The sequence below is a fragment of the Micromonospora sp. NPDC049047 genome (genome assembly GCF_040649135.1).
Taxonomy (GTDB): domain Bacteria; phylum Actinomycetota; class Actinomycetes; order Mycobacteriales; family Micromonosporaceae; genus Micromonospora.
In genome coordinates, this window is sequence record NZ_JBEZEY010000011.1 from 1 (window position 1) to 56,509 (window position 56,509).

Sequence of the window (56,509 nt, forward strand, 5' to 3'; positions counted from 1 at the left end):
GCGTCAGCGCCCGCATCGCCCAACGCATCCTGGCCCTGACCGCCGCCATCTGGCACAACCGCAACACCGGCCAACCCATCACCCGATCCCTGATCGCCTATGACCACTAACCAGGGTTAGGACTTACTCGTCTAGCTGTACTGACCACGGACGTTGGTGACGGGGAGATCTTGAAATAGGTGAGGGCCTTCGGGTTCGGTGTGGATTGCGACGTCCTACCCCGAACCATCGGAGGCCCTCATGCCCCACCGTAATGCACCCTTGTCCGAGACCGGTCGGCTGCGGCTGGCTCGCTGTGTCGTTGACGACGAGTGGCCGCTGCGCCGGGCCGCGGAACGGTTCCAGGTCAGCGCTACCACCGCGAAACGGTGGGCCGACCGTTATCGCGTCGAGGGCGTGGCCGGGATGGCTGACCGGCCCTCGCGCCCGCATCACAGCCCGACACGGACCCCGACGCGCACGGAACGACGCATCATCAAAGTCCGGATCCTGCGCCGGTGGGGACCCGCACGAATCGCTTATCTGCTTGGGCTGAACCCGGCCACCGTGCACCGAGTCCTGACCCGTTACCGGCTGGCCCGGTTGACGCATCTGGACCGGGCCACCGGCCGCAACGTGCGCCGCTACGAGCACACCGCCCCCGGCGACCTGGTCCACGTCGACATCAAGAAACTCGGCAACATCCCGGACGGCGGCGGCCACCGCGTCCACGGCCGCGCCGATGGCAACCGCAACCGTTCAGCACACCGCGACGCGACCCGCCCCCGCAAACTGACCAACCGACCAAACCTCGGCTACCAATACCTACACAACGCCGTGGACGATCACTCCCGGCTCGCCTACACCGAAATCCTGCCCGACGAGACCCGCGAGAGCGCCGCAGCGTTCTGGCAACGCGCCCAAGCGTTCTTCACCGACGCAGGCATCACCGTCACACGCGTCCTGACCGACAACGGCGCCTGCTACCGCTCCCACCTCTGGCGCGACACCCTCGCCCACAACGGAATCACCCACAAACGCACACGGCCCTACCGACCCCAGACCAACGGTAAAGTCGAACGCTTCAACCGCACCCTGCTCGACGAATGGGCCTACGCACAGCCCTACACCAGCGAAACCGAACGCCGACAAGCCCTCCCCGGCTGGATCCACTCCTACAATCACCACCGCGGACACACCGCACTCAACGGCCTACCACCCGCCAGCCGCGTCCCCAACCTCACGGGTCAGTACACCTAGCGAGCGTCGAGCGTGAGCTCGGGCTCGGGTGCGGCGGTCGCGGGCGCCGACGGGGTCCCGCGCAGTTCGTCGAGTCGGACCATCATGACCCCGGCGACGATCAACGTGCCGCCGAAGAGCTGCCAACCCGTGGGCAACTCGTTCAGGAAGAGCCAGGCGATCAGCACCGCGAAGAGCACCTCGGTCAGCCCGACGAACGACGACAGCCGGGGGCCGAGGATCCGGGTGGCGGCGATGCCGGCCAGGTACGCGATGACGGCGGCCACCAGCGAGAGCCCGGCGATCGGCAGCAGCCAACTGGTGGGCTGTCCGGCGAAGGTGACCTCGCCGAAGGTGGCGTGCAGCGGCAACAGACCGGTGAGTCCGACGAGGAGCAGCACGATGGCACCGACGGCCATTCCGCCGCTGGCCATGGCGACCGAGGGCAGCCGAGGGTCGACCCGGCCGGCGAGCACGAAGTACCCGGCCAGCCCGAATGCCGCGCCCAGACCCCAGAGCACACCCACCGGATGGAAGTCGGCGGTGCCGGCGAGGTCGAGCACGAACACCAGCCCGGCCAGGGCGGCTACCGACCCGGCCACGGTGAGCCGTTGGGGCCGCTGGCCGTGCCGCAGCCACATCCACCCGACGACCAGGATGATGCCCAGGTATTCGAGCAGCAGCGCGACACCGACCGGCAGGTAGCGCACGGCGTTGAAGAAGCAGACCTGGGCCAGCGCCACCCCGAGCAGCCCGAACAGCCCGATGGCGGTGGCGTTGCTCCGCAGCACGGTCCACCTGCCCCGCAGCGACAGCAGGGCGGGGATCGCCAGCACCAGCGCGGCGATGCCGACCCGGGCGATCACTGCCGACTCGGCGGACCAGCCGGCCTCGATCAGTGATCGCGCGAAGGTGCCGGAGGTCGCGAAGGTGACGGCGGAGAGCAACGCGAGCGCGGCGCCGGCGGCAGGTCGTGAGTGCATTGCGCTCCTCGGGTCGGCATCATGTCATGAGCAAACTATCCTGATGCTGATGACGCTACGCGGAAGCCATGACAGGAATCAAGATGCTGTTTGCTCATGACACCGAGTGTTCCCTGGTCGCTGCCGCCGCAGTTGTCAACACGGCAGGTCGGGACGGCGAACTGCTGCCCGACGTTGCCGCGCTTGACGCGTTCTTCGTCCGCCACTCCTACAGCGGGCGGCACGACCGCACCGACGCGGAGCTCCGCGCCGTCCAGCGGCTACGGCCCGGGCTGCGCCGCATCTGGCACGCCGAGCCGCCCGAGGTCGTCGCCATCGTCAACGGCCTGCTGCAGGAACACCGGGCGCTGCCGCAGCTCATCGAGCACGACGACGAGCCGTACCACCTGCACGCCGTGCCCCGCGACGCGCCGCTGGCCACCCGGATAGCGGTGGAGGCGGCGATGGCGGTCGCCGACCTGGTCCGGATGGGTGAGCTGCGCCGACTGCGGATCTGCGAGTACCCGGACTGCGACAACGTCGTCGTCGACCTGTCCCGCAACCGGTCGCGGCGGTTCTGCGAGGCCGGCTGCGGCAACCGCGCCGCGGTGACCGCCTACCGCGCCCGCCGGGCCGCCGGCCGCTCCTGAGCAGCGGCCACCCGATCCTCGGCCCGCAACTCGTACTCCACCTCGCCATGCTCGGTGCCCGGAATCGGGTCGTCCCACTGCAGGTGGACGGTCCGCACATGACGCAGACCCGCCTTGACCATCACCCGCCGCGAGCGTTCGTTGACCGCCATCGTCTCGGCCCAGACCCGCCGCACCCCGACGGTGTCGAAGGCGTACCGGACCAACGCCAACGACCCCTCGGTGGCCAGCCCTCGCCCCCAGGTCGAACGCCGCAGCCGATAGCCCAACTCAGCCTCGGTGCCGTCCGCCGACGGGTCGAGCGCGAACCAACCCAGGAAGTCACCGCTCTCCCGGTCGAGCGCCGCCCACCGACCCAGCCCGGGATGCCGCTGGTACTGGCCGAGGAGCCTCGGCAACTGCTCGTCGCGGACCGTGGCGCGCGGGGTGGCGACGCCACCGGTCAGGAACCGCATCACCTCGGGATCGCTGTCCAGCTCGACAAGCGCATCCACGTCAGCCATGGTCAGCCGGCGCAACCGCAGCCGCTCGGTCGACGGCACGTCAGTCATGACGGGATCATCCCGCCGCCCCACCCCCCTGTCGAACCGTTTACCGGCGCCATCCGCCCCCAAGGTCCGCAACGTCGGTGAAGCCGCCGGCAGGAACCCGCGACCACCGTCGCGGGCGAGCCGGTCGCCGCAGCGCGGGGTCGCCACCACGAAGAGCCGCCGGGAGTACGCGTCGACAACTCACACGGGGACACTTCAAGTCCATGCCGTCACTCCCCCGCCCACGCCTCCACACCGACGGACCGCGCAAGGTCGTGCTCGATCTCGGATGTAGTGGTGTCCCTGCGTGCGGAAGCCACTACTTCGGGGATGGAGCACGACCTTGGTGCGGTCCGCCCGGTGCGGTCCGCCCGGGGGTCAGCTGAGCGGCCCCAGGTCAGGGGTGGGTCATCCGGAGCAGATCCAGCGTCTCGTCGAGTTGGGTCTCGGTGAGCTTGCCGGAGTCGACGTGACCTCGGGAGATCACCACCTCGCGGATGGAGGTCTGCTTGGCCAGCGCCTCCTTGGCGATCGAGGCGGCCTCGTCGTACCCCAGGTAGCGGTTGAGCGGGGTGACGATCGACGGTGAACCTTCGGCGTACGCCAGGCAGACCTCGGCGTCCGCGACCAGGCCGACCACCAGCCGGTCGGCGAACAACCGGCTCGCCGCGGAGAGCAGCCGGATCGACTCCAGCAGGTTGCGGCCCATCACGGGGAGCATCACGTTCAGCTCGAAGTCGCCCTGGGAGCCGGCGAAGCCGACAGTCGCGTCGTTGCCGATCACCTGTGCGCAGACCTGCCGCATCGCCTCGGCAACCACCGGGTTGACCTTGCCAGGCATGATCGACGATCCGGGCTGGAGGTCGGGGATGCGGAGTTCACGGAGGCCGGCACGCGGACCGGACCCCATCCACCGGACATCGTTAGCGATCTTGTAGAGGCCGACCGCGATGGTACGCAGCTGCCCCGACGTCTCCACCAGGGCGTCCCGGGCGCCCTGCGCCTCGAAGTGGTTGCGCGCCTCGGACAACGGCAGCCCGGTCGACTCGCGTAGCTTGCCGATCACGGCGGCGGCGAACCCGAGCGGGGTGTTGATCCCGGTGCCGACGGCGGTGCCACCAAGTGGCAGCTCAGCCAGGCGGGGCAACGCGCCTTCCAGCCGGTCCATGCCGTAGCGAACCTGGGCGGCGTACCCACCGAACTCCTGGCCCAGGGTGACCGGGGTGGCGTCCATCAGGTGGGTGCGTCCGGCCTTGACCACCGTCTCGAACTCCGCCGCCTTGGCCTCCAACGCCGCCGCCAGGTGGCCCAGCGACGGCAGCAGGTCCTCCACGATGAACTGCGTGGCGGCCAGGTGGATCGAGGACGGGAAGACATCGTTGCTGGACTGGGAGGCGTTGACGTGGTCGTTCGGGTGCACCGGTGCGCCCAGCTCCCGGCCTGCCAGGGTGGCGATCACCTCGTTGGCGTTCATGTTCGACGAGGTGCCCGAGCCGGTCTGGAACACGTCCACCGGGAACTGGTCGTCGTAGCCGCCGTCGGCCACGTGCGCCGCGGCGGCGGCGATGGCGGCGGCCACGTTCGCGTCGATCACGCCCAGCTCGCCGTTGACCTCGGCCGCCGCGCCCTTGATCTGGGCGAGCGCCTTGATCTGGGCCGGTTCGATGCCCCGGCCGGAGATCGGGAAATTCTGCACCGCGCGCTGGGTCTGTGCCCGCCACAGCGCCTCGGCGGGCACCTCCACCTCGCCCATCGAGTCGCGTTCGATCCGGTAACCGGTCGCCTCTGGAGTCGTCACACGTACCATCCTGCCGCGCCCGCCGCCGACTCGCAGATGATCCGTCAGTCCAACTTGGCGAGCAGGCAGGCCACCTCGTGCTGGTCCGGCGACTCGATTTGCCGGAACAGGAACAGCGCCCGGGTCAGGTGTACGCGCGCCGCCGCCGGGTCGGTCGGAAGCAGGCACCGGGCGATGCCCTCCAGCGCGCGGCCCTGCTCGTAGCGGGAATTCAAGCTGGCGGCATCGGCGAGCACCCGACGATGCAGGTCGAGCGCGCTGGCCACATCGCCCTGGTCCAGGATGGCTCGGGCCAACAGGTTGCGCGAGCCGCACTGGGCGATGCGGTCACCCGCCTCGGTCATCGCGACGAGCGCCGCACGGTGCAGGTCGGCGGCCTGTTCCGGGCGCCCAGCCTCCCGTTCCATCATCCCGATCTCGTTCAACACCTCCCCCTCACCGTAGCGGTTGCCCATCTTGCGCTTGGCACGCAGAGCCACCCGCAGCAACCGGCTGGCCGGTCCCACGTCACCCATCCGATGCCGGATCATCCCGAGATGCCCGAGGGCGTTGCCGATCCGGCGCGGGTCGCCGACCTCGCGGGCGGCGCTCAGATGCAGTCGGGCGACGCGCAGCGCCTCGTCGTGCCGTCCCCACAGCAGCAGGGTCATCGAAAAGTTGTTGAGTTCGTTGGTCAGTGCCTCCTTGTCGCGCATCCTCGTGGCCACTGCGCGAGCCTCGTCGAAGCACTCCCGGGCGCGGCGAAACTGGAAGGCGGCGGCGTACGAACTGCCCAGGTTGCTGAGCGAGTTGCGGAACCCGCTGCGCAGACCCAGCGCACGGAAGATGTCGACTGACCTTTCCATGACCCGGATCGACTCGGAAAAATCACCCAGCCGGTAGTGGGCCGAGGCCAGATAGTTGAGCATCGTTGCCACTGCCCGGTCGTCGCCCAACGCCTCGGCGGCACGCAGGCCGATGGTGTGTGTCTCGATCAGCTCGTCCAGCCGACCGCCCTCGAACTGGGCGTGCCAGCAGGCCCTCGCCATCTGCCAGCAGTACTGAGGGAAATCCTCGGTCTCGGCCAGCCGGACCAGTGCGGTCCACAAGCCCAGGTTCTCGTCGAGCCAGGCCTGGCCCTGCTCGGCGACGAGCGCGACCAGGTCGGGGCGGAGCGGCCCCGCCACCACGATCAGCGAGTGCAGCGAGGAAAGCTCCGTCTTGCGCGCGAGAGCCGCGGCGACGTGCAGGTGGTGGTCGAGCAGACGCTCGACGCCGTCCCGCCGCTCGACTTCTCGGCCCGGCTCGGACACCAGGGTCCGCGCGTACTCCCGGACCAGATCGTGCAACCGGTACCGACCCGGCTCGGCCTCCTCGACCAGATTCGCGTCGACCAACTCGTCAAGCAGATCCTGGACGTCGGGCAGGGGCAGCTCGGCGAGGACGGCGGCGACCGAGTTGTCGAACCGTACCCCCGGATGCAGGCCGAGCAGCCGGAACGCACGCTGCGCCGCCGGCGACACCTGGGCGTACGACAGGGAGAAGGCCCGGCCGACGGACCGGTCGCCCGCTTCGAACTCGGCCAACGGATCGGGTCGGCTCGTCAGCCGCTCGGCCAGGTCGGCGATGCGCCAGCGGGGCCGGTGCGCCAGCCGGGCACCGGCCAGCCGGATGGCGAGTGGCAGGTGGCCGCAGCGGCGGACGACCTCGGTGGCAGCGTTCTGCTCGGCAGCCACCCGGTCGATGCCGACCACGTGGCCGAGCAGCTCGATCGCCTCGTCCGTGTCGAGCACGGGCAGTGACGTCGGTCGCCCCTCGTCCACTCCGACCAGCCGGCGACGGCTGGTGATCAGAACCAGGCAACGTGAGCCGTTGGGCAGCAAGGGTGTCACCTGGTCGGCGGTGGACGCGTTGTCAAGCACCAGCAGGGCCCGCCGGCCGGCCAGCTCGGTGCGCCACTGCGCCAACCGGTCGTCCTGGTTCGTCGGCACCCGGTCGGCCGGCACGCCGAGTTGCCGCAGCAGCGTGGCCACCGCCGCGGCCGGTGTCAGCGGGGTGCGTTCACTGTGCCCGTGCAGGTCGATGTAGAGCTGGGCGTCCGGGTAGTCGTCGGCCAGGGCGGTGGCGACGTGCACCGCGAGGGTGGTCTTACCGCTGCCTGCCATTCCGTCGATGAGTTGGATTCGCGCGCCGGCCTCCACGTCCTTCAGCAGGCGCGCCAGCGTCTGCTGCCGACCGGTGAAGTCGCCGATCGCCCGGGGCAGTGAGCGGACCGGCTGGATCGGTGACGACGCCCGACCGGCCAGGACGAGATCGCCAGCGAGTACGCGCTGATGCAGCTTCTGGAGTTCGGTGCCCGGCTCGATGCCCAGCTCGTCGGCGTAGATCCGCCGACCCTCCCGGTAGACCGCGAGCGCGTCGGCCTGTCGACCGACCGAGGAGAGGGCGAGCATCAGTTGGCCGCGTAGGCGCTCTCGCAGCGGATGCTGGTCGATGCTCTCGGCGAGTTCGTCGATCAACTCGGCGCCCCGGCCGAGACGCAGCTCGACGTCGACGCACTCCTCCAACGCGGTCAGACGCTGCTCGTCCAGGGCCTGGGCGCGGCGACGGATGCTTTGGCTCGGGATACCGCCGAGCGCCGGCCCTCGCCAGAGCGCCAGGGCGACGCGGTATGCCGTCCGCGCGTCGTCCAGCCGACCGGCCTCCACTGCGACACGGGCCGTCTCCACACCCCGCGCGAAGACCTCGACGTCCAGGTCGTCGGGCGCGGTGCGGACGCCGTACCCCGCCGGGTCGGTGACGATGACCTCCGGTGCCAGCCCGAGTTCGGCGAACCGGCGGCGTAACCGCGACACGCAGGTCTGCAGCTGGGCCCGGGCGGTGGCCGGGGGGTGTTCCTCCCACACGGCGTCGACAAGCTCCTCCACCGGCACGAGCCGCCCGGCCCGTAACAGCAGCATGGCGAGCACGATCCGGTCTCTACCAGCGGTGACGGTGGCCTCGCCACCGCCGACCCGCAGAGGTCCCAGGATCCCGAACCGCATCTGCTCCCCCGCCTCGATGGCCCGACGTTCAGCAGCGTAGTCCGACGGTGACAGATCAGCTCAGTCAGGCGATAGCGATGTGAGAGTGGATCGGCAGCGGTCCATCGGACACTCACTCCGAGTTGTCGGTGACGACATCCGACGGGGGCGGTGCGCACGCCCCAACCGCCCCCGGCCAGGCGTGCGCACCGATGTCGGTTCAGCACGGACGACAGAGGGGCGTCGAGCGAATTCGTTCGACGCCCCTCCCCATCTGGACCGGGTCAGCGGCGGCCGACGGTGAGCACCGGCTTGGTGACCTCGGCGAAGAAGTCATTGCCCTTGTCGTCGACCACGATGAAGGCGGGAAAGTCCTCAACCTCGATCTTCCACACCGCCTCCATGCCCAGCTCCGCGTATTCGAGCACCTCGACGTGCTTGATGCAGTCCTGGGCGAGGCGGGCCGCCGGGCCGCCGATCGAGCCGAGGTAGAAGCCGCCGTGCTGCTGGCAGGAGCGGGTCACCTGGCCGGAGCGGTTGCCCTTGGCCAGCATCACCTGGGAGCCACCGGCCGCCTGGAACTTCTCCACGTAGGCGTCCATCCGGCCGGCGGTGGTCGGGCCGAAGGAGCCGGAGGCGTAGCCCTCGGGGGTCTTCGCCGGGCCGGCGTAGTAGACCGCGTGGTCGCGCAGGTACTGCGGCATCGGCTCACCGGCGTCCAGCCGCTCGGCGATCTTCGCGTGCGCGATGTCCCGGGCCACCACGAGCGGCCCGGAGAGCGAGAGGCGCGTCTTCACCGGGTACTTGGACAGCTCCGCGCGGATCTCGTCCATCGGCCGGTTCAGGTCGACGCGGACGACCAGCTCGGCGTCGAGCGAGTCGTCGGTGACGTCGGGCAGGAACCGCGCCGGGTCGGTTTCGAGGCGCTCCAGCCACACACCCGACGGGGTGATCTTGGCGACGGCCTGGCGGTCCGCCGAACACGAGACGGCGATCGCCACCGGGCAGGACGCGCCGTGCCGGGGCAGCCGGACCACCCGTACGTCGTGGCAGAAGTACCGGCCACCGAACTGCGCGCCGATGCCGAAGTTGCGGGTCAGCTCCAGCACCTCGGCCTCCAGCTCCAGGTCGCGGAAGCCGTGCGCGCTCATCGAACCCGAGGTGGGCAGCGCGTCGAGATACTTCGCGCTGGCGTACTTCGCGGTCTTCAGCGCGTACTCGGCGGAGGTGCCGCCGATGACGATGGCCAGGTGGTACGGCGGGCAGGCCGCGGTGCCGATCAGCCGCAGCTTCTCCTCCAGGAACTGCATCATCCGCGTCGGGTTGAGCAGCGCCTTGGTCTCCTGATAGAGGTACGACTTGTTGGCCGAGCCACCACCCTTGGCCATGAACAGGAACTTGTACGCGTCGGGGTGCCCGTCCGGGTCCTCGGCGTACAGCTCCACCTGGGCCGGCAGGTTGCTGCCGGTGTTCCGCTCGTCCCACATGGTCAGCGGGGCGAGTTGGGAGTACCGCAGGTTGAGCTTCGTGTACGCCTGGTACACGCCCCGGGAGATGGCCTCGGCGTCCGCGCCGTCGGTGAGCACGTGCCGGCCACGCTTGCCCATCACGATCGCGGTGCCGGTGTCCTGGCACATCGGCAGCACCCCACCGGCGGCGATGTTGGCGTTGCGCAGCAGGTCCAACGCGACGAACCTGTCGTTCGGCGAGGCGGCCGGGTCGTCGATGATCGCCCGGAGTTGGGCCAGGTGCGCGGGGCGCAGGAAGTGCGCGATGTCGTGCATCGCCTCGGCGGTCAGCGCGGTGAGCGCGGCCGGCTCCACGGTGAGGAACCGGCGGCCTCCCGGGCCGTGTACGACGTCGACGCCCTCGTCGGTGACCAGGCGATAGTCCGTCTGGTCGGGGCCGGTCGGCAGCAGGGGGGCGTACGAGAATGCGGCGGCACTGCTCATGAGCGGCAAGCCTAGGGCAGACCGGTCGATCACTCCCACCCGCCGGGCGGGTCCTGGGACGCCGCTCTCATCCCGCGCCCCCGCCGCCCGCCCAGCCACCGGGCGACCAGGCCCTCAGCCGTCCTTGCCGCCGTCCGGTTCGGCGCAGAGTTCACCCTTCGGCCCGCAGTCGCGGTTGTCCGGCCCGCCGGGGCCGGTGCCGCCCGGACCGGTGGTCCCTCCGTCGCCGGGCGGGCGGGCCGGTGTGCCTGCGCCACCGCCGAAGCGGACATAGCCGATCTCGCGCCCCTCACCAATGATCATGCCCTGTGACCCGACCGCGAGGGCGTTGGCCGAGGTCCGCAGCACTGTCAACTCCCGGCCGGTGCGCGGGTCCAGCGCAGCCAGGCGGGACGGCTTCTCGTCCGCGACCACCGCCGCGTACGGGGTCAGCGCGGCGGTGGCCTTGCCGCTGGCGGGTCGCGTCCACAGCACCCGGTCGGTGCCGAGTTGCCGGGCGACCACCGAACGTTTGTCGGCGGCGCGGAACACCGCGTAGCGGTCGTCCACAGCGATCAGCTTGGTGCCGGATTCGCCGACCCAGAGCAGCCGGCCGTCGTACCCGTCGACGACCGCCTCGCGGCCGTCCGGGCCGACACCGATCAGCACGTTCCGCGCACCCTGCGGGTCTTCGCGCTGTACGCAGCCGGCACTGTCGGCGGTCCGCAGGTTGACCCCGGCCCGCTGCCAGGCCTCCTGCCCGGTCGCCGGGTCGCGGGCGGAGATGGCGAAGTAGCAGGTGCCGTCCTGGGATCGGGCGGCGATCCGCAGCATCCGGCCGCCCACCACGGACAGCCGCTCGTCCCGTCCGGGTTCGACGTTCTGCAACACCCGACCGGTGGCGGTGTCGACGACGTGCACCCGCCCGTCCACCGGGAAGCCGAGCAGCGGTGGCGCGGGTTCCGCCCCGGCCACCCCGTCGTCGATCCGGGTGGCGGTGAGCCGGCGGGTGCCGCGCAGGCCCGGGTTGTCGGCGAGCAGGCCGCTGTGCACCCCGGGCAGGAAGGCCGTCCAGAGTGGCGCGGTACCGCGCGGGTCCCAGGCGCTCAGGGTGCAGTCGGTGGCGTCCGTGCAGCGGGCGTCGAGGAGCAGGTTGCGGTATGTCCAGACGGCCACCGCGTCGTCGTCGCGTCGCCGGGTCGCCCCGGTGGCCGGGTCGAGCAGCTCGTACCCCTTGACCAGGAGCTTGCCCACGGCGACGACCGGGTCCCGGTCGCCGCCCGCGACCGCCGACCAGTCCGCCTTGCGCTCCCAGAGCTGGGTGCCGGTGGCCAGGCTGCGGGCTTCCACCCGGGTGCGTTGCTCGACCACCACGGCGTCGCCGGCGATGGTCACGCTGCGCGGAGTGCCGCCGATCCGTTGCTGCCAGACCACGTCCGGCTCGGAGATGGGTTCGCTGCGGTCCACCCAGTCCCAGAGGCCGGGGAACGGGTTCCACACGCCGGTCGCGGCGAGGGCGATGACCACGGCGAGGCCGGCCAGCAGCCCGCCGCGCACCCTCCCCTTCGCCACCCGCACACCGTAGCCACGATCAGGGATCTTCTGTACGCCCGCGCCGCCGTGTCGCCGCGCTTTCTGGGGCCGAAGGTGTTAACGGAGGCCATTGCTCTGCCGGAGGCGTCAGGAAGGGGCCCGTCCTTCGGCGCGAACGGCGCTGCGCACCAGCGGCAGCGTGCGGTAGGGAATCTGTTCGGCCAACGCGATGATCGTCGACGCCCGGGTGATGCCGGCGGAGGAGACGATCTGGTCGATGACCCGTTGCAGGTCGGTGTTGGAGCGGGCCACGATCCGGCAGAGCAGGTCGCTGGAGCCGGTGATGGTGTGCGCCTCCAGCACCTCGGGAATGGCGGCGAGGTGCGCGGTGACCGGGTCGTGACCGTGCCGCTGGCTGATCTCCAGGGTGACGAAGCTGGTCACCCCGAAGCCGATCGCGGCCGGTGCGATCTCCGGGCCGAAGCCACCGATGACGCCCCTGTCGACAAGCTTGTCCAGCCGGGCCTGCACGGTGCCCCTAGCCACCCCGAGCCGCCGTGAACACTCCAACACCCCGATCCGGGGCTCCTCGGCGAGCAGTTCGATCAAGCGCACGTCAAGCGCGTCCAGCTGTACATTCTGCTCACCATTCATGGACCCGGACCATACCGAATGCGCAACCTGACCAGCAATTATGTCGACAGTTGCCCAGCCGGTGCCGCGACAGCGATCCTCGCCACAAGAACCGACAAGGGCGGCCCACGAGGCCGGCCGGTACGCGAGGGAGCCCACCATGACCCAGGCGATCGACCGACCCCAGTCGACCGAGGACGTCGACGTCGACCGGCTCGTCGGCGCTGTCGACCACGACATCAGCCACGACCCGTTCCCGGTCCGGGGTCTCGACCACGTGCACTTCCTGGTCGGCAACGCCAAGCAGGCCGCGCACTACTACTCCACCGCGTTCGGCATGACCTGCGTGGCGTACCGGGGCCCGGAGCAGGGTTACCGGGACCACGCCCAGTACGTGCTGACCAGCGGTTCGGCCCGGTTCGTGCTGACCGGCGCGGTGCGCCCGGACGCTGACGGCGCCGAGCACGTGGCGAAGCACAGCGACGGGATCAGCGACATCGCGCTCGAGGTGCCGGACGTCGACGCCGCGTACGCGCACGCCGTCGCCCAAGGCGCCACCGGCGTCGTCGAGCCGCACGAGGTGAGCGACGAGCACGGCACCGTCCGGATGGCCGCCATCGCCGCGTACGGCGACACCCGGCACACCCTTGTCGACAGGTCCCGCTACACCGGCCCGTTCCTGCCCGGCTTCACCGCACGCGGCCCGATCGTGGACCGGCAGCCGATGATCGACGCCGGCATCCAGCCGAAGCGGTTCTTCCAGGCCGTCGACCACGTGGTCGGCAACGTGGAGTTGGGCCGGATGGACGAGTGGGTGGAGTTCTACAAGCGGGTGATGGGCTTCTCCAACATGGCGGAGTTCATCGGCGACGACATCGCCACCGACTACTCGGCGCTGATGAGCAAGGTCGTCGCGAACGGCACCCGCAAGGTGAAGTTCCCGCTCAACGAGCCGGCCATCGCCCGCAAGAAGTCGCAGATCGACGAGTACCTGGAGTTCTACCAGGGCCCCGGGGCGCAGCACATCGCCGTCGCCACGAACGACATCGTGGCCAGCGTCGACGCGATGCGGGCCGCCGGCGTGGAGTTCCTGGACACCCCGGACTCGTACTACGAGGACCCGGAGCTGCGCGCCCGGATCGGCAACGTGCGGGTGCCGATCGAGGAGCTGAAGGCCCGCAAGATCCTTGTCGACCGGGACGAGGACGGCTACCTGCTGCAGATCTTCACCAAGCCGGTGCAGGACCGCCCGACCGTCTTCTTCGAGCTGATCGAGCGGCACGGCTCGCTGGGCTTCGGCAAGGGCAACTTCAAGGCGCTCTTCCAGGCCATCGAGCGGGAGCAGGAAGCCCGCGGCAACCTGTAACACTTGCGAGCGTGACGCAGCCTCCGTCGTACCCGACGCCGCCGGCCGGTGGGCCCCCGCCCGCCGCCGGCGGCGTCGCGCCGCCGCCCGGACCACACCTTTACGGGTACGCGGCACCGCCGCAGTACGCCCCACCCGGGTACGCCCCGCCACCGTGGCACGCCGGACCACCCGGCCCGCCGCCCCCGGCGCTGAGTCCGGGCGGCCAGCCGCTTGCGAGTTTCGCCGACCGGCTGCTCGCCTGGCTGATCGACATGGCGCTGGCCAGCGCCGTGTCGCTTGTGTTGTTCGTGCCGTTCTTCGTCATCTTCTGGTGGCGGATGGTCGGCGAGATGACCCGGACCTACCCGGACGGCTCGCTGATGGAGCCCGACATGGGCACCCTCTTCGTCGAGTTCATCCTGCCGCTCGTGCTGCTACAGCTCGGGTCACTCGTCGTGATGCTCGGGTTCTACTGGCTCTACCACGTCGAGTACCTCAAGCGCGGCGGCCAGACGGTCGGCAAGAAGGTGCTGAAACTGCAGGTGGTGCCGATCGACCCGCGCCGCACGCTGGACCGGCAGATGGCCGGCCGGCGCTGGCTCGTGCAGTTCCTGGGCGGTTCGTTGGTCCCGGCGGGTGTCTACGTCGACGGATTGTGGCAGCTCTGGGACAAGCCGTGGCAGCAGTGCCTCCACGACAAGTTCGCCGAGACCGTCGTCGTTAAGGTGTCCTGGTGAGCGAGCGCAGCGAGCGAACCAGCAGGCTCAGAAGCGTGGCGCCTCGCGCCGTCGCGCAGCGAAGCGGAGCGGCGGCGTGAGCGAGCGCAGCGAGCGAACCAGCAGGCTCAGAAGCGTGGCGCCTCGCGCCGTCGCGCAGCGAAGCGGAGCGGCGGCGTGAGCGTTCAACCCGGTTGGTACGTGGATCCGGCCGACACCGACACCCGGCGTTACTGGGACGGCGAGGGTTGGCTCGGCGCGCCCATCCCCGTCGATGCCATCCCGCCGGACGGCCCACCGCCGGTCGAGCCGCCGCCCGCGCCGGTCACCCCGGCCGCGCCCACCGGCACCGTCGCTCCGACAACAGTCGTCCCCAACGGGCCGCCGCACCAGGGCCCACCACCGGGGTACGGCCCACAGCCGGGCCACGGCCCGGGCTGGGGTCCGGCTGCGGGCCCGCCTGGTTGGGGTCCGCAGGGCAGTCCGCCGGGCCGGGTGCCCACGGCTGGCCAACCTGGCTGGGTGCCCCCGCCCGGTCAGCCCGGCTGGCCGATGCGAGCACCCGAGCCACGACCGCACGGCCTGGTGTTGGCCGGCTACGGCCGCCGGCTGGTTGCTCGACTCATCGATTTCGGCATCGTCTTCGCACTGAACATCGTGGCCAACGGCTGGTTCGTCTGGCGCTGGGCACAGGAGTGGGCCCCGTACTGGCAGGAAATCCTCCGGCGGGCGCGGCGGGGCGAAACCTCGGCCGAGGGCCTGCCGTTGCCAAGCGAGCGGGCCGACGCGCTCCTGCTGGTGATCCTGTTGGTCGCCACAGCGCTCTGGTTGGCGTACGAGGTGCCGGCCATGGCCGCCAACGGGCAGACCGTCGGCAAGCGGCTGATGCGGATCCGGGCGGTGCCGATCGCCGCCGACCAGCCGCTGGGCATGGCTCGGTCGCTGAGCCGGTGGAGCACGCTGGGTCTGCCGACTCTGCTGTGGTACTGCGCCGGGATCGGTCTGGTGCTGCAACTTGTCGACGCCCTCTCCCCGCTCTTCGACCACCCGCTGCGGCAGGCGCTGCACGACAAGCGTGCGCAGACGGTCGTCGTCGAAGTTCCGCACCAGCTCGCTTCCACCCCCTCGAACGACCGTAACCAGCCCCCGGGAGACACCCCATGACCGAATCCGGACGTCACCAGCCGGCGCTGCGGCTGACCCGCGCCGACCTGGACGCGCTGCCCAGCTACGTGCCGGGGCGCAGTCCCGCCGACCTGGCTCGGGAGCTGGGTCTGCCGGAGGCCATCAAGTTGGCAAGCAACGAGGTGCCGTTCGGGCCGCTGCCGGGCGTGGTGGAGGCGGTCACCGAGGCGATCACCACCTCGCACCGTTACCCGGACATGGGCGTGGTCGCGCTGCGTGACGCACTTGCCGAGCGGTACGGGGTGGACGCCGAGCGGATCGCCACGGGTTGCGGTTCGGTGGCGCTCGCCGAGCACCTGGTGCGGGCCACCTGCCTGCCCGGTGACGAGGTGCTCTACTCGTGGCGGTCCTTCGAGGCGTACCCGATCATCGTGGCGACAAGCGGCGCGACAAGCGTGCGGGTGCCCAACGACGCCGGGCACGGGCACGACCTGGCGGCGATGGCAGCGGCGGTGACCGACCGGACCCGGGTGATCTTCGTCTGCAACCCGAACAATCCCACGGGTACGGCGGTGCGCCGGGCCGAGTTGGATCGGTTCCTCGACGCGGTGCCGGACGACGTGCTTGTGGTGATCGACGAGGCGTACCGGGAGTTCGTCACCGACCCGGAGGTGCCGGACGGTCTCGACTACCTGGACCGGCCGAACGTGGCGGTGCTGCGCACGCTCTCCAAGGCGTGGGGTCTGGCCGGTCTGCGGATGGGCTGGCTGGTCGCCCAGCCGGTGGTGGCCGCGGCCATCCGCAAGGTGGCGACCCCGTTCTCCAGCAGCACCGCTGCCCAGGCCGGGGCGCTCGCCGCGCTCACCCAGGTGACCGAGATGGAGCGCCGTTGCGCCCTGGTCGTCGCTGAGCGGGACCGGGTCGGCGAGGCGCTGCGCAAGTGGGTGCCCGAGGTGCCGGCGAGCCAGGCCAACTTCGTCTGGTTGCCGCTGGGTGAGCGGTCGGTGGCGTTCGGCAGGGCGTGCGAGGCACGCGGTGTGATCGTGCGACCGTTCGCCGGGGACGGCGTCCGGGTCACCATCGGCACCTCGGCCGAGAACGACGCGTTCCTGGCCGTTGCGGAGTCGGCGCTGAATTGACCCAGATGGGGCTATAAGCTCTGTTTGTCCGCTTCTGCGTAGTTCGCTGCCCTATCTTCCGAAGTAGCCGGTTGCCACGAGAAATCACACCGGCTCACTTCGAGAAGACGGGGTAACAAACAGTGCGTACTGCCAAGATCTGCCTTACCGGCGCAGCCGCCGCGGCGATGGTGGGTTTCCTCGCCACACCGGCCATCGCCGCGCCAACCGACACCACCACCGCGACATTCGAGGTGCTTGCCGGCACCCTCGACATCGACGCGCCGGCCACCGCCGACCTTGGCACCGGCGCGCCCGGTGGCACCATCACCGGCCAGCTCGGCGCGGTCACGGTCACCGATTCCCGGGGTGCGGCGGACGCCTCCTGGGCGGCCACGGTGACCGCCTCGGTCTTCCAGACCGGCGGTGGCAGCCCGCCCGAGACGGTCCTCCCGTCCGAGATCGACTACTGGTCCGGTCCGGCGACGGCGACCACTGGCGACGGCACCTTCACGCCGGGTCAGCTCACCTCCGGTGACGCCGCGCCGCTGGACAGCGTCACCCCGCTCACGGCGTTCACCCACTCGGGCGGCACGGGCGGCAACACGGCGACCTGGAACCCCACCCTGATCGTCCACGTGCCGCTGGACAGCATCGCGGGCGTCTACACCGGGACGGTGACGCATTCGGTGGCCTAGCCGCCGGGGCCGGTCGACCGTCGCGGTCGCGCTGGCGCTGCTCTGCCTCGCCGGTCCGGGTCTGTCGACCCGGGCCGGCGCGGCCGAGCCGGACGCCGACGACCGCCTCGGAATCCGGCTGCTGGAGGCGCCGAACAATCGCCGCGACGACCCCCGGGCGTTGCGCTACATCGTTGATCACCTGCCGCCGGGCACCACCGTCAAACGGCAACTGCTGATCAACAATCGCACCGACCAGGCCCGCCGCATCGACGTGTATCCGGCGGCGGCGACGCTTGAAGATTCGAAGTTCAAGTTCGGTGAGGGTCGCGCGGCAAACGAACTGACCTCCTGGATCACCCTCGACAGCCCCGTCGTGGAGGTGGAACCGGGGGGCGAGGCTCGGGTCCGGGCGACCATCACGGTGCCGCCGGCTGCCTCGCGTGGCGAGCGGTACGGGGTGATCTGGGCGTCCGCCACCTCCGCGCCGCGCTCCGACGGGGAGGTCATCCAGATCCACCGGGTCGGCGTCCGGGTCTACCTCGACATCGGGCCCGGTGGCGAACCGATCTCCGACTTCTCCATCGGTGAACTCCGCCCGGCCCGCGGCCCGACCGGCGAGCCCACGGTGACCGCCCAGGTCACCAATACCGGCGAGCGCGCCATCGACCTCACCGGCTCGGTCACCCTCACCGACGGACCAGCCGGCAGCCGAGCCGGCCCGTTCCAGGTCGGGCAGGGCGTCACGCTACCGCCGGGTGGCTCCGGGCAGGTCATCGCCCGGCTACCCGTCGAGTTGCCGAACGGACCCTGGAAGATCGAGGTGAACCTGGAGAGCGGGCTGGTGAAGCGCAGCGTCAGCGCGCAGATCCAGTTTCCCGACCCCGGCCAGGTCGGCAAGCGGGGCAGTGTCATCTCCCGGATGACGTCCGGCTGGACGGTGGCGGCGGCCATCGGGGGTCTGCTGCTCCTCTCCGGCCTCGCGGTGCTGACCCGTCGTTACCGTCAGTCCCCTCGACCCCCCACCGGCAGGCCGCGGGAGCGGGTCCCGGCCGGACGCTGACGGCACATCGGCAGCCGCTCCGTCAGACCCGACTACGGCGGGTGGCGAACCCACCGACTATCAGCAGGGTCACGCCCAGTCCGATGAGCAGCAGCGTCGACCCGCCGGACCCGGTGACCGGCAGTCCACCACCGTGGCTGGGCGTGGGCTGAGGCGGCGCTGGCGTGGGTTGCGTGGGAGTGGGCGTGGGTGGGGGCTGGGTAGGCGTGGGGGTCGGAGACGCCGGCAGGATCTCGAAGGTGACGCCGGTGTCGGCCGACGGCGCGACCCGGACGGCGCCGAACGCACGCGCCGCCGCCGGATCGGCGTTGAGCACCTGCGGAACCGCAAGTGCGAGGCTCGCCGCAGCGGCCAGTGCGCCGCCCACGAGGTAGTTGGCTGCTGCCCTGCCCATGCGCCGGACCCCTTCCCGAGGAAACCTGAACCGTGAAAAACATACCTTTTCGCAACAAAGGGTATGGACGGTTCGGTTCTGCGGGTGTCGGAGACGCCACGATCAGGTGGCGGCCAGAATCACCGCCTCCGCCGTCAGGTAGTAGCGCCTGTCGTCGCCGGCGGGGTCGACCGGACTGCGGAGTCGTTCCACAGCGACGTAGCCGCTCCCGGCCCCCACCGCCCCGGGCGACCAACCCGTCCCGTCCCGGCCGACGTTCAGCGAGAAGCGGGACAGCTGCGTACCGGTCACCGGGTCCAGCGTCACCAGGTCGTTGGCCTCGGTGAGCAGATGCACCCGGCCGGGCTGGGTGGCCAGCACCCGGGCCGCACCGATATCCGCGCGCCGCCACAGCTCAGCGCCGGTACGCACCGACCGACCCACCGCCACCCCGTCGAGCACCACCACGGCCTGCTCACCCACCACAGTGGCACCGGCCGGGTCGAGCGCGGGGGCGGCGACCGGCTCGCCTCCGCCCACCAACCACCCCCGGCCGGCCGCGTCGCCAGGTCCCGCCGTGCGCAGGGCCGGGCAGTCCGACCGGCCGGTACGACAACCGAGCGGAGTCACCACCAACTCGTCCGACCCGCCCGGCGGTCGCCACCGTTCGCGCACCGCGCCGGTCGCCGCGTCCCGGAACTCGACAGTCGCCGGCCCGGCACACCGGTCCAGGCCGATCAGCTGTCCATCGGCGGTGGTGCCGACGTCGCTACGACACCCGCCGGGCAGCTCGACCCGCCACAACTGCCGACCGCCGCTCACCTCGACCCCGCGCGCCTCGGCGGCTCCGCTCACCACCACCACGGTGCGGCCGTCCGCGAGGTTGCTCAGGTGCAACCCGCGCGGATCCCAGACGATGGCCGCGCCGGTACGCCGGGCCACCGCCTCCTGCTCGGTGGGCTCCGGGCCGTCGGCCCGCCAGAGCACCCGACCGGTCGGGGCGTCGAGCGCGACAAGTCGCCCGTCGGACCAACGACTGACAACGGTGCGGCCGCTGGCCACCACTCCGGTCAACTCCGCCGGCCAGCGCCGGTACGACCAGTACGGGGTGGTCCGGTGCCGCCCGTCGACCGGCCGATCGGCGTAGACCTGGCGGTGCGCCGCGTACACCCGCAGTCGCCCGTCCACGATCAGCGGGGCGGCCGGCAGGCGACCGACCACACCGTCGGCCGGTTGGGCCGCTTGCGGATACTCGGCTCGGGCCACGGTGCTCACCTCGGCCGGCGCGAGCACCCGGTGCACGATGACCGCGACAGCCGCGGTCGCGAGCAGCGCCGCGACAGCCATCGCGAGCCGTCGTCGGCCCGTCGGGATCCCCATGCCGCACCTCCGCCCGGCACCCTACCCAGCGGAACCGGCCGGACCCCGCGCAGGTCGCGGCGACCAACCGGAGCGGCGGCGTTGATCGGCCGGCGCTCAGGCGGCTTCGACGGAGCCGGCACCGGCCGCCACGGCCAGGTCAGCGAGGTCGCGCCCGAGCGCCACCTCGACCGCCCGCGCGGCGAGGCCGCCGAGCAGCAGCGCCACCACCCGACCGTACGGGGCGGTCGGCACGGCCTCGTGGGTGACGGTGACCGCCGTGCAGCCCCGACGGCGCCGCTGGACCTGTCGCAGAGTCCAGGTGATCCGGTAGTCCACGCCGGCACCCGAGGAACAGAGCACCAACCGGTGCGGGGCGACCGCCTCCACCACCAGGAACTCTTCGAAGAGGGTGCCGCCGCCGGGCTGGGCGCGCTCCTCGCGCCAGGCGGTGCCCGGCCCGAAGGGACCCGGGGTGAGCACCGCGATCGGGCCGGCGGCGGTCAGTCGGGCCGACCGGCCGGGCAGGTCGGTCAGCAGACCCCAGACATCGACAGCGTGCGCCTCGATGAACCTGGTAACCGCCACCGTCGACATGCCCGCCTCCCGTGTCCCCGACGGTACGCGGAGTGAGGGCCGGACGGGGCCTCCGGGACGGAATTTCCACCACCCGGAGGCCACTCTGTCCGATTGGACGGCTGCTCGGCACCGGGCGTCGCCGACCGGTGCCGATGCTCCGGTCAGTGTTCGAAGCGACCGGCCCGGATCGCGCCGATGAAGGCTGTCCACCCCGGCGGGCTGATCGCGAGTGTGGGGCCGGACTGGTCCTTGGAGTCGCGGACCGCGACCAGACCATGGACATCTACCAGGTTGTCCGCCACTTCCACGCAGAGCCCCTGGTCGTTGGAACGGCTACTGGTACGCCATACCGCGCCGGCAAGATCGTGCATCGTCGTTACCTCCGTGTGCGATGGGCGCCCCACCGCTGGCAGCCGGGTTGACCCCGGCTCGGATCGCGCGGCGGGGCAACGGGATCCGGACGATCAACGGGTCAACCACTGCCGGTTATCGCACGGGCTGTGCGATAACCGGTCCCGTGCACGAGACGGATGGAATGCGACAGCTCAGTTGGCCGGACGAATGGTGCCGCTCACCTCGCCCAGGGCGATGGTGGTGCCGTCCGGGCCCGGAGCGGTGGCGGTGATGGTCACCGTGTCGCCGTCGGCGAGGAAGGTGCGGCTCTCGTCGCCCACCGTGACCGGCTCGGCCCCACCCCAGCTCAGCTCCAGGAACGAGCCGACCTGCGCCCGCTCCGGGCCGGAGACGGTGCCGGAGGCGTACAGGTCCCCGGTGCGCAGTGCCGCGCCGTTGACGGTGAGGTGGGCCAACTGCTGTGCCGGCGTCCAGTACATGGTGGCGAACGGCGGCTCGCTGACCAGCGTGCCGTTCCACAGCACGGCCAACTGGAGGTCCAGACCCAGGTGCGGCACGTCGCGGAGGTATTCGACAACCGGTGGGTCCTGCTCGGGGGCCGGTACGAAGGCGTCGCCGAGCGCGTCGAGCGGCGTCACCCAGGCCGAGACCGAGGTGGCGAACGACTTGCCGAGGAACGGGCCGAGCGGCTGGTATTCCCAGGCCTGGATGTCCCGGGCCGACCAGTCGTTGACGAGCACCACCCCGAAGACGTGGTCGGCGAAGTCGTCGACCGACACCCGATCGCCCAACCGGCTGGGTACGCCCACCACGAAGCCGACCTCGGCCTCGATGTCGAGGCGTACCGACGGACCGGTGACCGGGCCCTCGGCGGAGGCACGCTGGCCGGTCGGCCGGGTCACCGGCGTGCCGGAGACCACCACAGTGCCGGCCCGCCCGTGGTAGCCGATCGGCAGGTGCTTCCAGTTCGGCAGCAGCGCCGGCTGGCCGGGGCGGAAGATCTGCCCGACGTTCGACGCGTGGTGCTCGGATGAGTAGAAGTCGACGTAGTCGGCCACCTCGATCGGGAGCACCAGCTCCACGTCGTCGAGCGGCACCAGCATCGGCTCCACGTCGGCCCGGTGCGTCGGGTCGGTGAGCAGTTCGGTGATCCGCTGCCGCACCGCGAGCCACTGCGGGCGGCCCAGCGCCATGAACTCGTTGAGGGTGGGTCGGCACAACGCTCCGGCGGCAAGCACCAGCTCCGCGGTCTCGGCCGCGGCCAGGTCGAACACCCACGACCCGATCCGTACGCCGATCCGCGGCCCATCCCCGTCGCGCCGGAAGACCCCGTACGGCAGGTTCGTCACCCCGTACGGCGAGCCGTCAACGCCGGTCACCCAGGTCATGCGTCGTAGCCCCCGTTCACCAGCCCCAGCCGGATCAGATCGGTAAGTGGTTCGAGGATGCTGCACGAGCCGAAGCCGACCCAGAGTGGCCGGGGTTCGTGCAGCCGTGCCGTCGCGCGCTCCAACAGGGGGCGCGGGTCGAGCGCGCTCAGTAACTCGGCGACCCGGCCCACGCTCTCGCCGTCGGCGGCTGCGAGCGTCGCGGCCAGCACGTTGGCGTACCCGTGGTGGGTGATGCCGGTTTCCGGGTCGAGGTGCCGGACCGCCTGGTGCAGCCCGGCGGTGAGCTTGAACGGCAGGCCCCGGTCCCGGCAGGCGCAGATCACGGCGGCCAGCTCGGCCGGGGTGGGGAAGAGTTCGGCGGCCAGTCCGCCGGTGCGGAACTTCGCGGCGACCGGCACCCCGTCGGCCCGGGCGGCGACGAGCGCGTCGAGGGCGCCCATCAGCCCGAAGGTCAGTGGAAGCTCGGCGTACACGGCCGCGACGCCGGTCATGGCGTCGGTAAGTCGCAGCAGCTCGGCGATGCCGGGCAGGGGGTCCTCGCCCCGCTTGGCGACCGCCACCTCTACCTGCCGTGCGGTCACGCCGTCGGGTGCCAGGAACGACAGCGCGAACGGCAGGCGGGCGATGCCGGTGTCACCGATCACCCCGATCACCAGGCCCTCACCCGGGTCGACGAGACCACTCAGCTCCCCGGCCGCGACTGTGGAGGCGGGCACGAGCAGCGGGCCGACCAGGTCGGCGTACCAGGCGGTGCGGTGCCGGCGGTGGGCGGTCAGGGCGTCGGGCAGCGCGGCGCTGCCCGGAGGGAAGACGGCGGCGTCGTCCACCAGGCCGTGGAGGAGCGCGGGCACCTGCGTTGACACGGAACAAGAATGTACGGGACGCTACAAGGAACGGACAACAGCGTCCGATTATCGGACGCCTTCGGCCGGTGAACGGGACATATCGGGAGGCGAGATGCCGTACTACCGCAGCGTCGGCGAGGTGCCGCGCAAGCGCCACACCCAGTTCCGCCAGCCCGACGGCAGCCTCTACGCCGAGGAGCTGATGGGCCAGGAGGGCTTCTCCTCCGACTCGTCACTGCTCTACCACCGGCACGCGCCCACCGCGATCCTGGCCGCCGACGAGTTCACCCCACCCGCGTTCACCCGGGCCCCGAACCTGCCGCTCAAGCCCCGCCACCTGCGCACCCACAAGCTGGACACCGGCAGCGCCGACCCGATCCTCGGCCGGCAGTACCTGCTCGCCAACGACGACGTCCGGATCGGGTACGTGCTCGCCGACCGGCCCTCACCGCTGTTCCGCGACGCCACCGGCGACCACTGCCTCTACGTCGAGTCGGGCACCCTGCGGGTCGAATCCCCGTTCGGGGTGCTGGACGCGGTCGCCGGCGACTACGTCGTCATCCCCACCTCGACCATCCACCGGCTGGTGCCCACCGGCGACCAACCCGTCCGCCTGCTCACCGTCGAGGCCGCCGGCCACATCGGCCCACCCAAGCGTTACCTCTCCGTCCGCGGCCAGTTCCTTGAGCACTCGCCATACTGCGAACGCGACGTCCGCGGCCCGGACGCCCCGCTGCTCGTCGACGGCGAAGAGGCAGAGGTGCTGGTCCGCCACCGGCGTGGTTGGACCCGCTACGTCTACGCCAACCACCCGTTCGACGTGGTCGGCTGGGACGGCCACCTCTACCCGTGGGCGTTCTCCATCCACGACTTCGAGCCGATCACCGGCCGCATCCACCAGCCACCGCCGGTGCACCAGACCTTCCAGGGCCCCAACTTCGTCATCTGCTCGTTCGTGCCCCGCAAGGTCGACTACCACCCGCAGTCGATTCCGGTGCCGTACAACCACCACAACGTCGACTCCGACGAGATGCTCTTCTACACCGGCGGCAACTACGAGGCCCGCCGCGGCTCCGGCATCGAGCAGGGCTCGATCTCCCTGCACCCGTCCGGCTTCACCCACGGCCCCCAGCCGGGTGCCGCCGAGCGGTCCATCGGGGCCGACTACTTCGACGAGCTGGCCGTCATGGTCGACACCTTCCGCCCCCTGGATCTCTGCGACGCCGCCAGCGGCTGCGAGGACGAGGGATACGCCTGGACGTGGGCGCGTTCTGTGTAGTCGGCCTTTGGGGTTTCGCCGGAGCCCACCCGCTCTGGGCGGTCAGGCTTGATCCCGACGCGGGCGGGCTCCGGCGAAACCCCTGATCTGGTCGAGCTGCACGACGCTTGTTGATCTTTGGTGGTGCTGCCGGGGGTTAGCGGATCGCTGTTCTGGTGAAGACTGCGAACTCGGCTACCGCCGTGGTGGCGATGGCCAGCACCAGGGGCCAGGGGGAGCCGACCACCGCGTACACCAGCAGCAGCAGCGGCGCGGCGGCCACCGCGTAGACGGCCAGGGCGATCGCCCGGTCCGTGTGCAGCAGGGCCGGCAGGACGGTCCGGGTCAGCCCCGGCAACCGGGCCGCGAGCTGCCAGACGACGATCCCCCCGGTGAGCGCGGCGAGCACCGCCAACACCCGGGAGAACCCGTCGTTCGCCGAGGCCGCGACGGCCACCAGCACCGCCGCCGCCAGCGACCAACCCGCGCCGTAGAGCACCAGGCGGTGCAGGCCGTGCGCGAGCGTGCGCGGCGAGTCGATGCGGCTCGGGGAGATCGCGACGGTCTCGGCGACGTGCGCCAATGCCTGCGACCAGCGGCGCTGCTCCAACCGCAGGACACCCACATCCTGGCTGGCCTCGGCGACGCGCGGGTCGAGCCGCAACGCCTCCCGGTAGGCCCGCTCGGCAAGGTCGAACAGGTTCAGCCGGGCGGCGACCAGGCTGAGCACCAGGTGCGCCTGCGGCTGTTCCGGTGCCAGTTCGACGCCACGCCAGGCCGCGTTCAGCGCTGGCTGGCCGTTACGGGCGTCGGCCAGCAGCGCCGCCGCATTCCACTGGGCGTACGCGTCCGCCGGGCCGAGGGCGAGGATCCGGTCGGCGGTGGCCGCCGACTCGGAATATCGCTCCAGGTCGGCCAGCGCCATGCCCCTGGCGACCAGCGGCGGGAGGGCCTCGGGTACGGCCGCCACGGCCGTGTCCGCGACGGCGAGCGCCTCGGCGGGGCGGCCGGCCGCCAGGTGCACCCGGGCCAGCGCGGTGAGGGCGTCCACGTCGTCCGGTCGTAGGGCCAACCCGTAGGTCAATTCCCCGGCCGCCTCGTCGTGGCGCCCGAGTTCGGCAAGGAGCTGGGCCCGCTGGAGGTAGCCGTCGGCGGCGGAACGGTCGGGGGCTGGGTCGCTTGACATCGCGGCGAGCTTAGGTGGCCGGAGCGTCGTACACCAGGGCCACCGCGACGCCGGCGAGCCCCTCCTCGCGCCCGGCGAAGCCGAGCCCGTCGGTGGTCGCGGCGGAGACGGTGACCGGGGCACCGACGGCAGCGGAGAGCACCTCCTGGGCCTCTGCCCGGCGGCGGCCGATCTTCGGGCGGTTGCCGATGACCTGAACCGACACGTTGCCGATCTCCAGGCCACTCGCGCGCACCCGGCGGGCCGTCTCGGTGAGCAGCGCCACTCCGGAGGCACCGGCCCACTCCGGCTGGTCCACCCCGAAGGCGGAGCCGAGGTCACCGAGGCCGGCGGCGGAGAGCAGTGCGTTGCAGGCGGCGTGCGCGACCACGTCAGCGTCCGAGTGCCCGGCGAGGCCATCCTGGTCGGGCCAGAGCAGGCCCGCGACCCAGCAGGGTCGGCCCGGCTCGAACGCGTGGACGTCGGTGCCGATGGCCACCCTGGGAACGATCATGATCAGAGGGTACGCGTCAACTGGAGCCGGCAAGCAGGTGCTCGGCCAGCGCCAGGTCGAACGGCCGGGTGATTTTCACTGCGTACTCCGATCCCGGCACGCAACTCACAGCGACGCCCTGCTTCTCGACAAGCCCGGCGTCGTCGGTGAGGGGGTCGCCGGCCGCGGCGTGCGCGGCGATGAGCACGGCCCGGCGGAAACCCTGCGGGGTCTGCACCGCGCGCAGTGCGGAGCGGTCGACGGTGCCGAGCACCACCTCGTCGGCATCCACCTCCTTGATGGTGTCGACGACCGGCAGCACCGGGATCACCGCGTCGCGCCCGTCACGAACTGCCGCAGCGACGGATTCGACGAGCTCAGGTGGGGTGAGCGCGCGGGCGGCGTCGTGCACCAGGACGATCGTCGGGCCGGCGGGCACCGCGGCCAGCGCGGCGGCCACCGATGCCTGCCGCTCCGCGCCGCCGGCCACCACGATCACCGGTGCGACCGGGGCCAGCAGCTCGCGGACGGCAGGCACGTCGGCGACCGGCGCGGCCACCACGATCGTGTGCACCGACGGCGCGGCGGCCAGTCGACGCACGGCATGCACGAGCAGTGGTTCGCCGGCGAGCAGGCGCAACGCCTTGGGTCGGCCGGGGCCGAGCCGTACGCCGGCACCCGCCGCAGGCACGAGGACCGCGACGTCACCGCGCGGATTGAGCTGCGCGGTCACGTCGCGGTCCTCGGTGGTTTCTTCGCTACTTGGTAAGACGACGATGCTCTACGGACTAGGCCTCGGTGAGGACCTTGTCGAGCAGCGTCTCCGCCTCATCCTTGGTGCTCTTCTCGGCCAGCGCGACCTCACCGACGAGAATGTCGCGGGCCTTGGCCAGCATCCGCTTCTCGCCCGCAGAGAGGCCCCGCTCCCGCTCCCGGCGCCACAGGTCACGAACGACCTCGGCGACCTTCAGCGGATTGCCGGACGCCAGCTTTTCCAAGTTGGCCTTGTAACGCCGCGACCAGTTGGTCGGCTCCTCGGTGTGCGGAGCCCGCAGGACGTCGAAGACCTTACCGAGGCCCTCTTCGCCGACCACCTCACGTACGCCCACGATCTCGGCGTTCTCGGCCGGCACCCGGACCGTCAGGTCACCCTGCGCGACCCTCAGGACGAGGTATTGCTTAGGCTCGCCCTTGATGACCCGAGTCTCGATTGCCTCGATGAGTGCGGCCCCGTGGTGGGGGTAAACAACGGTCTCGCCGACACTGAAAACCATAGGTTCGAAACCCCTTTCGCTGTGTCTAGGGTAACACGCTCAGGCACCGATGTCTCACCGATGTCCTGACCGTTGGCGCAGCTCAGGGGCCCTGTGAGAGGTCTTTCTTCAGCTTGACAGGCGGTCAAACCGATGGTTCGAACACGCTCCGTAACGTGCGGATGACTGCCCGGCACGGGTGAACAGAACGTCGAGATCAAGGGCTATGCGCTCCTCCCATGGTATCCCGGCCGGCGGTAGTGCGCCCAGGTGTAGCGGGAGGTGCCCCCGGTGCGGGACCCTGGAGACCGAGCCACACACCGCTCTCGAGCCCCGTCCAGGAGGTCCGATGGGCAAGCCGGATGCCGAAGGTCACGGGCCAGCCGACGGCCTGCCCGGCCTACCGCCCGAGTGGGGTCGCATCGTGGTCCCGGACGACGCCTCGGCGCTGGCCGACGAGGCCGCCCAGCTTCGTCGCGAACTGCGCCGCGCCACCGGCGACCACACTCGCCAGCTGACCCTGCCACTGCTGGTGCTGGTGGTCGCGTTACTCACCACGATGGCTGGCCTGGTCGCCGTCGCCTGGCCCCGCACCAGCCGGGGCACCGACCGTCCGACCCCGGCCCCGTACACGCCGCCCGCGACCGTCGCCGGCCGGGCACTGCCCGCGCTGGACCTGGTCGACGCCGGCCAGGCGCCGGTGCCGCTGCGCGGCCTACTGCCCGCCATGATCATCTTGGTGGATGACTGCCCCTGCCCCGAGCGGATCGCCGAGGCCACAGCGGCGGCACCCCCGGGGGTCACGGTGGTCACCGTCGCCGGAGGGCGGGCGATCGCGACAGCGCCACCGGGCGGCAGGGGTGTCCGGGCACTTGCCGACCCCGCCGGCGGACTGCGGTCGTTCCTCGGCCAACCGGTCCGTTCCGACACCCTGACCGCACTCCTTGTCGACCGCGCCGGCACCGTGACCCGGGTGCTGCCCGACCTGGGGACTGTCGACTCCTACCGGAACGACCTGATCGCCCTCGCCGGCTGACCGCCGCACGCGGGCACGGCCGGCCCTATCGGGGCAGGGCGACGAGTTGCGCCTCGACGTCGATCTCCCGCAACCCGACAGTCGACAACGTCACCCGGAACGGATTGCCGTGCGAGAGCACCTGGGCGCTGGTGGTCGTGCCGTCGCAGTCGATCTCGGACGGCCCGGCCAGCTCGGCATCGAAGAGGGTCACCGTCAGCGTGCCCGGCCTGGTGCACCGGTACTGCAACAAATGACGGGCGTCGCCACCCCCCGCCTGCCGGACGACGCGCTGCCCTGGCACGAGCACCGACTGCTCCCGCCAGATGGTGTCGCTGAACGGGGGCAGCTCACCCTGGAAGAAGAGCCAACTCGGATCACCCTCGATGTCGGTGATCATGCCGGTCGCCGGGTCGACCATCGCCCGCGGGGCGTCCAGCGCCCCGACGGTCCGGCCCGTCTCGGCATCGACCCGCGCCGTCACCTCGGCACTCCGGACCAGGGCGCGGTCCAGCTCGGTGCTGACGCTCGGTCGCACAGCAGGTGCGGTCGCCGCACCGCTCGGCCGGGCCGCCGGGGAGGGCGCGGCAGAGCGCCACCACCAGCCACCGGCGACCAGGACCGCCACCGCCGCGCCGAACAGCACCGCCGAGCGCAGTCGCTCGTCCGCCGTCGCATCCATCCACCAAGCGTACCGATCCCACAGGCGAATGGTTACGTCTGTCGATCGAGCAGGGCGGCGTAGAGGGTGAGGCCGGGGCCGAACGCCAGCATGACGATGCGGCGAGCCGCCGGCGTCGAGCGGCCCAACCGGTCCAGGATCAGCAACACTGTCGGCGACGAGCAGTTGCCATGCTCGTCGAGCGTCGCCCGGGACGCCGCCAGCCCCTGCGGGGGCAGGGCCAGCTCGCGCTCCACCACGTTGAGGATCCGCGGCCCGCCCGGATGCACCGCCCAACCGTCCACCTCGGAACTCGTGACGCCGTGCCGGGCCAGCAGCTCGTCGACCAACCCGCGCACGTACCTCGACAGCACCTGCGGCACCTTCGGCGACAGGCCCATCCGGAAACCGGCATCGGTGACGTCCCAGGTCATGTGGTCGGCCGTCGAGGTGTCGGTGACCGAGGTGACCTCGCGTAACGCGTACCCCGGGCCGCCCGGCACGACCACGGCGGCGACCGCGGCGTCCGAGAAGAGAGCGTGCGAGACGATCTGCTGGGTGTCCACCCGGGCGCTCGACGGCTGGATGTGCAGGCTGGTCAGCTCCGCGCAGAGCAGCAGCGCCGGCCGCCCCCGCGCGGTGACGAAGTCACTCGCCGCGCCGAGCCCCGGCAGCGCCGCGTAACAGCCCATGTGACCGATGAACATCCGCTGGGTGTCCGCCGCCATGCCCAGGTCCCGGGCGAGCAGGATGTCCAGCCCCGGAGTGGCGTAGCCGGTGCAGGAGCAGACGATGAACAACCCGATGTCGCCGGCGCCCAACCCGGCGGCGGTCAACGCCCGGCCCACCGCCTCCTTGCCCAGCGGCAGCGCCTCCACCTGGTAGCGGCGCATCCGGCGCTCGGTCGGCCAGTCCGAGACATCCTCAAGCAGCGGATTGACAGCGGCCTGCCGCCGGGTCACCCCGGAGTTCGCGAAAATTCGTTGAGCCAACGACCGGGTGGTGCCGGAGAAGTGCCGGGAGAAGAAGCCCTCCCACAACTCGTCCTGCGAAGCGGACGGCGGCTGCGCAGTCCCGAGCCCCGCGATCACTGGTACGGACACGATCCCCACCTCTCGTCAGATGCTGTCCTCCCCCTGGCCGTCCCACCAGCCACCTCGGCTGGCCGATCTTTCCTACGAGCCCCGGACTGCCGGCTCACCAACGCGGTGCCGATCCGTCACGATCCGGGTCGCCGCCCAGCGCGGCGATGCCGAGCCAGTCGGCGCAGACGTCCGACGTGGCCGGGTGCAGCGAACCGCAGCGGGCATCCCGGTAGAGCCGCTCCAACGGGTGCCCACGACGGGTAGCCGAGGTGCCCGCCGCCTCCAGCACCGACGCCGCCACCTCGGCGGCCGTGCTGCCGGCAAGCAGCTTCGCCCGCCACACCCAGCGGTTCGTCTCCGCGTCGCCCGGCGCCTCGTCCACCCGACGGGCCGCCTCGGCGACGACCAACTGCGCGGCGGCCGTCGCCGCGTCCGCCCGACCCAGTCGGGCCCGCACCGCCGGCAGGCCGGTCAACCGGCGCTTGTTGAGATGCTCGGCGGCCGCGTCGATCGCCGCCCGTGCCACCCCCACGTAGACGGCCGCATAGCTGGCCACCAGCCAGTGCGGCATCAACTGGGCGACCACCAACGCCAGACCCTCGACCCCGCCGAGCAGCCGGTCCGTGGGCACCGTGACGTCCAGGTGCAAGTCGTGCGAGGAGGTGGCGCGCATGCCGAGCGAATCCCAGGTCGGCTCCACGGTCAGGCCGTCACCGGCCGGCACCAGGAACTGCGAGACCACCGACTGGTCGGCCACGCTGCGGGCCGCCACCAGATAACCGTCGGCGTGCCCGGCACCGGAACAGAAGGTCTTGCTGCCCTTGAGATGCCAGCCCTCGTCGGTGGCCTCGTAGACAGTGCTCAGCTGGGACAACCGGGCGCCGGCCGCCCGCTCGCTCATCGCGACCGCGTACCAGGAGCCCGCCGCGGCGGCGGTGAGCAGGCGGTCCCGGGCGGTCAGCGCCTCGTCCGGGACGCCCAACGCCTCGGCCAGCTCCTCGGTGACCGCGCCCAGCGCCCCGGTCACGGAGGCGTGCATGTTGAACACGAGTGCGGTCGCCCCGTTGCCCCGGGCAAGCTCGGTGGCCACCGCGGCGTACTCGGCGAAGGTCGCCCCCATGCCGCCGAGCGCGCGGGGGACCAGCAACCCGAACAGGCCGGCCTCCCGCAGATCAGCGAAGTCGTCCACCGGAAAGGAACCGTCCCGGTCGTGCTCTGCGGCCCGCGCGGCGAACCGCGGCGCCAACCGGCGGGCCGCCTCAAGCGCGTGCACCGTCATGTCGCCTCCATCCTCACCAGTGCCGTACCCCGCCACGGGCCGGACTATCCGTTTCGGACCCCCCACCCCTGGTAGAGCACCGCGGTGGAGCGGGTCGGCACGATGCGCGGATCGCGGCCGGCCGACGTCGTGCCCGCCCGGCCCGCGCGGGCTCGCCGCAACAACCAGCGGACCAGGCCGCCCACCTGCGGACGGACGCCGCGCACCCGCAGGTCGACGCCGTGCCGGGCGCACTCGGCAACCAACGCCCGGGCGTCCACGAACAACCGTGGATCGTGGATACCGCGCGGCACCGTCGGCAGCCGCTCGGCGATCCGGACCGCGACGAGCCGGGCCAGTGCGGTGTCGTTGAGGGTGTCGAGCACCAACAGGCCGCCCGGACGCAGCAGCCGGCACGCCTCGGCAACCACAAGCGGCCAGGCCGGCACATGCTCCAGCAACTCACCGGCGGAGACCACGTCGGCGCAACCGTCCGGGAGCGGGACGGCTGTCGCGTCACCCTGGACCGCGCGCACGCCGTGCTCGGCGGCCTGCAGCAGTGCCGAGCGGGTCAGGTCCACCCCGACGTGGCGGTAGCCCTTGCCGGCCAGGTGCGGCGCGAGCAGGCCGGCACCGCAGCCCAGGTCGACAAGCACCTCGTCGGGGCGGGTCGCCGGTGGCACCAGCGCCGCGCGGGCCGCAGCCAGCCAGTGCAGCATCGCGAACGCGCCATCCGGCCGCCACCACTCGCCGGCCAGGTCGTCGTACTGGCGCGGGTCGTTCCGCGGCAGCACCCGGGGGCCGGTGGACGCCGCCGACGCGGCCACGTCTCGCATGGCACGAGAGTGGCACGACTGCTCGGTAACGACCAGACTTCCGTTATGTCGCCGAGGGTGTTAGGGCTGGTCAGGGCGAGCCACCCGGAACCGGCTGCGGCGGTGACCGCGGTCGCCGGCCTGCTGGCGTGGGGGGTGGGCCACCAGCCGTCCGGAATCGTCTCGGTGGTGCTCGCGGTGCTGGCCAGCCAGCTCGCCGTGGGCTGGACCAACGACGCACTTGACGCCGAGCGGGACGCCACGGTGGGGCGTACCGACAAACCGGTCGCCGCCGGCGCGGTCGGCCGGCGCACCACGGCCTGGGCCGCGGCGGCGGCCGCGGTGGCCTGTCCGTTGCTGGCACTCACCACGAACCCGACGGCGGCGTTCTGGTTGACCCTCGCCCTGGTCTCGGCGCTGCTCTACGACTGGCCGCTCAAGGCCACCGCCTTCTCGGTGCTGCCGTACGCCGTCTCCTTCGGCGCGCTGCCCGCCTTCGTGGTGCTCGCGTTGCCCGGTCAGCCGACCCCACCCGCCTGGCTGCTGGTGGCGGCGGCCTGCCTGGGGGCGGGCGCGCACTTCGCCAACGTGCTGCCCGACCTAGCCGACGACGCCCGGACCGGTGTGCGCGGCCTGCCACATCGGCTGGGGTCCGCCGGGAGCCGGGCGGCGGCGGCCGGTCTGCTCCTCGCGGCGACCGCGACCCTGGTCCTCGGACCACCCGGGCCGCCGTCGGCCATCGGGCTGGCCGCGGTCGGCACGGCCGCCGTGGTGCCGGCACTGAGCTGGTACGCCGGACGCTCGGCGGTCCGGGCCGGCCGGCGGCCGGTGGCGGCCTTCCGGGCGGTCATGCTGGTGGCCCTGATCGACGTGGTCCTGCTGGTGGCGAGCGGTCGGGTGGTGTGAGCGGCACCCGGCCAGGTGGCATTGCCGGGTCCGCGTGCGGGCCTCGATCAGCCCCAACTACCCTGGAGCGCGGTCTGCGCGGGTATGGCCACCGTGCCCGGCCCTGCGGCCCGGGTGGGGATTGTGACGAGGAGGACCGACGTGACGCGCTCGATCAGGGGATCCCGGCGGGCGGCCCTGTTGCTGTCCGGGATTGCGGCAACCGGCCTGCTGGCATCGGGATGCGGCACCGGTCAGATCGCCGAGACCGCGTTGAAAGAGCCGTCGGTCCAGGGCGTCAGCCTCACCACCAGCAACGGTTCCTTCTCGGTGCGGGGCCTGTTCGTGGACTACCCGGGCACCGAGGGCTACCGGGCCGGCCAGGACGCTCCGCTGAACGTCGTGATCTACAACGACTCCAAGCAGACGGTCACCGTCACCGTCACCACCGAGAGCGCTCGCGAGGTGCGGATCAGCGGCGGCTCGGCCAGCCCGGCGCCGTCCGCCTCGGAGTCCGCCTCGGCCAGCGCGTCGCCGTCCGGCAGCGCGTCGCCGTCCGGCTCGCAGAGCCCGTCGACCCCCACGTCCCGCTCGGCCAGCCCGTCGGCGACCCCGTCCGAGACCGGGTCGTCCTCGGCCACGCCGTCCGCCCCGGAGTCGGCGCGGGCGTCGGGCTCGGCCAGCCCGGCCGCGCCCGGGCAGTTGGCCCGGATCGAGCTGGCTCCGCTCAGCTACATCCAGCTCAACTCCGAGGCCACCTCGCAGCTGCGGCTGATCGGCCTGACCGAGGCGCTGCGCTCCGGCCAGAACGTCTCGGTGACCTTCGACTTCGGCAACGGCAACACGGTGACCGGCCAGGCGCCGATCGCGGTGCCGCTGACCCCCGCCGCGCCGCCCTCGCCGATCATCGAGCGTGAGGGCGGTTACGAGGGCGACGAGGGCGGCACGACCCACGAGTGACCCGACCCCCGTATCGACAGACGCCCCGGCGTGGTGACCACCACGCCGGGGTGTTTTCGTCGTACGAGAGGGCTAGCGTCCTGATGTGACCACCTCCCGATCGACCCCTTCGCGTGGCGGCACTGCCGGTGCCGCCCGTGGCCGGTCCGCCGCCCGCGAGCCGCGCCCGGCCTACGAGTGCGACGCGTGCGGGCACCAGCCGCCCAAGTGGGTGGGGCGCTGCCCGGAGTGCGGCGAGTGGGGCGCGGTGGTGGAGAGCACGCTGACCGGCCCGACCGTTTCCGGTCGGGTGGTGAGTTCCCGGATGCCGGCCGAGCCGGCCCGGCCGATCGCCACCATCAGCGCCGCCCCGGCCCGCGCACGTCCCACCGGGGTGAGTGAGCTCGACCGGGTGCTCGGCGGTGGCCTGGTGCCCGGTGCCGTGGTGCTGCTCGCCGGCGAGCCCGGTGTGGGCAAGTCGACACTGCTGCTGGACGTGGCCCAGCAGTGGGCGGTCGGCTCCGGCAGCCCCTCGCTCGTGGTGAGCGGGGAAGAGTCGGTAAGCCAGGTGCGGCTGCGCGCCGAACGGATGGGCACCCTGCACGACCAGCTCTACCTCGCGGCGGAGAGCGACCTGGCGTCGGTGCTCGGTCACCTCGACGCGGTCAAGCCGGGCCTGCTGGTGCTCGACTCGGTGCAGACCATCTCGACCACCGGCACCGAGGGGGTGCCCGGTGGGGTGACCCAGGTGCGCGCGGTCACCGCCGCGCTGGTCTCGGTCGCCAAGGAGCGGGGCATCGCCACCGTGCTGGTCGGGCACGTCACCAAGGACGGCCAGGTGGCCGGGCCTCGGGTGCTGGAGCACCTGGTCGACGTGGTGCTGCACTTCGAGGGCGACAAGCACTCCTCACTGCGCCTGGTGCGCGGCGTGAAGAACAGGTTCGGCGCGGCCGACGAGGTGGGCTGCTTCGAGATGCACGAGGGCGGCATCAGCAGCCTGGCCGACCCGTCCGGGCTGTTCCTGACCAGGTACGCAGAACCGGTCCCGGGCACCTGCGTCACGGTGGCGATGGAGGGGCGGCGGGCCCTGGTCACCGAGGTGCAGGCGCTGATCGGCGCGACGGTGGCCGGCTCGCCCCGACGCACCGTCTCCGGTCTGGACTCGGCGCGACTGGCGATGGTGCTCGCGGTGCTGCAACGGCGCACCGAGCGGCTGACCCTGCACGACCGGGAGGTCTTCGCCGCCACCGTCGGCGGCATCCGGGTGGTGGAGCCGGCCGCGGACCTCGCTGTCGCGTTGGCGGTGGCCTCCGGCGGGCTCAACCTGGCCATCGCGCCGCACCTGGTGGCGATCGGCGAGGTGGGTCTGACCGGCGAGGTGCGTCGGGTCGGGGCGGTGCCCCGCCGGCTGGCCGAGGCGGCCCGGCTGGGGTTCAAGGTGGCCCTGGTGCCGCCCGGTTGCGGCCCGGCCAGCACCGGTGCCGGTCCCCAGCAGATGCGGGTGACCGAGGTCACGGACGTCCGTTCGGCGCTGCACCATGCGGCCCGCGCGTCCGCCGAGTGACCCGGCGTGCCGACGGGGGCGGCAAAACCGGACAGCAGGTCGCAAGCGGGAAACGGGTTGGAAGGGCCGCATCGTGACACATCACAGTAACCACGACAGCACCCACCGCACGGCAGTCCGTAGACTGTCTCCGTGCCGATCGACCGCGATACCACCAAGCCAGCCGGTGCGCCGCCCCAGGCCCGCACCGGTGCCGTGGGCTCGCCCGCCCGCCCGATCAGCGTGAGCGTGACGGCGGGAGCCGCCGGGAGCGCCGGGGACCCACTGCGTGCCAACCTCGCCCTGATGGCCCCCGGCACCGCCCTGCGCGACGGGTTGGAGCGCATCCTGCGCGGCCGCACGGGCGCGCTCATCGTGCTCGGCTACGACAAGGTCGTCGAGGGCCTGTGCACCGGCGGTTTCCCGCTTGACGTGGAGTTCTCCGCGACGCGGGTGCGCGAGCTGTGCAAGATGGACGGCGCTGTCGTGCTCTCCAGCGACGGCACCAGGATCGTCCGGGCGGCCGTGCACCTGATGCCCGACCCGTCCATCCCGACCGAAGAGTCCGGCACCCGGCACCGCACCGCCGAGCGGGTGGCCCGGCAGACCGGTTACCCGGTCATCTCGGTGAGCCAGTCCATGCGGATCATCAGCCTCTACGTCAACGGCCAACGGCACGTGCTCGACGACTCGGCGGCGATCCTCTCGCGCGCCAACCAGGCGCTCGCCACCCTGGAGCGCTACAAGCTCCGGCTCGACGAGGTCTCCGGCACGCTCTCCGCACTGGAGATCGAGGATCTCGTCACCGTGCGGGACGCGGTGGCAGTGGTGCAGCGCCTGGAGATGGTTCGCCGGATCGCCGACGAGATCGCCGGTTACGTTGTCGAGCTGGGCACCGACGGTCGTCTGCTGGCCCTCCAACTCGACGAACTGATGGCCGGCGTGGACGCCGACCGGACGCTTGTCATCCGGGACTACCTCCCGGTCGGTCGCAAGTCGCGGACCCTGGACGAGGCACTTGTCGAGCTGGACCTGCTCGGAGCCACCGAGTTGATCGATCTGGTGTCGGTGGCAAAGGCGATCGGCTACCCGGCCGCGTCCGACGCGTTGGACGCCGCGGTCAGCCCACGCGGCTTCCGGCTGCTGGCCAAGGTGCCGCGACTGCCGGTGGCGGTGGTCGACCGCCTGGTGGTGCACTTCGGCAGCCTGCAACGGCTGCTCGGCGCGACAGTCGAGGATCTACAGGCCGTCGAAGGGGTCGGTGACGCCCGGGCGCGTGGTGTCCGTGAGGGGCTGTCCCGGCTCGCCGAGGCGTCGATCCTGGAACGGTACGTCTGATCCGGCTCAGCCGGTGACGGTGAGCTTCACCGGCGCACTGAGCTTGGTGCCGACCCGGGCGAACACCTCGTACGTGCCCAGCGGCGGGAACGGCCCGGCGGCCAGCCCGCTGCCGTCGCACCGGCTGGTGTCCCGCCCGTTCCACGCCACCTCGTAGGAGCGCTCGAAGTTCGGGGTGAAGGACTGCACGTCCGAGCCCTGGACCTTGCCGCAGGTGTCCGAGGACCAGACCTTCTCGGCGCCGGACTTGATGAAGATCTCCTGCAGGTCGGCGCCGACGTTGCGGCTGCACGTCCGGTCCGACGTGTTCTTGATCTTGAGTTCCAGGTCGACCATCGCCCCGCGCTGGACCGAGGTCGGACGCGCCACCGAGACCACGCGGATCTCCGCGTCGGTGCAGGTGCCGTCGTCCACCGAACCGCCCACCGCGCCCGGCGGAGGCTCGTTGCTGGTGATCGCGGGGCTCGGGTTCGCCGCACCCTGGTTCGTCCCGCCCGGATCCGCGGACGCGGACGGCGGTGGAGTCCCGGTCTGTGGTGTCAAAACCGGGTCGGCCGGACCTGTCGCCCCGGTGGGCGTGGCCGTCGGTGACCCGGCCGCCTTCGGGTCGTCGCCGGTGCGACCCGAGCCGGTGCAGGAGTAGAGCAGGACAATCAGGAAGAGAAGCCCCGCTCCAAGTACGACGACGCGACGCCGCCAGTACACGGCGGGTGGCAGGGGGCCGACCGTCAGACGCATGATGCCCCCCACCGTAGCCGCGCCGCACCCGCCAGCGCGGCGCGACGCGCCGGAGCCCCGCCGGGACGCCACCGCGACAGTCCACTCAGGACGGACAGGACGGCCGGCCGGCACCCGCTCAGAGGTAGACCTTGCGCTGATAGACAGCGTGCGCACCGGCCACCCGATCCAGAAAGAGCAGCCCCGCGCAGTGGTCGATCTCGTGCTGCAACGCCCGCGCCTCGAAGCCGTCGGTCACCAACCGGACCGGACCGCCGGTGCCCGGCAGGTCACCCTCGACCACCAGCCGGCTGGCCCGCTTCACATCACCGGTCAGGTCCGGCACCGACATGCAGCCCTCCCGGCCCGATTTCCACCGGGTCGCCTCCACCACCCGGGCATTGCACAACACGAAGGTCCCGTGCACCGTCACCGCCTTCGGGTGCCCGGTCACGTCCACGGCGAAGACCCGAGCACCCACCCCGACCTGCGGGGCGGCCAACCCCACACAGCCCGGCGAAACCCGCATCGTGGCGACCAGGTCGGCCGCGAGCTGAACCGTCTCGTCCGACGTCGGATCGACCTCGTCGGCGGCCCGACTCAACACCTGATGCGGGGCGGACAACACCGCCCGCACCGCACCCGCCACGACTAGCGCCTCCGGTGTCCAGCCGCCCAGACCCGCGTACGTCTCGGCTTCCGGCACGCTCTCCGCGCCGCTCACAGCAGATCCGGGTCCGCCGGCCGGAGCGTGACCTCCACGCCCAGGTCGGCAGCCGTCCGGTGCAGCCGGTCCACAAGTGCGTCGGCCACGCCGGCCGGCAACTCGACCTCGGCCAGCACCACGTAGAGCGAACCCGCCAACCGGGTGCTCAGGTCTGTGACATTTCCGCCGGCGTCGACAAGCACCCGGGTCATCGCCGCGACGATGCCCATCCGGTCCGAACCGTGCACCGCAAGCACGTACGGCTCACCCGCCGCGGGAACCTCACCGTCCGGAGTGACCGCGCGTACCGTCGCCAGTAGTTGACCCTCGGCGGCCAGCGGCGCCAGCGCGGCCTCAACCTCGGCGGCGGCCGGGCCGGTGCAGATCAGGGTCATCGCGAAATGCCCCCGCAGCCGGGTCATCGTGCTGTCGGTGAGGTTCGCGCCCAGTCGGGCCAGCACCTCGGCGACGTCGGCCACGATGCCTGGCCGGTCCCGACCGATGACGGTGATCGCGAGCTCGTTCATCCGCGCATTCTCTCCGATCCGGAGGACGCCGTCGGGACACCCCGCCCGAGCCGCCCACCCAGCGGGACCAACGCGCGTGACATCATCGACGACGCCATGACTCAACCCGATTTCGCCACCCAGGTCAGCCGATGGTTCCAACAACACGCCCGTGACCTCCCGTGGCGTGCACCGGGCACCAGCCCGTGGGCCGTCCTGGTAAGCGAGGTCATGCTCCAACAGACACCGGTTGTCCGGGTGCTGCCGGCCTGGCAGGCGTGGCTGGCCCGCTGGCCGGATCCGGCAGCGTTGGCGGAGGACACCCCCGCCGAGGCGATCCGGATGTGGGGACGCCTCGGCTACCCCCGTCGGGCGGTCCGGCTGCGGGAATGCGCGGTGGCGATCGTCGACCGGCACGGCGGTCAGGTGCCGGACCGCCTGGAGCAGCTGCTGGCCCTACCGGGAGTCGGCACGTACACGGCGCGGGCGGTGGCCGCATTCGCGTACGGGCAGCGACACCCGGTGGTCGACACCAACGTGCGTCGGGTGGTCTGCCGGGCGGTGGCCGGCGAACCGGACGCCGGACCGGTCACCCGGCCGGCCGACCTGGTCGCCACCGAAGAGCTACTCCCGACGGAACCGGCCGCGGCAGCGCTGGCCAGCGCCGCGTTCATGGAACTGGGCGCGGTCGTCTGCACCGCCCGGTCTCCACGCTGCACGGCCTGCCCGGTCGAGTCGACCTGCGCGTGGCGGGCCTCCGGCCAGCAGGCTCCAACGGGACCGACGCGCCGACCCCAGCGGTACGCGGGCACCGACCGACAGGTACGTGGCCTCCTGCTCGGGGTGCTCCGGGAGGCCACCGGCCCGGTGCCGCACGCACGGCTGGACCAGGTCTGGACCGATGACGTCCAGCGCGCCCGAGCCCTGGCCGGCCTGGTGCAGGACGGGCTTGTCGAGCCGGCCGGCATCGATTCCTTCCGCCTCGCCGGCGACGGCCCGTCCATCCCCACCGCCGACCTGAGCACCTGAACCAACCCACCCCCTGCCCTGCCCTGCCCTGCCCAGCCCAGCCCAGCCCAGCCCAGCCCAGCCCTGCGCCGCCCGCAGGCCGCCCCGGGCCCCCCGCAGGCCGATCCGGCCCGCGCCGGGCAATCCAAGATCGCGCTCGATCCTGGAAGTAGTGGTCTCGCGCGCGCTGGAGGCCACTACTTCCAGGATTTTGCGTGATCTTGCGGTCGCAAGCCTTCGCCGGCGGGCGCGGCAGGCCGCGCGGCACGGCAGGCCCAGGCGCGGCGTGACGCACAGGCGCGGCGTGACGCACAGGCGCGGCGTGACGCACAGGCGCGGCGTGACGCATGGGCGCCCGGCGCAGAAAGGCGGGGCCCCGGTGGCTCACGCCACCGGGGCCCCGCCCCTTGCTGCTGGTTGTGCTACTCGTCCGTGGCCGCTGCGGCGGTGCCAGCGGCGGTGCCACCGAGGTCGGCCGGCACGGCGTCCGGAACTTCGACAGGCTTCTCCGCGCCCCGGAAGACGAGCTTGGACTTGTCGATGTCGTTCGGGTCGCCCTCGCAGTCCACCACCACGATCTGACCCGGGGTCAGCTCGTTGAACAGGATCCGCTCGGAGAGGTTGTCCTCGATGTCGCGCTGGATCGTGCGACGAAGCGGACGGGCACCGAGCACCGGGTCGAAGCCCTTCGCGGCCAGGTACTTCTTGGCGTTGTCGGTCAGCTCCAGGCCCATGTCCTTGTTGCGCAGCTGGCCCTCGATCCGCTGGATCATGATGTCCACGATCGAGAGGATCTCGGTCTGACGCAGCTGGTGGAAGACGATGGTGTCGTCGATCCGGTTGAGGAACTCAGGCCGGAAGTGCTGCTTGAGCTCGTCGTTGACCTTCTGCTTCATCCGGTCGTAGTTGGACTCGGAGTCCTCCGACTGCTGGAAGCCCAGCGACACCGCCTTGGCGACGTCACGGGTGCCCAGGTTGGTGGTCAGGATGATGACCGTGTTCTTGAAGTCCACGATCCGACCCTGGCCGTCGGTGAGCCGACCGTCCTCGAGGATCTGGAGCAGCGTGTTGAACACGTCCGGGTGGGCCTTTTCGATCTCGTCGAAGAGGACCACCGAGAACGGCCGACGCCGCACCTTCTCGGTCAGCTGCCCGCCCTCGTCGTAACCGACGTAGCCGGGAGGGGCACCCACGAGGCGGGACACCGTGTACCGGTCGTGGAACTCGGACATGTCCAGCTGGATGAGGGCATCCTCGCTGCCGAAGAGGAACTCGGCGAGCGCCTTGGACAGCTCGGTCTTACCGACACCGGACGGGCCGGCGAAGATGAACGAGCCCGACGGGCGCTTCGGGTCCTTCAGGCCGGCCCGGGTACGCCGGATCGCCTTCGAGACCGCCTTGACCGCGTCCTCCTGGCCGATGACGCGCTTGTGCAGCTCGTCCTCCATGCGCAGCAGGCGTGAGGTCTCCTCCTCGGTCAGCTTGTAGACCGGGATGCCGGTCCAGTTGCCGAGCACCTCGGCGATCTGCTCGTCGTCGACCTCGCTGACGACGTCCAGGTCACCGGCCTTCCACTCCTTCTCCCGCTGGGCCTTCTGGCCGAGCAGCTGCTTCTCCTTGTCGCGCAGCTGGGCGGCCCGCTCGAAGTCCTGCGCGTCGATCGCGGACTCCTTGTCGCGCCGCACCTGGGCGATGCGCTCGTCGAAGTCACGCAGGTCTGGCGGCGCGGTCATCCGGCGGATCCGCATCCGGGCGCCGGCCTCGTCGATCAGGTCGATCGCCTTGTCCGGCAGGAAGCGGTCGGAGATGTACCGGTCGGCAAGCGTCGCGGCGGCCACGAGGGCTGCGTCGGTGATGCTGACGCGGTGGTGCGCCTCGTAGCGGTCGCGCAGGCCCTTGAGGATCTCGATGGTGTGCGCCAGCGACGGCTCACCCACCTGGATCGGCTGGAAGCGGCGCTCGAGAGCGGCGTCCTTCTCCAGGTGCTTGCGGTATTCATCGAGCGTGGTGGCACCGATGGTCTGCAGCTCACCACGGGCCAGCATCGGCTTGAGGATGCTCGCGGCGTCGATCGCGCCCTCGGCGGCACCCGCACCCACCAGGGTGTGGATCTCGTCGATGAACAGGATGATGTCGCCGCGGGTGCGGATCTCCTTGAGGACCTTCTTGAGGCGCTCCTCGAAGTCACCGCGGTAACGGGAACCGGCGACGAGCGCGCCCAGGTCGAGTGTGTAGAGCTGCTTGTCCTTCAGAGTCTCGGGCACCTCGCCCTTGATGATCTTCTGGGAAAGCCCCTCCACCACCGCCGTCTTACCGACGCCGGGCTCACCGATCAGGACCGGGTTGTTCTTGGTGCGGCGGGAGAGCACCTGCATGACCCGCTCGATTTCCTTCTCGCGCCCGATGACCGGGTCGAGCTTGCCCTCGCGGGCGGCCTGGGTCAGGTTGCGGCCGAACTGGTCCAGCACGAGGCTGGTCGACGGCGCGGCCTCACCCGGCGCGGCGCCCGCAGCGGCGGGCTCCTTGCCCTGGTAGCCGGAGAGGAGCTGGATCACCTGCTGGCGGACCCGGTTGAGGTCGGCGCCGAGCTTCACCAGCACCTGGGCGGCGACACCCTCGCCCTCACGGATCAGCCCGAGCAGGATGTGCTCGGTGCCGATGTAGTTGTGGCCGAGCTGCAGCGCCTCGCGCAGCGACAGCTCCAGCACCTTCTTGGCCCGCGGCGTGAACGGGATGTGCCCGCTCGGCGCCTGCTGACCCTGGCCGATGATCTCCTCGACCTGCTGGCGGACGCCCTCCAGGGAGATGCCGAGGCTCTCCAGGGCCTTCGCCGCGACGCCTTCACCTTCGTGGATCAGGCCCAGCAGGATGTGTTCCGTACCGATGTAGTTGTGGTTGAGCATCCGGGCCTCTTCTTGGGCCAGGACGACAACCCGTCGCGCTCGGTCGGTGAACCGCTCGAACATGCCCTCGTGCTCCTCACGTGCCGTGCGCCTTGATGGTCAAGATCTTGGCGGGGCCGGTGCACGAACGTCCGGGACGGGCGTCCGTGCCTCCTTACTCTATCGTCGCTTACCGACTCAGCTGAGGTCGTGTGTCTCCGGTCTGGGTCGGTTCCACGTCGTTTTGGACAACCGTCCGCGCTCAGGAGGTGTTCCGGTAGTCCTGTCGCTACGCGCAAAGCGAAATCCGACTGGTGCGACAGGTACCCGATCCGGGCCTCGGAAGCGCTCCCGGAGCCCTCGGAGGGGTAGCTAGGGGTCACCATGATCGCCGCGCACCACCCCCGGGGACTGTTGTCCACAGGCTGTGGATAGTTGCTCCACTGGTTGTGGACAACGCCGGCGGGCACGAGATGCTTCCCCACCCCCCGCAGCGACCACCCGGACCCCGGACACGACCAGCCGGACTTCGGACACGGCCACCCGGACTTCGGATACGGCGACGCCGGCCCGGAGAGCTACTCCGGCCCGGCGTCGGTGTCGCCCGCGGTGGCGACTGGCACCAACCGCTGATGGATCAGCGCTTCGCGTGGTACTCGTCAACGATCTCCTGCGGGATACGACCCCGGTCCGAGATGTCCTTGCCGGCCTTCTTGGCCCACTCCCGGATCGCCTTGTTCTGTTCCCGATCGGCGGTCGCGCCGCCCCGACCACGAGCAGCCCGCCCACCGATCACCACGCCGCCCCGGCCGACCTTGGTGCCGGCACCCACGTACGAGGCAAAAGCGTCCCGCAATTTAGCGGCGTTGGCACTCGACAGGTCGATCTCGTACTGAACGCCGTCGAGGGCGAACTTGACGGTCTCGTCCGCGTCCCCGCCGTCCAGGTCATCGACCAGCTTGTGAATGATCTGCTTGGCCACGTCCCACATTCCTTTCGAGCAGGGCACTCCTGCTAACGAGAGCACAATAACCCCCGCACTGCTTGCCGCGTCAATAGGATGCCCTTACGGCATGGCCTGAGCCGGGCGAGCCTACTCCGAGCGCACCAACGGGAAGAGGATCGTTTCCCGAATTCCGAGGCCGGTCAGGGCCATCAAGAGCCGATCGATTCCCATTCCCATACCGCCAGCCGGCGGCATTCCGTACTCCATCGCCCGGAGAAAGTCCTCGTCGAGACGCATCGCCTCGTCGTCGCCACGGGCCGCCAGCTGCGCCTGGGCCACCAGGCGCTCCCGCTGCACTACCGGGTCGACAAGCTCGGAGTACGCGGTGCCCAGCTCGAAGCCGAGCACGTAGAGGTCCCACTTCTCGGCCAACCCCGGCACACTGCGGTGGGCCCGGGTCAGTGGGCTGGTCTCCTCCGGGTAGTCCCGCACGAAGGTGGGTGCCACCAAGCCCGGGACGACCAGTTCCTCGAACAGTTCCTCGGCCAGCTTGCCCGGCCCCCACTTCGGGTCGACCGCCAATCCCACCTTGTCCGCGTACTCCACCAGGCGGGTCCGGTCGGTGCGGACCGTGACCTCCTCGCCGAGCGCTTCGGAAAGCACGCCGAAGAGTGTCACCGAACGCCACTCGCCACCCAGGTCGAACTCCCGCCCGTCGGCGTGGGTCACCACCATCGAACCGCTGACCGCGATCGCCGCCTGCTGCACGAGATTACGGGTCAGCGCGGCCATCGTGTCGTAGTCGCCGTACGCCTGGTACGCCTCCAGCATCGCGAACTCCGGCGAGTGCGAAGAGTCGACACCCTCATTACGGAAGTTGCGGTTGATCTCGAAGACGCGGTCGACGCCACCAACCACGGCGCGCTTGAGAAACAGTTCCGGCGCGATTCGCAGATACAGATCGGTGTTCAACGCATTGCTGTGGGTCACGAACGGTCGGGCCGTCGCACCGCCATGCAACAGTTGCAACATCGGCGTTTCCACCTCGATGAAGCCCTGCCCGTGCAGTGAATCGCGCATACTGCGCACCGCGGCGGCTCGGGTCCGGACCATCTCCCGCGCCTGCGGCCGGACGATCAGGTCGACGTAACGCTGCCGGACGCGGGCCTCCTCGGAGAGCGGCTTGTGCGCCACCGGCAATGGTCGGAGCGCCTTTGCGGTCATCTGCCACTGCTCCGCCAGCACCGACAGCTCCCCCCGACGGCTGGTGATCACCTCTCCGGTGACGCCGACGTGGTCGCCGAGGTCGACCAGGCGCTTCCACGCCTCCAGCCGCTCCGGCCCGACCCGGTCCAGTGAGAGCATCGCCTGCAACTCGGTGCCGTCGCCGTCACGCAGCGTGGCGAAGCAGAGCTTCCCGGTGTTACGCACGAAGATCACCCGACCGGTGACCGCGACCTGGTCGCCGGTCGCGGTGTCGGTCGGGAGTTCGGCGTAGCGGGCCCGGACCTCCGCCAGGGTGGTGGTCCGGGAGAAGCCGACCGGATAGGGCTCGACCCCCTCGGCGAGCATCCGGTCCCGCTTCTCCCGGCGGACCTTCATCTGCTCGGGAAGGTCGTCGGCGGGGTCCACTGGCACGGCGTTCTGCTCGCTCACGGCACGCTTCCTCGTCACGAAGATTCAGGGGGACAGGCCCGAGCGTACTCAAGCGGCCAGGGGGTCGTTATCGGATAACCTGCCCGCCATGGTGGATCACACTCAGGCGCTCTCGTTCGGCGCCGCCGCCGCCGACTACGACAGGTTTCGGCCCCGCTATCCGGTACCGGCCATCCGGTGGGCGCTCGACGGGCTGGGCGCTTCCACCCGGGTCGTCGACCTGGGTGCGGGCACCGGCATCCTCACCCGGGGCGTGCTCGCGCTCGGCCACCAGGTGACCCCGGTGGAGCCGGACCCCCAGATGCGTGCCCAACTGGACGCCGCCACCCCGGGTAGCACCGCGCTGGCCGGCGGCGCCGAGTCGGTACCGCTACCGGACGGGGTCGCGGACGCGGTGGTGGTGGGGCAGGCGTACCACTGGTTCGACCGGGAGCTGGCGCACGCCGAGATCGCCCGGGTGCTGCGGCCCGGCGGGACGTTCGCCCCGATCTGGAACGTACGGGACGAACGGGTCACCTGGGTGGCCGAGCTGGGTCGAATCGCCCACCTCGGTTACAACGCCGACGACGTCGTCGGACGGTACGAGGACTTCGGCTCCGCGTTCACACCTGTCGAGCTTGGCGAGTTCACGCACCACACGACGCTCACGCCCGACGAGGTGATCGCGATGCTGCACACCCGTTCGTACTGGCTCACCGCCTCACCCGAGCGGCGGGACCGCATCGACCGGGAACTGCGCGACCTCTTCGCGAACCACCCCGAGCTGGCCGGGCGGGAAACCGTCGACCTGCCGTACCGGACGATCGTGCTGCGGGCCCGGCGACGCTGAGGCCCCGGCCGGCGGCGGTCCCCCTTCGGCCGGGGTTCACAGGTTGCGGTCGTAGACCATCCGCAGGCCGATCAGCGTGATCATCGGCTCGTGGTGGGTGATGGTGCGACATTCGTTGATCACCAGGGAGGCCAGGCCGCCGGTGGCGATCACCGCCTTCACCTCACCCAACTCCTCGGTCATCCGCTCGACGATGCGGTCCACCTGCCCGGCGAACCCGAAGTAGAGGCCGGCCTGGAGGCACTCCACGGTGTTCTTGCCGATCACCGAGCGGGGCTTGGTGGCCTCTACCTTGCGGAGCTGGGCCGCGCGGGCGGCAAGTGCGTCGAAGGAGATCTCGATGCCCGGGGCGAACGCCCCGCCGAGGAACTCGCCCCGGCCGCTGATCACGTCGAAGTTGGTGGTGGTGCCGAAGTCCACGACGATCGACGGCCCGCCGTAGAGGGAGTACGCGGCGAGCGTGTTCACCACCCGGTCCGCGCCCACCTCCTTCGGATTGTCGATCGCCAACTGCACCCCGGTCCGCACGCCCGGCTCGACGATCACGCTCGGCAGGTCGGCGTAGTAGCGGCCGAGCATGGTGCGCAGCGAGCGCAACGCGGCCGGCACCGTCGAACAGGCGGCCACGCCGGTGATCTCGACGTTGTCCCCGGCGAGCAGCCCCCGGAACATCAGGCCCAACTCGTCCGCCGTCGAGCGGGCATCGGTCTTGATCCGCCAGGAGTGCACGAGCTTGTCGCCGTCGAAGGTCGCCAGCACGGTGTTCGTGTTTCCGATGTCGATGCAGAGCAGCACGCACGCAGCCTAGACAACGACCGTACGGGCGGGTGCGGACCGGGCGACGGACCGTATCCTTGTTGTATCGCGACATGAGCATGGGTCGATCCACGGCGCGGCCGGACGGGGAGCTGACATGTCGGGGACGTGGTGGGTGCGGGGCCGCAACACCCTGCGCCGGCGTCGACGACACGTGTTGGTGCTCGTCGCGTTGGCCGGCGGCGCTATCTGGATGATCGTGCAGGCCTGGCGGGCGTCAGTGCGGGCGAGCGACAGCTTCGTCGGCGACCTCTACCTCAACATCGGCGCAGCTCTGATCATGACGCTGCTGACGTACGTGGTGCTCAACCCGCTCTTCCGTGAACTCCAGACGGTGAGCATCATCGAGCATCCCCGCCTGGACCGGGACGCGCTCATCGAACGGGTCGCCCAGTCCCGGGAGATCGTGGCCATCCTGGAGACCTGGACCAGCATGCTGGAAGGTCCGTACGCGGCCCGGTTCGTGACCGCGTTACGCTCCGCGCTCGCCAACGGCGCCGTCGTCAAGGTGTTGCTGCTCGACCCGGACTCGCCGGCGGTCCGCCTGCGCGGCGAGGAGCTGCGCCGGCGGGACGCCTCGGTCGCCATCCTCAACAACCTGTGGCACCTCGCCCGGCTCAGCGAGGAGCTGCCCGAGTCGGCCCGCGCCCGGCTCCAGGTCCGGGTCTACAGCGCCGCCCCCTCGGTGCAGATGTACCGCTGGGACGGAAAGGCGTTCATCTCGTTCTTCCCGGTGCAGGGCAGCACCTTCGACACCCAGCAGATCGAGGCGTTCGTCTCGACCCCGCTCGGCGAGTTCGTCGACGACCGGTTCGCCGAGCTGTGGGACACCGCTCCGCTCGAGGACCTGGCGGCCTGCCTCACGCTGCGACTCTGCCTGCGGCAGGCCGGTCGGGACCTGGAAACCTGCGACGCCCTCTACGTACGCTCCGACGGCGACTGGTACATCGCCGGGACCGACCTGGTGCGCAACGTCGCCCGGCACGGCCTGGCCGGGCTCAGCGTCGTGCTGGACCGGCCCGAGGCGGCCGGCGAGATCTTCGCCATCGGTGAGGCCGACGAGCTGCCGCCGGAGATCTACAACCGGGTGTTGGAGCTGTTCCGTGCCAAGTACGGCCTGGACGGCCGGCAGGACACCGAGAACCGGGTGATCTTCAACCTGGCCGCCAGCTCGCTGACCACCGTCTGAGCCGCCGACCTCAGTCCGCTACCCGGTCCGCAGGTCGAGCGCGATGTCCAGGATCGGCGACGAGTGCGTCAACGCCCCCACCGAGAGGAAGTCGACGCCGGTGGCCGCATACCGGCCCGCCACCTCCAGGGTCAGGCCCCCGGTGGCCTCCAACTCGGCCCGGTCACCCACGGCGGCCACCGCCTCGGCCAACACCTCCGGCGTCATGTTGTCGCAGAGCAGGAAGTCCGCACCGGCCTCCACCGCCTCGACCGCCTCGTCGACGGTGGTCACCTCGACCTGCACCGGCACCTCCGGGAACGCCGCCCGGACCCGCCGGTACGCCGCAGTGATGCCGCCGGCCGCGAGCTTGTGGTTGTCCTTGATCATGGCCACGTCGTAAAGGCCCATCCGCTTGTTGGTGCCCCCGCCGGCCCGCACCGCGTACTTCTCAAGCGCCCGCAGGCCCGGCGTCGTCTTCCGGGTGTCAAGCACCATCGCCTTCGTGCCGGCCAGCGCGTCCGCCCAGGCCCGGGTGTGGGTGGCCACCCCGGACATCCGGCAGAGCAGGTTCAGCGCCGTCCGCTCGGCCGTCAACAACAGCCGGGTCGGGCCGGTCACCGTCGCCAGCACGTCGCCGCGGGCCACCCGCGCACCGTCGCGGGCCACCACCGACACCTCGACGGTACGACCGAAGCCGGTCACCTCGCCCACCAACTCGAACACGGCCGCGGCCACGGCCAACCCGGCCAGCACACCATCCGCGCGGGCCACCAGGTCGGCGGTGTCGGTCTGCTCCGCCGGGATGGTGGCCACACTCGTGACGTCCAGGAAATCGGGCCCCAGATCCTCGACCAGCGCGGTTTCGATCACCTGCCGCACCTGCGTCGGGTCCAACCCGGCCGCCCGCAACGCCACCTCTGTCGACCCGGTCATGAGTTTCCCTCCCACTGTTGGTCCACCCGGCCCGCCGCCCCGATCGACCCGACGAGGTGGCCCAGCCACCGCTCGTCGGCCGTCGGGAAGTCCTCCCGCCAGTGGCAGCCCCGGGTCTCGCCACGCGCGTACGCGGCGGCGACAAGCGTCGACGCCACGGTGAGCAGATTCGTCGCCTCCCAGTCGGACGTGCGGGGCCGCCCCCGGGCAGCGCCCAACTCCCGCAGCGTGCCGGCCGTCCCGGCGAGCGTCGCCGCCGACCGGAGCACCCCGGCTCCCCGGGTCATCGCCCGTTGCAGGGTCGGCGTCGCCTCGGCGGGCAGCACCCAGCCCGCGCCCCCGCGCCAGGCCCCGGTGTCCGCCGGCTGGATCTGCTCGGGCAGCCCGACGGCGATGTCCTCGGCGATCCGCCGGGAGAAGACCAGCCCTTCAAGCAGCGAGTTGCTGGCCAGCCGGTTCGCGCCGTGCACCCCCGTACAGGCCACCTCGCCGCAGGCGTACAGGCCGGGAATCGAGGTGCGACCGCGCAGATCGGTGCGGACCCCACCGGAGGCGTAGTGGGCGGCCGGCGCCACCGGGATCAGCTCGTTCGCCGGGTCCACACCGATCGCCAGGCAGGACGCCACGATGGTGGGGAACCGACCGGCCAGGAAGTCCCCGCCCAGGTGCCGCGCGTCGAGGAAGACGTGGTCCGCGCCGGTGGCCAGCAACACCCGGTGGATGCCCTTGGCCACCACGTCCCGAGGTGCCAACTCGGCCAACTCGTGCTGGCCCACCATGAACCGCTTGCCGTCGGCGTCCACCAGGTACGCGCCCTCCCCGCGCAGCGCCTCGGAGACCAGCGGCTGCTGCGCGTGCCCGGCGCCCGGCACTCCCGCGCCGGGCGGGGTGATCAGCGCGGTCGGGTGGAACTGGACGAACTCCACGTCGGTCACCGCCGCGCCGGCCCGCATCGCCAGCGCCACCCCGTCGCCGGTCGAGACCGCCGGGTTGGTGGTGGCCGCGAAGATCTGCCCCATCCCGCCGGTGGCAAGCACCACCGCCCGGGCCAGCAGTGCGCCGACGCCGTCCTCGCTGCCCTCGCCGAGCACGTGCAGGGTGATCCCGCAGGCCGGGCCGAGCCCGTCCGGGCCGTCGCCCGGCGCGCGCAGCAGGTCCAACACCAGGGCGTGTTCGACAAGCCGGATCCACGGGTCGCGCTGCACCGCCGCGTGCAGGGCCCGCTGCACCTCCGCGCCGGTGGCGTCACCACCGGCGTGCACGATCCGGTCCGCCCGGTGCCCACCCTCCCGGGTCAGCATCAACGAGCCGTCCGGATGGCGATCGAACTCGGCGCCGATGCGCATCAGCTCCCGCAGCCGGGTCGGGCCCTCCTCGACAAGCACCCGGACCGCCGCCGGGTCGCAGAGCCCGACCCCCGCGATCTCGGTGTCCCGGGCATGGGCCGCCGGGGTGTCCGTCGGGTCGAGCACGGCGGCGATGCCGCCCTGCGCCCACCGCGTCGAGCCGTCATCGATGTTGACCTTGGTTACCACCGTGACGTGCAGGCCTGCCTCCCGCAGGTGCAGCGCCGCGGTCAACCCGGCCACCCCGGAACCCACAACGATCACGTCGGTGGTCTCCACCCAGCCGGGCGCGGGCGCGGCCAGCAACGCGGGCAGGGCCGGCAGGTCGACGGTCGGAAGGTCCATCCCCCCAGTCAACCCGAACCGTCCTCGCTCGGGGCGGCGGGGGCGGGACGAGTGTTTTGGGCTACCCCGTCCGGCGCCGCGCCGGCCGTCAGCCCGTTGTCACTTCGTCCGGACCGGCAGACCGGCCGGGCCGGTGCCCTTCAGCGAGGCGGTCACCGTACGGTCGCTCAGCCACAGATAGCAGCGGACCCCCCGATCACCGACCCGCCACCGCCCCGCACCCGGCGGGCGGACCACCAACCCACTGCGAAAGCGCAGGTGGACGTCGTCCGGCACCCCCACATAGCGGCCGAGGGCGCTGCGGCAGCCGGTGTAGAGCGGGGCCCAGTCGGCGTCCCGGGTCGGGTACGCCATCTCCGGCGCGCGCCACACCCCGACGAACTCGGCGTCGTGCCGTGTGGCGCACGGCACCGGAACCAGTGTCTGCACGCCCGCGCCGGCCGCGGTGCGGGTCTGCTGGCAACCGAGCCGCAGCCCGGTCGCACCCTTCAACGCGTCCCGCAGGCTGCCCGAGCGGACCACCACTGTGGCGGCGGCCTCGACAGTGGTCAGCTCGGTGAGGTCACACCGGAACCACCGGGAACCGGCCGCCCAGCCCGGCCCGGAGGGCAACGCCACCGACAGTCGTAGCCGGCCGGCGCGCCAGTCGTCGCCCACGTACCCGGTCGCCCGGGTGTCGCACTCGGTGAACGCGCCCCGCAACTCCGCCGAGCCGCCCGCCGGCGCGCTCGGCCGCTCGGCCGGGAACGTCCCCACATGCACGGTTTCCAGCCGGTGTGGGCCGGCGCAGTCCACCGGCTCGTAGGCGGCAAGGGTGACCACATCGGTGAAGTCGGCGGCCTGACAGACCCCGGCGGCCGGCGTGAACGCCGTCGGCTGCGGCAGCGCCGCCCAGTCGTCGGTCAGGTCACCGTCCAGGCCGCCCGACCCGGCGCAGCCCACCAGCAGCACCGCCGTCACGACAGCGGCGAACACGGTAGTCCTGGCACTGCGCATAGCGGCCTCCCCCAGCCACCTACCGGCTTCCGCCAGCGCGCCAAGGGTAACCGGGAATGACCTTCCGGTAACAGACCGGAAGCACGTCGTGCGGGATCAGACTCCGGACATGGCCAGCGGGCTGGGCACCGGGTCACCGACCATGCCGGGTGCCACCGATGCCGGGTCGGCGCCCAACTCGATCACCCGGTTGTCGGCGTCCACGTGCACCACCCGCGGCTGGTACGACCGGGCCTCGGCGTTGTCCATCTGCGCGTACGAGATCAGGATCACCAGGTCACCGGGGTGCACCAGGTGCGCGGCGGCACCGTTGATGCCGATCACGCCGCTGCCCCGTACGCCGGGAATCACGTACGTCTCCAGTCGTGCACCGTTGGTGATGTCCACGATCGCCACCTGCTCGCCGGGGAGCAGGTCGGCGGCGTCGAGCAGGTCCTCGTCCACCGTCACCGAACCGACGTAGTGCAGGTCGGCCTGGGTCACCGTGGCCCGGTGGATCTTCGACTTGAGCATGGTCCGCAGCATCGGGGTGGCCTTTCACAAAGAGGTGGCGGGTGGTGCGACCCGGTCCGGGGCGGGAGCGAGGTGGATCGCCGCGTTGTCGATCAAGCGGGTGGCGCCCACCCACGCGGCGATCACCAGCCGCGCCGGCCCGGTGACCGGCCCCGGTTCCAACTCGGGGTCGGTGAGCACCAGGTAGTCGAGGCGGGCGCCCGGCGTACCGGCACCGAAAGCGGCGTGCGCGGCGGTCAGCACCGCGCCCGCGTCCAGACCGTCCGCGGCGGCCCGCGCGCCGGCCCGCAACGCGGCGGACAGACTCAGCGCCGCGGCCCGCTCCGACTCGCTCAGGTAGCGGTTGCGACTGGACAGCGCCAATCCGTCCGGCTCCCGGACGGTCGGCACGCCGATCACGTCGACCGGGACGTCCAGGTCCCGGGTCATCCGCCGGACCAGGGTGAGCTGCTGGTAGTCCTTCTCGCCGAAGAACGTCAGGTCCGGCCGGGTGAGCTGGAGCAACTTCAGCACCACGGTGAGCACCCCGTGGAAGAAGCCGGGGCGGCTCGCGCCCTCCAACTCCGCGCCGAGCGGGCCCGGGTCGAGGCGTACCCGGGGCTGGCCGTCCGGATACATGTCCGCCACCGACGGGGCGAAGACGAGATCCGCGCCCGCCCGCCGGCACACCTCCAGGTCGGCGTCGAGGGTGCGCGGGTAGCGGTCGAAGTCCTCGTTCGGCCCGAACTGCAACGGGTTCACGAAGATGGTCACCAGCACGTGGTCGGCCTGTTCCCGGGCCGCGCGCAGCAACGTCTCGTGCCCGGAGTGCAGGGCGCCCATCGTCATCACCACCCCGACGGTGCCCTTCAGCCCGGCCCGGGCCTCGGCCAGCTCGGCGCGCGAGTGTACGAGTTGTGTCATGCGGCCACCTCCCGGGCGGTGTCGGCGAGTACGCCGAGCAACGACTGCGCGTCCACCGGCCGCAGCCGACCGGCGGCGATCGCCCGGTCGGCGGTACGCCGTGCCAACGCGAGATAGGCGGGGACGGATTCCGGTGCGGTGTCGGCCAGCCGGGCCAGGTGCCGCTGGACGGTGCCCGCGTCACCCCGGGAGACCGGGCCGGTCAACGCGTCGTCACCGAGCCGCAGCGCATTTTCCAGGGCGGCCCGCAGCAGTGGGGCGAGCACCTTCTCCGGCCGGGTCACCCCGGCGTCACGTAGCCGGTCGGTCGCCTCGTTCACCAGGGTCACCAGGTGGTTCGCGCCGTGGGCCAGCGCGGCGTGGTACAGCGGACGCGCCGACTCGTCCACCCACTCGGGCACACCACCCAGGTCGGTGACCAGCCGGGCGGCCAGCGCACGTAGCTCCGCCGGGGCGGTCACCCCGTACGAGATACCTGCCAACCGGGGCAGGTCGTCCGGCGTACCGGTGAAGGTCATCGCGGGGTGCAGGGCGAGCGGGCGGGCACCGACGGCGGCGGCCGGCGTCAGCACGCTCAGGCCGTGCGCGCCGGAGGTGTGGGCGACCACTTGGCCGGGGCGAAGTGCCTGCCGGTCGGCGAGGTCGGCCACCACACCGGCCAACGCGTCGTCCGGCACAGCGATCAGCAACAGGTCCGCGGCGGCCTGGGCGACGGCGGTGGCCGGGCGGCGGGGCACCTCGGGCAGCAGGAGGGCGAGGCGGGCCCGGCTGGCCCCGGAGTCGCCGGTGACGGCGACCACGCGGTGCCCGGCGGCGACGAGTGCGGCGCCCAGGACGGCACCGACCCGACCGGCGCCGAGGACGCCGACGGTGAGCGGGCGGGAGGTGGCGGGGAGGCCGGGCGCGGCGGACCGGGGTTGGTCGGCCGGACGCGGGCGCAGCGGTGCGCTCATGACAACGATCCAGTCCTCGAGAAGGGGTACCGGTCGATCGCAAGTATGCGCCCGGCCCGTCGAACCAGGACAAGCATGTGTGAAAACGTTCACCACCGACGGAGGGGTGCGGCGCTTACCACGGTCAGGGCGTGGACCCCGGGGCCGACGTGATCGCGCGGAGTTCGGCGGCCACCTCGGTGATCAGGTCGGCGAGTGAGGCGTCGCTGTCGGGTGCTAGCCAGCGCGCGTACGCGACCCGGAAGACCGTGGCGCCGGACTCGGTGGCCAGCGTGGCAGCGCTCGCGCCGAGGCCCTTGGCCCGCAGGGCGGCGGTGACCGCGGCCACCAGCGAGCCCGTCTTGCGTAGCTCGCGCTCCTGCAGCTCGGGGCTGCTCTCGATGATGGATTGGCGCATCCGGACGAATTCGAGGCGGTCGGCGAAGACGTCCACAGCCACCTGACGGAAGCCGGCCACGACCGCCTCGAAGGGGGCCCCGCCCGTCTCGGTCACCACCTTGACCAGGATCTCCTCCAGCTGTTCGCTGCCGCTGAAGAGCACCTCCCGCTTGTCGCCGAAGAGCCGGTAGAAGGTGCGCTTGTCGAGGCCGGCCCGGGCGGCGACGTCGGCGACGGTTGTCTGTTCGAAGCCGCGCTCCTGGAACAGCTCGAAGGCGGCCGCCGTCAGGCGGCCGCGTGCGTCCGGTTGCCAGCGGGCCATCCGCCGATGGTATCCGATGTCACACGGCGACATTATTTCCGGCCGGTCCATGTCATCTTGCGACATGGCGAGCTACGGTCATGTCGCAGGATGACATCACTTCCTCGGAAGGAACACAATGCGCGTATTCGTCACAGGTGCCTCCGGCCACCTAGGCTCCGCGGTCGTGCCGGCACTGCTCGCCGCCGGACACGACGTCGTCGGCCTGGCCCGCTCCGACACCTCCGCCGCCGCGATCGAGAAGCTCGGCGCTCAGGCACACCGCGGCGAGCTGACCGACCTCGACGTGCTCCGGGAAGAGGCGGCCGCCGCCGACGGGGTGATCCACCTGGCGTTCCGGCACGACCTCATGGTCAGCGGCGACCTGGCCGGCGCCGCCTCGGCCGACCTGGACGCCCTCGCCGCGCTCGCCGACGGTCTGGCCGGCTCCGGCAAGCCCCTGGTCGGCACGGGTGGCACCGCCATGCTCGTGATGGGCGGCGTCGTCGGCCGTCCCGGCACCGAACGCGACATCTTCGACGGCGGCGGCTACCGGATCGACGCGGAGAACTTCGTGGCCGGCCTCGGCTCGCGCGGGGTGCGCGGCTCCGTCGTCCGGCTCGCGCCCACAGTGCACAGCTCACTCGACCACAACGGCTTCATCACCGTCATCATCGCGGCGGCCCGGCGCAACGGCTACGCCGCGTACGTCGGTGAGGGCGCCAACCGGTGGCCGGCCGTGCACACGCTCGACGCGGCCCAGCTCTACCGGCTCGCCCTGGAGCAGGCCCCGGCCGGTGCGCGCCTGCACGGAGCCGCCGACGAAGGAGTCCCCTTCCGGGAGATCGCCACTGCCGTCGGCCGCAACCTCGACCTCCCGGTCCGTAGCATCAGCCCCGCCGAGGCGAACGACTACTTCGGCTTTCTCGGGCAGTTCGCCCAACTGGACAACCCCACCTCGTCCGCCATCACCCGTGAACTGCTGGGCTGGACCCCCACCCACCCCGGCCTGATCGCCGACCTGGACGACGGGCACTACTTCCGGGCCTGAGGCAGGAAGCCGCCCGGCGGGGACCGTAGGGTCGGCACGGCTACCCATGCCGACCCTGAGGAGGACGATGTCGATCCGGTGGCGGGACGCGATGGGCCACGCCCTCTACGGACCGGGCGGCTTCTTCGTGGCCGGCGGCGGGCCGGCCGCCCACTTCCGGACCAGCGTGCACGCGTCCCCGGCCTTCGCCACCGCTCTGCTGCGCCTGCTCACGCAGGTCGACGCCGCTCTGGGGCAACCGGCACGGCTCGACGTGGTCGACGTGGGGGCTGGGCGGGGGGAGTTGCTGCGGGCGCTCGCCGGGGGCGTGGTGGGGGTTTCCGGGGAGCCCACCCACTCCGGGCGGTCAGGCTTGATCCCTGCGTGGGCGGGCTCCCCGGAAACCCCGACTTCCACGGCCTCCGTCCGTCCGTTGGGCGGGGAGCCGTCGTCGGTCACCGTTCGTCAGTCGCTTGCGGAACGGGTTCGCTTCACAGCTGTGGAGTACGCCGAGCGCCCCGAGAACCTGCCCGAAGAGATCAACTGGACAGCTGAGATTCCCGAGGGGATCACCGGACTGTTGATCGCTAGCGAGTGGTTGGACAACGTCCCACTCGACGTGGCGGTGCACACCGCCGACGGCTGGCGATACGTGCTCGTC

Annotated in this window: 54 protein-coding genes and 1 pseudogene (1 of these 55 cut by a window edge); 20 read left to right on the forward strand and 35 right to left on the reverse strand. The window is 71.4% G+C overall.

Features of this window, described 5'->3' with window-relative positions; all coding sequences use genetic code 11:
• Both AB0B86_RS18765 and AB0B86_RS18770 read left to right on the forward strand, forming a co-directional pair.
• Positions 1–110 (forward strand): annotated as a pseudogene (locus tag AB0B86_RS18765) (IS982 family transposase); the annotation flags it as partial.
• A gap of 130 nt (positions 111–240) precedes the next feature.
• Positions 241–1,239, forward strand: coding sequence for an IS481 family transposase (locus AB0B86_RS18770; RefSeq protein ID WP_357418765.1), 999 nt, complete (start codon positions 241–243; stop codon positions 1,237–1,239).
• Here AB0B86_RS18770 and AB0B86_RS18775 read toward each other — a convergent pair.
• Positions 1,236–2,201: a DMT family transporter gene (locus AB0B86_RS18775; RefSeq protein WP_357418767.1), complete on the reverse strand. Its 966-nt coding sequence runs from the start codon at positions 2,199–2,201 to the stop codon at positions 1,236–1,238. The two genes, AB0B86_RS18770 and AB0B86_RS18775, sit on opposite strands and share 4 nt — an antisense overlap.
• A gap of 83 nt (positions 2,202–2,284) precedes the next feature.
• Between AB0B86_RS18775 and AB0B86_RS18780 the strand changes: the two genes are divergently transcribed.
• Positions 2,285–2,830, forward strand: a complete 546-nt coding sequence (locus AB0B86_RS18780; protein ID WP_357408651.1) for a CGNR zinc finger domain-containing protein — start codon at positions 2,285–2,287, stop codon at positions 2,828–2,830.
• Here AB0B86_RS18780 and AB0B86_RS18785 read toward each other — a convergent pair.
• The 6 genes from AB0B86_RS18785 to AB0B86_RS18810 form a co-directional block, all read right to left on the reverse strand.
• A complete protein-coding gene (locus tag AB0B86_RS18785) occupies positions 2,797–3,381 on the reverse strand; it encodes a GNAT family N-acetyltransferase (RefSeq protein WP_357408648.1) in 585 nt (194 codons plus the stop codon). The two genes, AB0B86_RS18780 and AB0B86_RS18785, sit on opposite strands and share 34 nt — an antisense overlap.
• A 376-nt stretch (positions 3,382–3,757) precedes the next feature.
• Positions 3,758–5,167, reverse strand: coding sequence for a class II fumarate hydratase (locus tag AB0B86_RS18790; RefSeq protein ID WP_357408646.1), 1,410 nt, complete (start codon positions 5,165–5,167; stop codon positions 3,758–3,760).
• 35 nt (positions 5,168–5,202) lie between these two features.
• Positions 5,203–8,181: a BTAD domain-containing putative transcriptional regulator gene (locus AB0B86_RS18795; RefSeq protein ID WP_357408644.1), complete on the reverse strand. Its 2,979-nt coding sequence runs from the start codon at positions 8,179–8,181 to the stop codon at positions 5,203–5,205.
• A gap of 263 nt (positions 8,182–8,444) precedes the next feature.
• The gene (locus tag AB0B86_RS18800) at positions 8,445–10,112 is read right to left on the reverse strand and encodes a fumarate hydratase (RefSeq protein ID WP_238648277.1); all 1,668 of its coding nucleotides are present in this window, start codon (positions 10,110–10,112) and stop codon (positions 8,445–8,447) included.
• Positions 10,113–10,226: 114 nt separating this feature from the next.
• Positions 10,227–11,636, reverse strand: a complete 1,410-nt coding sequence (locus AB0B86_RS18805) for a PQQ-binding-like beta-propeller repeat protein (protein ID WP_357408800.1) — start codon at positions 11,634–11,636, stop codon at positions 10,227–10,229.
• A gap of 135 nt (positions 11,637–11,771) precedes the next feature.
• Positions 11,772–12,278, reverse strand: a complete 507-nt coding sequence (locus AB0B86_RS18810; RefSeq protein WP_357408641.1) for an Lrp/AsnC family transcriptional regulator — start codon at positions 12,276–12,278, stop codon at positions 11,772–11,774.
• Between the two features lie 139 nt (positions 12,279–12,417).
• Between AB0B86_RS18810 and hppD the strand changes: the two genes are divergently transcribed.
• The 6 genes from hppD to AB0B86_RS18840 all read left to right on the forward strand — a co-directional run bounded on the left by hppD (position 12,418) and on the right by AB0B86_RS18840 (position 18,304).
• Positions 12,418–13,623 (forward strand): 4-hydroxyphenylpyruvate dioxygenase, encoded by a 1,206-nt coding sequence (hppD, locus tag AB0B86_RS18815; protein ID WP_357408639.1) that lies wholly within the window; start codon positions 12,418–12,420, stop codon positions 13,621–13,623.
• 11 nt (positions 13,624–13,634) lie between these two features.
• The gene (locus tag AB0B86_RS18820) at positions 13,635–14,342 is read left to right on the forward strand and encodes an RDD family protein (protein WP_357408637.1); all 708 of its coding nucleotides are present in this window, start codon (positions 13,635–13,637) and stop codon (positions 14,340–14,342) included.
• Positions 14,343–14,498: 156 nt separating this feature from the next.
• Positions 14,499–15,485, forward strand: coding sequence for an RDD family protein (locus tag AB0B86_RS18825; RefSeq protein WP_357418771.1), 987 nt, complete (start codon positions 14,499–14,501; stop codon positions 15,483–15,485).
• A complete protein-coding gene (gene hisC, locus AB0B86_RS18830; RefSeq protein ID WP_357408633.1) occupies positions 15,482–16,585 on the forward strand; it encodes a histidinol-phosphate transaminase in 1,104 nt (367 codons plus the stop codon). Before AB0B86_RS18825 ends, hisC begins: the two co-directional genes overlap by 4 nt.
• Positions 16,586–16,707: 122 nt before the next feature.
• Positions 16,708–17,262, forward strand: coding sequence for a hypothetical protein (locus tag AB0B86_RS18835; protein ID WP_357408631.1), 555 nt, complete (start codon positions 16,708–16,710; stop codon positions 17,260–17,262).
• Between the two features lie 160 nt (positions 17,263–17,422).
• A complete protein-coding gene (locus AB0B86_RS18840) occupies positions 17,423–18,304 on the forward strand; it encodes a hypothetical protein (protein ID WP_357418774.1) in 882 nt (293 codons plus the stop codon).
• 22 nt (positions 18,305–18,326) lie between these two features.
• Here the strand turns inward: AB0B86_RS18840 and AB0B86_RS18845 are convergent, their stop codons facing one another.
• From AB0B86_RS18845 to AB0B86_RS18870, 6 genes are all read right to left on the reverse strand, one after another.
• Positions 18,327–18,698, reverse strand: a complete 372-nt coding sequence (locus tag AB0B86_RS18845; RefSeq protein WP_357418776.1) for an LPXTG cell wall anchor domain-containing protein — start codon at positions 18,696–18,698, stop codon at positions 18,327–18,329.
• 102 nt (positions 18,699–18,800) lie between these two features.
• Positions 18,801–20,057, reverse strand: a complete 1,257-nt coding sequence (locus tag AB0B86_RS18850) for a PQQ-binding-like beta-propeller repeat protein (protein ID WP_357408624.1) — start codon at positions 20,055–20,057, stop codon at positions 18,801–18,803.
• A 96-nt stretch (positions 20,058–20,153) separates the two neighbouring features.
• Entirely contained in the window at positions 20,154–20,633 is a 480-nt protein-coding gene (locus AB0B86_RS18855; RefSeq protein WP_357408622.1) for an SRPBCC family protein, read from the reverse strand.
• A gap of 143 nt (positions 20,634–20,776) precedes the next feature.
• Complete coding sequence (locus tag AB0B86_RS18860; RefSeq protein WP_357418778.1) at positions 20,777–20,986, reverse strand: DUF397 domain-containing protein; 210 nt, start codon at positions 20,984–20,986, stop codon at positions 20,777–20,779.
• Positions 20,987–21,160: 174 nt separating this feature from the next.
• Complete coding sequence (gene fahA / locus AB0B86_RS18865; RefSeq protein WP_357418780.1) at positions 21,161–22,357, reverse strand: fumarylacetoacetase; 1,197 nt, start codon at positions 22,355–22,357, stop codon at positions 21,161–21,163.
• Positions 22,354–23,223, reverse strand: coding sequence for a hypothetical protein (locus tag AB0B86_RS18870; RefSeq protein ID WP_357418782.1), 870 nt, complete (start codon positions 23,221–23,223; stop codon positions 22,354–22,356). The genes fahA and AB0B86_RS18870 overlap by 4 nt, the downstream gene beginning before the upstream one ends.
• 94 nt (positions 23,224–23,317) lie before the next feature.
• On the opposite strand from AB0B86_RS18870, the gene AB0B86_RS18875 reads away from it, so the two are divergent.
• Entirely contained in the window at positions 23,318–24,484 is a 1,167-nt protein-coding gene (locus tag AB0B86_RS18875) for a cupin domain-containing protein (RefSeq protein ID WP_357408614.1), read from the forward strand.
• A 136-nt stretch (positions 24,485–24,620) separates the two neighbouring features.
• On the opposite strand, the gene AB0B86_RS18880 is transcribed toward AB0B86_RS18875, so the two are convergent.
• From AB0B86_RS18880 to AB0B86_RS18895, 4 genes are read right to left on the reverse strand one after another with little or no spacing between them, the layout of a single operon-like run.
• Positions 24,621–25,649, reverse strand: a complete 1,029-nt coding sequence (locus AB0B86_RS18880; RefSeq protein ID WP_357408612.1) for a tetratricopeptide repeat protein — start codon at positions 25,647–25,649, stop codon at positions 24,621–24,623.
• A gap of 10 nt (positions 25,650–25,659) precedes the next feature.
• Positions 25,660–26,145: a 2-C-methyl-D-erythritol 2,4-cyclodiphosphate synthase gene (gene ispF / locus AB0B86_RS18885; protein WP_357408798.1), complete on the reverse strand. Its 486-nt coding sequence runs from the start codon at positions 26,143–26,145 to the stop codon at positions 25,660–25,662.
• A gap of 13 nt (positions 26,146–26,158) precedes the next feature.
• Entirely contained in the window at positions 26,159–26,854 is a 696-nt protein-coding gene (ispD, locus tag AB0B86_RS18890; protein ID WP_357408610.1) for a 2-C-methyl-D-erythritol 4-phosphate cytidylyltransferase, read from the reverse strand.
• Positions 26,855–26,909: 55 nt separating this feature from the next.
• On the reverse strand, positions 26,910–27,395 hold the full coding sequence (locus tag AB0B86_RS18895) for a CarD family transcriptional regulator (RefSeq protein WP_007073334.1): 486 nt from the start codon (positions 27,393–27,395) through the stop codon (positions 26,910–26,912).
• A gap of 328 nt (positions 27,396–27,723) precedes the next feature.
• On the opposite strand from AB0B86_RS18895, the gene AB0B86_RS18900 reads away from it, so the two are divergent.
• Entirely contained in the window at positions 27,724–28,410 is a 687-nt protein-coding gene (locus AB0B86_RS18900) for a hypothetical protein (protein WP_357418784.1), read from the forward strand.
• A 25-nt stretch (positions 28,411–28,435) separates the two neighbouring features.
• Here the strand turns inward: AB0B86_RS18900 and AB0B86_RS18905 are convergent, their stop codons facing one another.
• From AB0B86_RS18905 to AB0B86_RS18920, 4 genes are all read right to left on the reverse strand, one after another.
• Positions 28,436–29,071 (reverse strand): hypothetical protein, encoded by a 636-nt coding sequence (locus AB0B86_RS18905; RefSeq protein ID WP_357418786.1) that lies wholly within the window; start codon positions 29,069–29,071, stop codon positions 28,436–28,438.
• A 32-nt stretch (positions 29,072–29,103) separates the two neighbouring features.
• On the reverse strand, positions 29,104–30,153 hold the full coding sequence (locus tag AB0B86_RS18910) for a type III polyketide synthase (RefSeq protein WP_357408604.1): 1,050 nt from the start codon (positions 30,151–30,153) through the stop codon (positions 29,104–29,106).
• Between the two features lie 94 nt (positions 30,154–30,247).
• Positions 30,248–31,414, reverse strand: a complete 1,167-nt coding sequence (locus AB0B86_RS18915; RefSeq protein WP_357408602.1) for an acyl-CoA dehydrogenase family protein — start codon at positions 31,412–31,414, stop codon at positions 30,248–30,250.
• Between the two features lie 44 nt (positions 31,415–31,458).
• The gene (locus tag AB0B86_RS18920) at positions 31,459–32,229 is read right to left on the reverse strand and encodes a methyltransferase domain-containing protein (protein ID WP_357418788.1); all 771 of its coding nucleotides are present in this window, start codon (positions 32,227–32,229) and stop codon (positions 31,459–31,461) included.
• 45 nt (positions 32,230–32,274) lie between these two features.
• Here AB0B86_RS18920 and AB0B86_RS18925 point away from each other — a divergent pair, with 45 nt between their 5' ends.
• The 4 genes from AB0B86_RS18925 to disA all read left to right on the forward strand — a co-directional run bounded on the left by AB0B86_RS18925 (position 32,275) and on the right by disA (position 36,913).
• Positions 32,275–33,114, forward strand: coding sequence for a UbiA family prenyltransferase (locus AB0B86_RS18925; protein WP_357418790.1), 840 nt, complete (start codon positions 32,275–32,277; stop codon positions 33,112–33,114).
• A 141-nt stretch (positions 33,115–33,255) separates the two neighbouring features.
• The gene (locus AB0B86_RS18930; RefSeq protein WP_357408596.1) at positions 33,256–34,053 is read left to right on the forward strand and encodes a hypothetical protein; all 798 of its coding nucleotides are present in this window, start codon (positions 33,256–33,258) and stop codon (positions 34,051–34,053) included.
• Between the two features lie 85 nt (positions 34,054–34,138).
• Entirely contained in the window at positions 34,139–35,596 is a 1,458-nt protein-coding gene (radA, locus tag AB0B86_RS18935) for a DNA repair protein RadA (protein WP_357408595.1), read from the forward strand.
• Positions 35,597–35,728: 132 nt separating this feature from the next.
• Positions 35,729–36,913: a DNA integrity scanning diadenylate cyclase DisA gene (disA, locus tag AB0B86_RS18940; protein WP_145778622.1), complete on the forward strand. Its 1,185-nt coding sequence runs from the start codon at positions 35,729–35,731 to the stop codon at positions 36,911–36,913.
• Between the two features lie 6 nt (positions 36,914–36,919).
• Here the strand turns inward: disA and AB0B86_RS18945 are convergent, their stop codons facing one another.
• The 3 genes from AB0B86_RS18945 to AB0B86_RS18955 all read right to left on the reverse strand — a co-directional run bounded on the left by AB0B86_RS18945 (position 36,920) and on the right by AB0B86_RS18955 (position 38,863).
• Complete coding sequence (locus AB0B86_RS18945) at positions 36,920–37,651, reverse strand: hypothetical protein (protein ID WP_357408592.1); 732 nt, start codon at positions 37,649–37,651, stop codon at positions 36,920–36,922.
• A gap of 118 nt (positions 37,652–37,769) precedes the next feature.
• Complete coding sequence (locus AB0B86_RS18950) at positions 37,770–38,336, reverse strand: peptide deformylase (RefSeq protein ID WP_357408796.1); 567 nt, start codon at positions 38,334–38,336, stop codon at positions 37,770–37,772.
• A 14-nt stretch (positions 38,337–38,350) separates the two neighbouring features.
• Entirely contained in the window at positions 38,351–38,863 is a 513-nt protein-coding gene (locus tag AB0B86_RS18955; RefSeq protein ID WP_357408590.1) for an ACT domain-containing protein, read from the reverse strand.
• A gap of 96 nt (positions 38,864–38,959) precedes the next feature.
• On the opposite strand from AB0B86_RS18955, the gene AB0B86_RS18960 reads away from it, so the two are divergent.
• Positions 38,960–39,871, forward strand: a complete 912-nt coding sequence (locus tag AB0B86_RS18960; RefSeq protein ID WP_357408588.1) for an A/G-specific adenine glycosylase — start codon at positions 38,960–38,962, stop codon at positions 39,869–39,871.
• 401 nt (positions 39,872–40,272) lie between these two features.
• Here the strand turns inward: AB0B86_RS18960 and AB0B86_RS18965 are convergent, their stop codons facing one another.
• From AB0B86_RS18965 to lysS, 3 genes are all read right to left on the reverse strand, one after another.
• Positions 40,273–42,816 (reverse strand): ATP-dependent Clp protease ATP-binding subunit, encoded by a 2,544-nt coding sequence (locus tag AB0B86_RS18965; protein WP_357404070.1) that lies wholly within the window; start codon positions 42,814–42,816, stop codon positions 40,273–40,275.
• A gap of 553 nt (positions 42,817–43,369) precedes the next feature.
• Entirely contained in the window at positions 43,370–43,714 is a 345-nt protein-coding gene (locus AB0B86_RS18970) for an Lsr2 family protein (protein WP_110563841.1), read from the reverse strand.
• Between the two features lie 111 nt (positions 43,715–43,825).
• Positions 43,826–45,334, reverse strand: coding sequence for a lysine--tRNA ligase (lysS, locus tag AB0B86_RS18975; protein ID WP_357418794.1), 1,509 nt, complete (start codon positions 45,332–45,334; stop codon positions 43,826–43,828).
• 88 nt (positions 45,335–45,422) lie between these two features.
• On the opposite strand from lysS, the gene AB0B86_RS18980 reads away from it, so the two are divergent.
• Positions 45,423–46,163: a class I SAM-dependent methyltransferase gene (locus AB0B86_RS18980; protein ID WP_357404066.1), complete on the forward strand. Its 741-nt coding sequence runs from the start codon at positions 45,423–45,425 to the stop codon at positions 46,161–46,163.
• Between the two features lie 36 nt (positions 46,164–46,199).
• On the opposite strand, the gene AB0B86_RS18985 is transcribed toward AB0B86_RS18980, so the two are convergent.
• The gene (locus AB0B86_RS18985) at positions 46,200–46,958 is read right to left on the reverse strand and encodes a type III pantothenate kinase (RefSeq protein WP_357404064.1); all 759 of its coding nucleotides are present in this window, start codon (positions 46,956–46,958) and stop codon (positions 46,200–46,202) included.
• Positions 46,959–47,076: 118 nt separating this feature from the next.
• On the opposite strand from AB0B86_RS18985, the gene AB0B86_RS18990 reads away from it, so the two are divergent.
• Positions 47,077–48,168 carry a hypothetical protein gene (locus AB0B86_RS18990; RefSeq protein WP_357404062.1) on the forward strand — a complete coding sequence of 364 codons (1,092 nt, stop codon included), beginning with the start codon at positions 47,077–47,079 and terminating at the stop codon, positions 48,166–48,168.
• Positions 48,169–48,186: 18 nt separating this feature from the next.
• On the opposite strand, the gene nadC is transcribed toward AB0B86_RS18990, so the two are convergent.
• The 7 genes from nadC to AB0B86_RS19025 all read right to left on the reverse strand — a co-directional run bounded on the left by nadC (position 48,187) and on the right by AB0B86_RS19025 (position 54,839).
• Positions 48,187–49,083, reverse strand: coding sequence for a carboxylating nicotinate-nucleotide diphosphorylase (gene nadC, locus AB0B86_RS18995; protein WP_357404060.1), 897 nt, complete (start codon positions 49,081–49,083; stop codon positions 48,187–48,189).
• The gene (locus AB0B86_RS19000; protein WP_357404058.1) at positions 49,080–50,774 is read right to left on the reverse strand and encodes an L-aspartate oxidase; all 1,695 of its coding nucleotides are present in this window, start codon (positions 50,772–50,774) and stop codon (positions 49,080–49,082) included. The genes nadC and AB0B86_RS19000 overlap by 4 nt, the downstream gene beginning before the upstream one ends.
• A 99-nt stretch (positions 50,775–50,873) precedes the next feature.
• Positions 50,874–51,770, reverse strand: coding sequence for a septum formation family protein (locus tag AB0B86_RS19005; RefSeq protein ID WP_357404056.1), 897 nt, complete (start codon positions 51,768–51,770; stop codon positions 50,874–50,876).
• Positions 51,771–51,866: 96 nt separating this feature from the next.
• Positions 51,867–52,295 (reverse strand): aspartate 1-decarboxylase, encoded by a 429-nt coding sequence (gene panD / locus AB0B86_RS19010; protein ID WP_357404054.1) that lies wholly within the window; start codon positions 52,293–52,295, stop codon positions 51,867–51,869.
• Between the two features lie 12 nt (positions 52,296–52,307).
• A complete protein-coding gene (panC, locus tag AB0B86_RS19015) occupies positions 52,308–53,186 on the reverse strand; it encodes a pantoate--beta-alanine ligase (protein ID WP_357404052.1) in 879 nt (292 codons plus the stop codon).
• A complete protein-coding gene (locus tag AB0B86_RS19020; protein WP_357404050.1) occupies positions 53,183–54,139 on the reverse strand; it encodes a Rossmann-like and DUF2520 domain-containing protein in 957 nt (318 codons plus the stop codon). Before AB0B86_RS19020 ends, panC begins: the two co-directional genes overlap by 4 nt.
• Positions 54,140–54,263: 124 nt before the next feature.
• On the reverse strand, positions 54,264–54,839 hold the full coding sequence (locus tag AB0B86_RS19025) for a TetR family transcriptional regulator (protein WP_357404048.1): 576 nt from the start codon (positions 54,837–54,839) through the stop codon (positions 54,264–54,266).
• Between the two features lie 118 nt (positions 54,840–54,957).
• On the opposite strand from AB0B86_RS19025, the gene AB0B86_RS19030 reads away from it, so the two are divergent.
• Both AB0B86_RS19030 and AB0B86_RS19035 read left to right on the forward strand, forming a co-directional pair.
• Complete coding sequence (locus tag AB0B86_RS19030) at positions 54,958–55,869, forward strand: SDR family oxidoreductase (protein WP_357404046.1); 912 nt, start codon at positions 54,958–54,960, stop codon at positions 55,867–55,869.
• Positions 55,870–55,936: 67 nt separating this feature from the next.
• Positions 55,937–56,509, forward strand: partial view of an SAM-dependent methyltransferase gene (locus tag AB0B86_RS19035; RefSeq protein ID WP_357404044.1) — the 5' portion only. Its footprint extends 639 nt past the window's final position; 573 of the gene's 1,212 nt are visible here — the first part of the coding sequence; its start codon is at positions 55,937–55,939; its stop codon lies off the right edge, out of view.

Bases quoted from the DNA above. Each gene is read 5' to 3' on its own strand.
- AB0B86_RS18980 (WP_357404066.1), top strand. From the start codon at position 45,423: ATGGTGGATCACACTCAGGCGCTCTCGTTCGGCGCCGCCGCCGCCGAC.
- AB0B86_RS18810 (WP_357408641.1), bottom strand. From the start codon at position 12,278: ATGAATGGTGAGCAGAATGTACAGCTGGACGCGCTTGACGTGCGCTTG.
- AB0B86_RS18905 (WP_357418786.1), bottom strand. From the start codon at position 29,071: ATGGATGCGACGGCGGACGAGCGACTGCGCTCGGCGGTGCTGTTCGGC.
- AB0B86_RS18945 (WP_357408592.1), bottom strand. From the start codon at position 37,651: ATGCGTCTGACGGTCGGCCCCCTGCCACCCGCCGTGTACTGGCGGCGT.
- AB0B86_RS18900 (WP_357418784.1), top strand. From the start codon at position 27,724: ATGGGCAAGCCGGATGCCGAAGGTCACGGGCCAGCCGACGGCCTGCCC.
- AB0B86_RS18990 (WP_357404062.1), top strand. From the start codon at position 47,077: ATGTCGGGGACGTGGTGGGTGCGGGGCCGCAACACCCTGCGCCGGCGT.
- AB0B86_RS18895 (WP_007073334.1), bottom strand. From the start codon at position 27,395: ATGGTTTTCAGTGTCGGCGAGACCGTTGTTTACCCCCACCACGGGGCC.
- AB0B86_RS18845 (WP_357418776.1), bottom strand. From the start codon at position 18,698: ATGGGCAGGGCAGCAGCCAACTACCTCGTGGGCGGCGCACTGGCCGCT.
- AB0B86_RS19000 (WP_357404058.1), bottom strand. From the start codon at position 50,774: ATGGACCTTCCGACCGTCGACCTGCCGGCCCTGCCCGCGTTGCTGGCC.
- hisC (WP_357408633.1), top strand. From the start codon at position 15,482: ATGACCGAATCCGGACGTCACCAGCCGGCGCTGCGGCTGACCCGCGCC.
- AB0B86_RS18915 (WP_357408602.1), bottom strand. From the start codon at position 31,414: ATGACGGTGCACGCGCTTGAGGCGGCCCGCCGGTTGGCGCCGCGGTTC.
- AB0B86_RS19005 (WP_357404056.1), bottom strand. From the start codon at position 51,770: ATGCGCAGTGCCAGGACTACCGTGTTCGCCGCTGTCGTGACGGCGGTG.
- AB0B86_RS18775 (WP_357418767.1), bottom strand. From the start codon at position 2,201: ATGCACTCACGACCTGCCGCCGGCGCCGCGCTCGCGTTGCTCTCCGCC.
- AB0B86_RS18925 (WP_357418790.1), top strand. From the start codon at position 32,275: ATGTCGCCGAGGGTGTTAGGGCTGGTCAGGGCGAGCCACCCGGAACCG.
- AB0B86_RS18880 (WP_357408612.1), bottom strand. From the start codon at position 25,649: ATGTCAAGCGACCCAGCCCCCGACCGTTCCGCCGCCGACGGCTACCTC.
- AB0B86_RS18960 (WP_357408588.1), top strand. From the start codon at position 38,960: ATGACTCAACCCGATTTCGCCACCCAGGTCAGCCGATGGTTCCAACAA.
- nadC (WP_357404060.1), bottom strand. From the start codon at position 49,083: ATGACCGGGTCGACAGAGGTGGCGTTGCGGGCGGCCGGGTTGGACCCG.
- AB0B86_RS18875 (WP_357408614.1), top strand. From the start codon at position 23,318: ATGCCGTACTACCGCAGCGTCGGCGAGGTGCCGCGCAAGCGCCACACC.
- AB0B86_RS18770 (WP_357418765.1), top strand. From the start codon at position 241: ATGCCCCACCGTAATGCACCCTTGTCCGAGACCGGTCGGCTGCGGCTG.
- AB0B86_RS18780 (WP_357408651.1), top strand. From the start codon at position 2,285: ATGCTGTTTGCTCATGACACCGAGTGTTCCCTGGTCGCTGCCGCCGCA.
- fahA (WP_357418780.1), bottom strand. From the start codon at position 22,357: ATGACCTGGGTGACCGGCGTTGACGGCTCGCCGTACGGGGTGACGAAC.
- panD (WP_357404054.1), bottom strand. From the start codon at position 52,295: ATGCTGCGGACCATGCTCAAGTCGAAGATCCACCGGGCCACGGTGACC.
- AB0B86_RS19025 (WP_357404048.1), bottom strand. From the start codon at position 54,839: ATGGCCCGCTGGCAACCGGACGCACGCGGCCGCCTGACGGCGGCCGCC.
- AB0B86_RS18800 (WP_238648277.1), bottom strand. From the start codon at position 10,112: ATGAGCAGTGCCGCCGCATTCTCGTACGCCCCCCTGCTGCCGACCGGC.
- AB0B86_RS18955 (WP_357408590.1), bottom strand. From the start codon at position 38,863: ATGAACGAGCTCGCGATCACCGTCATCGGTCGGGACCGGCCAGGCATC.
- AB0B86_RS18850 (WP_357408624.1), bottom strand. From the start codon at position 20,057: ATGGGGATCCCGACGGGCCGACGACGGCTCGCGATGGCTGTCGCGGCG.
- AB0B86_RS18785 (WP_357408648.1), bottom strand. From the start codon at position 3,381: ATGACTGACGTGCCGTCGACCGAGCGGCTGCGGTTGCGCCGGCTGACC.
- panC (WP_357404052.1), bottom strand. From the start codon at position 53,186: ATGACACAACTCGTACACTCGCGCGCCGAGCTGGCCGAGGCCCGGGCC.
- AB0B86_RS18795 (WP_357408644.1), bottom strand. From the start codon at position 8,181: ATGCGGTTCGGGATCCTGGGACCTCTGCGGGTCGGCGGTGGCGAGGCC.
- AB0B86_RS18965 (WP_357404070.1), bottom strand. From the start codon at position 42,816: ATGTTCGAGCGGTTCACCGACCGAGCGCGACGGGTTGTCGTCCTGGCC.
- hppD (WP_357408639.1), top strand. From the start codon at position 12,418: ATGACCCAGGCGATCGACCGACCCCAGTCGACCGAGGACGTCGACGTC.
- AB0B86_RS18860 (WP_357418778.1), bottom strand. From the start codon at position 20,986: ATGCACGATCTTGCCGGCGCGGTATGGCGTACCAGTAGCCGTTCCAAC.
- AB0B86_RS18920 (WP_357418788.1), bottom strand. From the start codon at position 32,229: ATGCGAGACGTGGCCGCGTCGGCGGCGTCCACCGGCCCCCGGGTGCTG.
- AB0B86_RS19030 (WP_357404046.1), top strand. From the start codon at position 54,958: ATGCGCGTATTCGTCACAGGTGCCTCCGGCCACCTAGGCTCCGCGGTC.
- AB0B86_RS18790 (WP_357408646.1), bottom strand. From the start codon at position 5,167: ATGGTACGTGTGACGACTCCAGAGGCGACCGGTTACCGGATCGAACGC.
- AB0B86_RS18855 (WP_357408622.1), bottom strand. From the start codon at position 20,633: ATGTCGACGGTGGCGGTTACCAGGTTCATCGAGGCGCACGCTGTCGAT.
- AB0B86_RS19020 (WP_357404050.1), bottom strand. From the start codon at position 54,139: ATGAGCGCACCGCTGCGCCCGCGTCCGGCCGACCAACCCCGGTCCGCC.